We start from the raw sequence: 54,670 nt of genomic DNA, 5'->3' as shown, positions 1-54,670 counted from the left end.
AAACCCCGGCAGCGATGCCGGGGTTTTGTTTTTCTTCGGTGGTCCCATCCCGGAGCAGCGCGGAGCCCGGAATGACAGTGGGGCTTCACCACACCTTCCCCAGCCGCTCCATGTGCGGTTCGCCGTGCTGGTCGAGCGACCAGAATATCCGCGTCACCTTGCCGACCAGATTGTCCATCGGCACGAATCCGATCGACGACATCACGCGGCTGTCACTCGAGTTGTCGCGATTGTCGCCGAGCACGAAGAAATGGCCCGGCGGCACGGTGTAGACGTCGGTGTTGTCGTAGTAGCCGTTGTCGACACAGTCCTGCGTCACGTAGGACGCGCCGTTCGGCAGCGTCTCGCGCCAGCGCTTGGCCTTCGCACCGTCATCCACGCCGCAGGTGGAGCCGGCGAATGCCTGCTTCAGAGCGCCGCGCGTCACCGGGCGGTCATTGAGGATGAGTTGGCCCTGCCGCATCTGGATGCGATCACTGGGCAGCCCGACCACGCGCTTGACATAGTCGACCGCGGTGTCCTTTGGCGTCCGGAACACGACGACGTCACCATACTCGGGATCGGTGGCCCGGAAACGCCCGGAGATCCACGACGGCGCGAAGGGAAACGAATAACGGCCATAGCCATAGGCATATTTTGCAGCAAAGACGTAGTCGCCGACGACCAGCGTCGGCGTCATCGAGCCGGAAGGGATGTTGAACGGCTGAAACAGGAAGATGCGAAACAGGAACGGCGGCGACCACAGCACCGGAATCAGGAGGATCAGGATGACGATCGCCTTCCATTCCCGCACTTTGGCCTGCGGGTGGATGGTTTCCTGAAGAGTGGTCATGCGCCTGCCCTGATCAAGCCCGTAGTCGTCGCGAGATTACGCAACCCTCGCGCGTACGCAATCCCATAACTTGGTCGCGCCGCGCGCGGATCGCGTTCACGGGTCGCAATCAACCGCGCGCGAGATCGCTGAAGCAGCGGCGGATCCATTCGATGGTGAGCCGCGTCGCCGGATCGCGCTTGAGATGGTTCTGCACCAGCAGCCAGACGTCGCGGCGCCCAGGCAGCAGCGTGGCGCGCAGGCGGCGATCGCCGAGTAAGTCCGCGCAGACATGCTCCGGCAACACGCCGGCGGCCTGATGCGCGCGGATCAGGTTACGGATGACGCGAACGTTGTCGGTAACGCAGCGCGCGTGGGCTTGCTTCATACGCAGGAATTGCATCTCGGGAATGGCACCGAGTTCGTCCGGATAGGCGCACAGCACCGGCTCGCCTTCGGTCGTGACAGGCTCAAAATAATAGAGCTTGACGTCACCGAGCCTGGAGATCGCGAAGTCGCCCTTGTCGGGCTTGCGCAGCCGGATAGCGAGATCGGCTTCCCAGCGCGAGAACTTGACGTTCTCGCTCGAGGTGAGGAATTGCAGCGTCAGGCCGGAATTGGCGCGCAGGAAGTCGCTCGCGCGCGGCGACAGAACCTCCTCGGCAACCGTGTTGGTGGAGGCGATACGCAGGCGTCCCACCGGGCCTGCAAGACTCTCGCCGACGCGACCGATCTCGGCGGCATGTGCGGCCATCGCCTCGACATGCGCCAGCACCGCCTCGCAACTCCGCGTCGGCCGGCGCTGGCCGTCCACCGCATCGAACAGCGGCACGCCGAGATCGCGCTGGATGCGCGCGAGCCTGCGGCCGACGGTGGTCTCGTCGATGCGCAGCCGCGCGCTGGCGCCGGCATAGGTGCCCTCGTCCCTGACCGCGGCGATGATGCGCAGATCGTCCCAGTTCATGGCGATGAGCCTAGCAGGCACGACGGGCTCCTGCAAATTTGCAGCCATATGCTGCAATAGTCCTGCACATTGGCAGGCCGCCGCCGCGCTACTGTGGCGCCATCCGATATGCCTTAGGAAGGCCCGACCCGCATGACCGCCCCAAAAACCCTGCTTGAATTGTCCGGCGCCGATCTCACTCCGCCCAGGCTCGCCGATTCCTGCCTCGTGCTAATCGACATCCAGAACGAATATTGCGCCGGGCCGCTCGCCTTGCCGGACGCGGAGCCCGCAATCGCCGCCGCCGCGCGCCTGCTCGCCCGCGCGAGGGCGAGCGGCGCTGCGATCTTCCATATCGCGCACAAGGGACGTGCCGGCAGCCTGTTCGACCGCGAGGCCGCGCGCGGCGCGATCGTCAGCAACGTGGCGCCGCTCGCCAGCGAAGCCGTGATCGAAAAAGCGCTGCCGAACGCTTTTGCCGGCACCGACCTGCAAGTCCGGCTGGCCGCAACCGGACGCACGAACATCGTGCTGGCCGGTTTCATGACCCATATGTGCATCAGCTCGACCACCCGCGCCGCGCTCGACCTCGGCCTGCGCACGACGATCGCAGCCGATGCCTGCGCCACACGCGATCTTCCCGACGGCCGCGGCGGAGCGCTCTCCGCAAGGATCATCCACGAGGTCGCCCTGGCCGAATTGTCGGACCGGTTTGCGATCATCGCACAAACCGAGACGTTGACCTGAAGGAGCGTAGGCGATGCTGCAACTCTATTTCTCACCGATGGCCTGCTCGCTTGCGAGCCGCATCGCGCTGATGGAAGCGGGCATCGAGGCCCGCTATCATCCGGTCCATCTCCAGACCAAGCAGGTCGTGGACGACGGCAGCGATTTCCTCGGCGTTTCCCCAAAGGGCGCGGTGCCGGTCCTGGTGCTGGAAAATGGCGAACGGCTGACCGAAAGCGCCGCGGTGCTGCAATACATCGCCGACCTAAAGCCGCAGGCGGGCCTTGCACCCGCCTTCGGAAATCCCGACCGGTATCGGCTCCAGGAATGGCTCAGTTTCGTCGGGGCCGAGATCCACAAGGCGTTCCTGTTTCCAACCTTCTGGTACAAGGACGACGCCTCGCTCGCCAAGCCGCGTGCAAGAATAGCGCAGACATTATCGATGCCTGCCGCGCATCTGACGGACCGCGAATTCCTCGTCGGCGACAGCTTCACCGTCGCGGATGCCCATCTCACCTGGGCTTTGCTGTTGCTCCGTCCCGCGGGAATCGACGTCGCGCAATGGCCATCGTTGTCGGCCTATCTCGCGCGCATGCAGGCGCGACCGGCCGTGCGGGACGCGATTGCGACCGAAATGGCCGTCCGCAAGACGATGGCGGCGAGCCCGGCGTGACAGGATGTCACGGCCGGGAAATCTGAGCGGTGCTCCGGCAGGGCATTGATGTCGGCGCGGCATGCGCTAATCTGGAGGGATATTTTTCGACATTTCCTTGGAAGGCATTCATGCGTGCTCTTTCCAGATTTTGCCCGGCCGGACTTTGCCTTGCCCTCCTGGCCTGCTGGCTTTCCGTTGCGCCGGCATCGGCGGAAACCCGCGTCGCCCTGGTGATCGGCAATGGCGCCTACGCCAGTACGGCGCAGCTTCCCAACCCGTCGCACGATGCCGAAGACGTCGCCGCCTCGCTCAAGCGCAGCGGCTTCGAGGTGCTCCAGGGCATTGACCTGCGCCAAGCTGACATGCAGGACCTCACCATCCGCTTCGCGCGCGCCGCGAGCAAAGCCGACGTCGCCATGTTCTACTACAGCGGCCATGCGATGCAGTACAACGGCGTGAACTATCTGATGCCTGTCGATGCCGTGCTGAGCGACGAAGCCGATTTGAAGCGCTTCGTGCGGGTGGACGACATCGTGAACGACCTGCAGCAGGCCAAGAACCTGCGCATCCTCATCCTCGATTCCTGCCGCGACAATCCGCTGGCCGAAACCTTGAAACGCTCCGCCGGCATGACGCGCGGCGCCTCGATCGGGCGGGGCCTGTCGAAAGTCGAAGCACCGCGCGGCACGATCGTGTCGTTCTCAACCCAGTCCGGGCAGACGGCGGCCGATGGCAGCGGCCGCAACAGCCCCTATACGACGGCGTTCCTGAAGCACATCGAGGAGCCGCAGGAGATCGGCGAAGTCTTTCGCGACATCAGCAGCGACGTCTACGATTCCAGCGGCAAGACCCAACTCCCGGAGCTGTCGCTGTCGATCATCGGCAAGTTCTACCTGAACGGACCGGTGTCGGTCACGGTGGCGCCGGCGGCGCCACAAGCCGCGCCCCGGGCTGACCCTTGCGCAGCAGCAGAAGCACACTGGAAGGCTGCCGACGGCATCGGCACGCTGGGCGCTTTCGAGGATCACCTCGCGAGATTCCCGAATTGCATCTTCGCCACGCTCGCCAAAGCTCGGATCGAGGGGCTGAAGCAGAAGGTGGCGCTCGCGCCGTCAGGCAACGGCCGGAGCGGCGGAAGCAAGGATTTTGACGGCAGCTGGGACGTGACGTTGAACTGCTTGGCCACCGGCAAGGCGCAGGGCTTCACCAGACCTCTGGTCGCCACCGTCACGAACGGCGTGCTTCATGCCGAGGCGGAGGGTCCGGGCAACAACATCAACCGGCTCGAGATCGACGGCCAGATCCCGGCGGACGGCAAGACCACCTTGAGCGCGCGCGGCACGACGGGAGCGAGCGCGTACACGCTGAACAATCTCGCGCCCGGCTCGCCCTACGCCTTTACCGTCGATGCGCAGTTCGATCGCACCCGCGGCACCGGCAAGCGCAACGAGGCGCGGGCCTGCAATCTGGTTTTCGTCAAACGCTAGCTGCGCATCCCCGGCCGGTCACACGCCCGTCTGGCTGATGAACTTGGTGTTGAAATAACCCTCCATCGCCTCGGTGCCGCCCTCCGAGCCGTAGCCGGAATCCTTGATGCCGCCGAACGGCACTTCGGGCAGCGCCAGACCAAAACTGTTGATCGACATCATGCCGGCTTCGACGGCCGAACCGATCGCGGCCGCCGTCTTGGTCGAGCTTGTGAAGGCGTAGGACGCCAGCCCGAACGGCAAGCGGTTGGCCTCCTCGACAACTTCGTCGAAGGATGAGAAGCGCGAAATCAGCGCGAGCGGGCCGAACGGCTCCTCGTTCATGGCGCGCGCATCGTTCGGCACGTCGCTCACCACGGTCGGCTCGAAGAAATGGCCCTTGTTGCCAACGCGTTTTCCGCCGGTCTCGAGTTTTGCACCCTTGCCGACGGCATCCTGCACCATGCCTTCGATGGCGGTGACGCGGCGCGGATTGGCAAGCGAGCCCATTTTGGATTCGGGATCGAGGCCGTTGCCGACCTTGAACGACTTGGCGCTGTCGACAAAGGTGTCGACGAATTCACGGAACACGTCATCCTGCACCAGCATCCGCGTCGGCGAGATGCACACCTGCCCGGCATTGCGATATTTTGCCGCCGCCAGAATCTTGGCCGCCGATGCGACGTCGGCGTCCTTGAAAACGATCGCCGGCGCATGACCGCCGAGCTCCATGGTGGCACGCTTCATGTGCAGGCCCGCGAGCGCATTGAGCTGCTTGCCGACATGGGTCGAGCCTGTGAACGAGATCTTGCGGATCACCGGATGCGGAATGAGATATTCCGAGATCTCCGAGGGAATACCGTATACAAGGTTGATGACGCCATCGGGCACGCCAGCGTCCGCAAATGCGCGGATCAGCTGTGCGGGCGAGGCCGGCGTCTCCTCCGGGGCCTTGACGATGATCGAGCAGCCGGCGCCGAGTGCGGCGGAAAGCTTGCGCACGACCTGATTGATCGGAAAGTTCCAGGGCGTGAACGCCGCAACCGGGCCGACCGGCTCCTTGATCGCGAGCTGGTAGATGCCCGGCCCACGCGCAGGGATCAGGCGGCCATAGGCGCGTTTGGCTTCCTCCGCAAACCACTCGATCACGTCGGCGGCAGCCATCGCCTCCATCTTGGCCTCGCCAAGAGTCTTGCCCTGTTCCATCGTGAGCAGCGGCGCAATCTCGTCATTGCGCTCGCGCATGATCGCGGCCGCCTTGCGCATGATGCGGCAGCGCTCGAAGGGAGCAACGTTTCGCCAGATCTTGAAGCCGGCGCTGGCTGCGGCGAGTGCCTCGTCAAGGTCGGACCGTCCCGCATGGGCGACGGTGCCGATCACCTCTTCAGTCGCGGGATTGCGGACCTCGATCACCTTGCCCGAATGGGCCGGTCGCCATTTGCCGCCAATGAAAAGCTGGGTGTTCGAATAGGCCAACGGATTCTCCTGTGGTCGCTTTTTTCTGCGTTAGGTCGGGATGGGAATAGCTCGGTGACAAATCGCGTCCGCCGCCTTTGTCATCTCCGGCCCCAGATAGGAGCGGAAGCGTGGCTCGGCGACCAGAGCGCCGAAATCGGCCATGCGTGTCACCCCACCGCCGGCCACAAAGAGGAATCGCCCGGCGATCTCGGCAAGGATGTCGAGGTGCCAGGCCGCCGTCGGATGCATGCAGAGAACGACCAGCCGCCCCTCGTCACGCAGCTTGCGGAAGAAATCGAGCATGAAGCCGATATAGCCATCCTGCAGGTTGAACTGCGGTTCGTCGAACAGGTGAACCAGCGGCGTCCGGGTTGGCGACGGCGCCAGGAAGGCGGACGGAATTCGCTTCCGGAAGCGCCTAACCTGATAGGATTGGTGATAGTGGATCGCGAGCCGGTCGCGCTCGCGATATTTGACACCATGGATATCGGTGCCCGCGACCAGCACGCGCCCGGAGGTCGGGGCGTTCGAGCCCGTCATCATCTCGAACAAGGTCGTCTTGCCGGCGCCATTCGGGCCGACGACACCGACGATATCAGGTTCGTCCAGCGACAGGTTTGCCTGTAGCGTGAATGTCGGTCGGCGGATCACGCGGCCCCGTGTATAGACCTTTCGAACGTCGTCGAGAACGAGCAGCGGTGCGGCCACTTATTGTACTCCCAGCAAGCGCTGACGAAGCCCGCGGTCATCGCGCAAGGCCGCGGCCTCCCCGGTCCAGACGATCCGGCCGCGATCGATCACCGCGGCATGGTCTGCGACCGACAGCGCGATCTCGGCGTTCTGCTCCACGACCAGCGAGGCAATACCCTCATCCTTCATGCGCAGGATCGTCGCAAGCACGTCGCCGACGATTTTCGGCGCCAGTCCCTGGCTCGGCTCGTCGAACAGCACCAGTCCCGGCGAGCCGACCAGCGCGCGGGCGATCGCCACCATCTGCATTTCGCCGCCCGACAGGTTTTCGCAGTCGCGCTCCATGAGATATTCGAGCGGTGAGAAGATCGCAGCGGCCTCCTTGACGCTCCAGTGGCGAAAGCGCGTGCGCTTTTGCGCGATCGACAGGTTGCGCGCAACCGTCAATGTCGGACACAGCCGGCGGTCGTCGGGTACCCAGCCGATGCCGGCGCGCGCAATCTCGTGGGTCGGATCGCGCGTGACGTCGTGACCGTCGAAACAAACGGAGCCGCGGCGCGGACGCGTCAGCCCCAGAATCGAGCGGAGCATGGTCGTCTTGCCGGCGCCGTTAGGGCCGAGCAGCGCAAACACCTTGGCGTGCTCGATGGCAAGCGAGGCGCCGAACAGCGCCTGGGTCTCGCCGTAAAAGGTATCGACCGCATCCACTTCGAGGATCATGCGAACTTCCCGAGATTGGAGCGCCGCACCCATTCGTTCTGCTGCAGTTCGTGTGGCGTTCCGCGCGCCACCACCTGGCCCCAATGGATGACCGAGATCCGGTCAGCCAACGAGAACAGGAACTCCATATCGTGCTCGATCGCGACGATGGTCAGCCGCCCCTTCAGGCGAGCAATCAGGGCTGCGAGCCGGTGCACCCCGTCGGAGCCGAGGCCGGAGGTCGGCTCGTCCAGGCACACCACCCGGGGCGCCTGCGCCAGGGCGACCGCGATCTCCAGCGCGCGCCGGTCGCCATAGGACAGGTCCTTGGCGCGGATGTCGCCTTTGTCGGCAAGCCCGACTGCCGCCAGCGATTCAGAGGCCTTCGCGGCAAGCCGGCTGTCGCCCGCCGCTGCGCGCGCGACATCGTGGCCACGGGCGCGAAACTCGGGCAAGCCCATCATGACGTTGTCACGCGCGGAGAATTCGTCGAACAGTGTCATGATCTGAAACGAGCGGGCGATGCCCTTGGCGGCGATGCGGTGCGGGCTGAGGCCCGTGACATCCTCGCCGGCGAGCAGGACTCGACCACGATTCGGTTTCACCCGGCCGGTGAGGACATTGAAGAACGTGGTTTTGCCGGCACCGTTCGGGCCCATCACACCGTGAAACTCGCCCTCCGCGACCGCGAGATCGACGCTCTCCAGCACGACGCGGTCGCCGAAGCGGACATGAACGGCCGCGGCTTCGATCATGTTCATCGCCCGCTCCCGAACAGCAGCCGCATCGCCGAGGTACCGCGCTGCCGTAAGGCGCCGAGTGAGTGCTGCTGCACGGCAGCGGATATCGCGCCGGCAATGCCTTCGGGGCGAAACAGCACGATGGCGATGAAGAGCAGACCAAAATAGAGCATCCAGGCATTGGTCAGCGCACCGATCACGTCTCGGGCGGTGAGGAAGAGAAATACGCCAATCACCGGACCCCAGAAGCTGACGAGGCCACCGCCGACGAGCGTCATCATCACGACGTAGCCGGATTGATGCAGGCTCATGACGTCGGGGAATGCGGCGAGCTGCGCCATGACGAACAATCCGCCGGCAAACCCCGAGACGGCGGCCGACAGCGCAAAGATCGCGACTTTGTAGAGCCACACATTATAGCCGAGATGGCTCGCGCGAACTTCGCTCTGCCTGATCGCAGCGACCACGCGGCCATAGGGCGAGTGCACCAGCCTCCACAATGCGGCGGTGCCGACCGCAAAGACGGCGAGCACGAAATAGTAGAACGCGACATTGTCGTTGAGATCGAACGACACAAGCCCGAAATCGGCCGGCAACCGTTTGATCTTGAGAAGGCCGTCTTCGCCGCCGGTGATCCGGTGCGATTTTATCGCCAACGTCCAGAAGATCTGGCCGAAGGCAATCGTCATGAAGGCATAATAGATGCCGCGCCTGTGCGAGATGAACAGCGCCACCAGCACGCCGGCGAGACCTGCCGCCGCGGCCGCGGCAATCAGGCATATCCAGAGATTGGCGACGATGTCGAACTGACAGAGACCGAACGCGTAGGCGCCGATGCCGAAATAGGCACCATGACCGAACGACGGAAGTCCGGCGGTGCCCAGCACCAGGTTGAATGCGAGCGCATAGAGCGACCAGATCAGGATCTCGATCCCGAGATAGGGATAGAGCCCGATCCGCGTGATCCAGAGCGGCACCGTTGCAAGCACGAGCCAGAGCACCAGCATCGTCGGCGTCACGAGGCGCGCAGCGTCCGGTGAAGATTTTGGTCCCACAATCATTCCCTTTAGGCCTCGAGCACGCTTTTTTTGCCCCAGAGGCCGCGCGCGCGGAACGTCACGACGGCCACGAGCAAGATGTACATCGACAACAGCGACCATTCGGACGCGTAGGCGCCGGCAAGGCCGACACATAGTCCGACCAAAAGACCCGCCACGACCGCACCCCAAAAGCTGCCGACGCCCCCGAGCACGATCACCAGGAACGCAGGAATGACCGCATCGACGCCCATATGCGGGCGAATGCCCCAGATCGGCGCGACGATGATGCCCGCGATCGCGGCCAGCATCGTGCCGAACACGAAGACCAGCATCCGCAACCGCGACAGGTTGATGCCGAGCGCGCGAACGATCTCGCTGTCATGCGCGCCGGCCTTGACCGTCGCACCGAACGAGGTCTTTTCGATCAACAGCCAGACCAGGCCGATCACCCCGGCCGCGATGCCCGCTGCGTAGAAGCGATAGGTCGACCAGATCAGGTCGCCGAACAGGAAGCCGCCGTTGATGGCGGACGGCACCTGCAGCACGTAGTCGCGCGTGCCCCACACCAGGCGGATCATCTCTTCGATCACCATCGCGGCGCCGAAGGTCAGGAGCAGCCCGTAGAGCGGATCCTTGCCGTAAGTGCGCCGCATGCAGAGCTCGATCAGCATGCCGACCAGACTCACGATCACGGGAGCAATGATCAACGTCGCCGCATAGCGCCAGCCGAGCGGCAGCGCGAGCCACGCTTTCGCAAGTTCCATCGGCAATGGAGGGCGCGGCCCCGTGAGCTGCATGGCGACATAAGCCCCGAGCGCGAACAGGGAGCCGTGCGCGAGGTTGATCTGCTCCATCAGCCCGACGATGAGCATGAAGCCGAGTGCGATCAGCGCGAACAACAGGCCGAGCGTCAGGCCGTTGAGGAGATGCGGAAGAAGGTCGAACAAGGTTTTTGGCTCCCGCAACTGGCATGTGTCATCCGGGAGGCTGACGGTCCCGGAGGCGCGGCGCGCGAGATGCGCGCCGCTCGTTCTGCGATGTGACGCACCGTCTCTAGGAGTCGACGGTCGGCACCTGCTCGTAGGGGGTGAGCTTGCACTTGCCGGGTGCCGCATCGTCGGCGGCCGATTTCGGCTCCGTCCAGCTGATGATCTCGAACAGATCGGTATTGTCGACCGGCTTGGCGTTGCGCCGCGCCAGATAGATCGTCTGCTGCATCTGGTGCGTCATCGGATCCATGTAGGCGTCGAAATGCTGCATCCGATCGGTCGCCGAGACCTTCAGGTTCTCGAGCTCCTTGATGATCTTGACGTTGTTGGTCGACCCTGCCCGCTCGATTGCACGCAGCAGTTCGCGCGTGGACATGTAGCCGTTGTAGGAGACGTTGCCCGGCACCGGGATCGGGCCGTCCTTGTTGGCGGCCTGCCACTTTTTGACGAATTCGGCGACACCTGGCAGCGGCAGCTTGTGATACCAGGTGGTGCCGAACACGCCGAACAGGCTGTCGGGCGCGCCCCACACATCGGGCCAGTCCTGCTGGTTGTTGATCCAGGCCGGCTTGCCGTCGAGCTTGAGCTGCGCCACCTGCTCGCGCAATGCCTTGATATCGTCGCCGCCAACTGCGGTCGCCACAACATCGGGCTTGGCCTGCTGGATCTTCAGCAGATAGGCAGTAAAGTCGCGCGTGTTCTGCGGCACCAGCAGATTGTCGAGGATCTTTCCACCGGCGCTCTCGACCTGCGTCCTGGTCGCGGCAGACGTCGTGTGACCCCAGACATAGTCGTTGGTCAGCAGCATCCAGTTCTTGCCGATGGAGTCCACCGCGTTCTTGACCGACGCCTTGGAAAAATTGGTGCCGTTGCCGTCCCATACGAATTTCACGCGCGAGCAGTTCTCCCCGGCTTCGCTGGGCGCGGAGGAATTGGTGTTCATGTAGATCACACCATATTTGCTGGCGACCTGTGTGATGGCGTTGGCGACGCCCGAATGCAGCGCGCCGATCAGGATGGTGCAGTCCTCGCGAGTGATGAAACGTTCCGCGACGCGGCTGCCCGTAGCTGGCGTCGTCTCGGTGTCCGCCGTGATGAAAGTGACCTGGCGCCCAAGTACGCCACCTTTGGCGTTGATCTCGTCGATCGCCATCTTGATGCCGCGGAAATCATCCTGGCCGCTGTTGCCGTATTGACCGCTGGCATCGCACGTCAGGCCCAGCTTGATCGGTTTCGCGCCTTGCGCCCAGGCATGATTCTGCCTCCACGGCCCAAAGAAGCTGCCGGCGCCGCCGATGACGCTCGCCATCAAGCTGCCCTTCAGAACGCTTCGCCGTGAGATCTGACGCCCTCTCATCGTGTCCTCCCGTTTCCGAAGTCTTTTGCTTCTTGTGGGATTAGAATATTCATTCCATATATTATGTAAAGTAGAATATTTGATCCAAATCGTGAAATGCCGTTAAACAGGCGACCGATCCGGAGATCCGACTCGATGAACAAGGCGGCTGGCGCCATGACTTATGACGAACTGCGCGGCGCGATTGCGCAGCGGCACCGGGCACTGTCCGGCCGGCTGCAGCAGATCGCGGAGTTCGTGCTCGATCACCCGACCGATGTCGCACTCGGCACCGTGGCCGAGGTGGCGCAGCGCTCAGGGGTGCCGCCGTCGGCGATCGTTCGCTTCGCGCATGCGCTCGGGTTCGGCGGCTTCACCGAGATGCAGCAGGTGTTCCGCTCCCGTCTCGTCGCCGGCGTCGCGCCAAGCTACAAGGCGCGCCTCGCCCGCATGAAGAGCCAGGAGAAGTCAGTGCTCGGCCGCCAGCCGGCCGCGGTCTTGTCGCGTTTCGTGTCCGAAGCGCAATCATCGCTGGTCACGCTCAGCCAATCCGTCCATGCGCGCGAACTCGACGCCGCAACCGCGATCCTTGCCAAGGCACGTGACATCTATCTGCTCGGCCTGGGCGGCTCGTTCCCGGTTGCGATCCACCTCGCGTACGTGCTGCGCAAGCTCGGACGGCGCGTCGTCCTGCTCGACGGCCTTGGCGGCAGCATCCACGAGCAGTCGCACGCGGCGACATCAGACGACGCGCTGGTCGCGATCAGCTTCCGAAATTACTATCCGGATACGGCGCGCTTGTTTCCTGAACTCGTCGCGCGGGGCGTGCCCACGATTTCCATCACCGACAGCCTTTTGAGCCCGATCGTCGAGGGCGCGAGCGTCGTGTTCGAGATCCAGGACATGCCTGAGCCCGCGCTGCGTACGCTTGTCGCACCGATGTGCCTCGTGCAGGCGTTGGCGATCGGCCTCGACCTCGCGGCAGACTGACATTCACAACAGGAACAAGATCATGACATCGCATGACACCAACAAGCTTCTGGCAGGCAAAGTTGCACTGGTGACCGGCGCGGGACGCGGGCTCGGCCGCGCTTTTGCAGAGAAGCTTGCCGCGCTCGGCGCTGACGTCGCTATCCACGGCATGCGCGAGAACGGGCCGGCCGAGTATGGCGAGGGCACCACCCTCACCGCGGTCGCCGTCGAGATCGGCCGCGAATTCGGCGTTCGCAGCCAGCGCGTGCTCGGCGATCTCACCAAGGGCGAGGACATCGCACGCGTCATCGCGGAGACCGAAGCGGCACTCGGCCCGATCGACATTCTCGTGCACAATGCCGGGGGCGATATCGCGGCCGGCGGCGGCAAGCCCGATCCGAACGATGCGGTGAATATCAAGGAGGCCGACGTGCGCGCGGTGCTGGAGCGCAATCTGCTCTCCACCATCCTGACATGCCAGGCGGTCGCGCGCGGCATGATGGAGCGCCGACGCGGCCGCATCGTGACGCTTGGCTCCGTCGCCGCTTTCAAGGGACGTACCCAAGGCTCGATCTATGCGGTCTCGAAGGCCGGCGTGACCCATTACACGCGATGCCTGGCCGACCAGCTCCGCCCCTACGACGTCGCCGTCAACTGCATCGCGCCCGGAGATACCCGCACCGGCCGCTTCCTCGGAACGCGTGCAGTCGACCCCGACAGAATGGTCGAGACCGGCACGCTCGACCGGATCGCAACCGTCGACGAGGTCGCGCGCGTTGTCGAATTCTTCGCAGGGCCCATGGGCGCCTTCGTTTCCGGTCAGGTGCTGCGGATCGACGGCGGCGGGCAGTGCTGGCCGGGCTAAAACGCACGCGCGAAGCGAAACAGAAAAGGGCCGCTGCAAGCGGCCCTTTTGCGTGATCTCGAATTGACTGAGCCTAGTCCACGCGCGCCAGCACCGCGAGCTTGCGGATGCCCTTGTTGCGGTAGGCGTCGAGGAACGCGTAATAATCCTTGAACGACACGCAGCCGTTGGAATCGCCGTTGGGCCCGAGCATGAAGGTATGCGCGAGCAGGCCGTCGCGGCCGTAGATCGCGCTCTCACCGCCAATCGGGGTCAGGCGCAGCGCAGGCACGCCGTGAAACAGCGCCTCGCGCGGTTTCAGCGTGTAGATATGCGGCGGCGTCACACCGCGCATGCGGACGCGCGAGGAGCGCGGGTCGTCGAGGTTGGAACCGAGGCCGGAATGCGCCTCGAGCTTGGTGCCGTCGGGCAAGTAAACCGTTTTAGCGGAGATGTCGTAGACCGCGGTGTCACGCTCATAGGGCGCCGAACCGCCGAGCATGGGGTTCTGCTCCCTCGGCGCGATGGAGGCGGTCACGCTGGCGTCGGCCGAGGCATAGGCGAGCAGCCCACCGGACGGCTCGCGCTTGCCCCAGAGCTTTTCCACCATCGACTGGCGCGGTCCGGTAATCGACATCACCGCAGCCTTGGCGCGATCGGCAATCGATTTTGGCTTCGCCTCAGGCGCCGGCACGATCTCGGCCGGATCTGCCGAGGCAAGCTGCAGCGGCGCGTCAGCGCCGCGCTTGGACTTCGCAGCGTCAGCGATCTTGGCGGGACCTGGCTTCAGGACTTCCGCGACCCTCGCGATCACGCTCGGCTTCGGCGCGTCCTTGGCTTCGGCGACCTTGGTTGCGGGCGCGGCGCTGGCCGCATTCGATGTCACGCCTTGGGTCGCAGCCGCGGCAAAGCGATCGTTGAACATCTCGCGCGAGATCGGCGCTGCCACCTGCAAGCGGTCGGGCAAGAGCGCAAAGGCGTCCTTGACGGCCTCACCGGCCTCGCGCAGCGCGACCCTGGGCGCCCGCTTGATCACGGGCTCGTCGTAGCCGCTGCTGCCGACGGTCGGATAGACGCTGGCGGCAAAGATGTTGCTGTAGATGGTCCAGCCGGCGCCAAGCACGACGCAGCCGATCACGGCGGCGCCAAGCACGTTTTGGGTGGTCATTTTCCGGGAAGGCTTCCGATAGGAATTGCTCGAGAATCCTTTGGACTTTCGTGCCGCGATGCCTTGCGCAGCGATACTCGTACTCATTCGCCTTGCGTCCAGAACGGTGTCACTCGGTCCCCCTTCGAAGCGCCGCTGGTCACGATCCGGGAACAGCATCTCGCAGAGGGTCGGAGCGTCATTAAGGCCACTTTTAGTTAAATGCGGATTAAGTTCGGGCGGATGTGAGGCAACCCGTTCGGGTGTCCCATTTCGAGAAAAAAGCCCGCAGAACTACGGACTTAAGGGCGTCTGTTAACTATAATTCTCGGCGGGATTGGCGTTGCCGGCGACCGTCTCCGGCCGCATCTCTAAGGCCATCCAACCAAGTCGTTTTCGTGGTGTTCAATACCCGGAAGATAGCGGGGAAGCGTTGCGCGAGGCTGGTGCGCAAGCACCCTCTGCTCCGCAGCCGCAGCGCGGTTGTCAGCAGCTACACCGCGCACGCGAGCAGGTGCCCTGACCGAAAGTTGATCGCACCGCACTGGAAAAGGCCGCAGCGAGAAAATAGCTACGGCAACCGGCACTTTTCAGCAGCCTCTGCGTGTGATACGGTACCGTATCAAGATCGCCTTGAACTGTGCCGAGCACGCAAACGGAGGCTGGCATGAGAGAGTTCGTGCGCGCAGGGTTTTTCGCTCTGGCGGGGTCGTTTCTGTTGATCGGACACGCGATTGCCCAGCCTGCCGCCAATGTGGGCTGCACGGCGACGCCATCTGCTGCCGGTACGCAGACCTGGCGCTGCGACAACGGCATCACGATCGTTGCCGAAAGCGGTGCCAGATTTGAACTTAAGGACGCTAACCGCGACGGACATATAGACTCGGTGGAGTTGAGCAGCAAAGCGCTGCTGGTCGAGGTGCCCAAGAAGCCCGGCGGCAATCCCTTCAAGGTGCTGACGCCGCAGGCGATCGCCGCGGTGCGCGGCACGAAATGGGCGGTCGATGTCGCAGAGGCCAAGACCTCCGTCTTCGTGGCTGACGGCCGTGTCGGCGTGAGCCGAAGGAATGGTGGGCGCAGCGTGGTATTAGACCGTGGCCAAGGCGTCGACGTGGAAGCCACAGGCCCGTTGACGGTCAAGACATGGGGCCAGCCGCGCGTCGACGCGTTGATGGCAAGACTTGGTCAGTAAGACTTGGCCAATGGTTCGGGTCACCTGGGCGCGGCGAACAGCATTTGGACGATAGAGAAATTGCAACACGACCACATGAGTAGCCGACGCGTTCAGATCCTGGTGGCACTCGTCCTCACCGCACTGTGGGGCGCGGGCATCTATGCCGGTCACGCCAACGGTCATCTGCGGTTTCTCGATCGCCTCGAGGCGACGCTGACGGATTGGCGGACGCAGGTCCGCGGCGTGCGGGTTCCGCCCGATCTCGTCACCATCGTCGCGATCGACGACACCGTCGTGAAGCGCGGCGGCAGCTATCCGCTGCCGCGCGCCGATCTCGCCCGCGTCGTCGACACCATCGTGCAGTTCAAGCCGAAGGTCGTCGCGATCGACCTGCTGCTGGTCGATCGCAGCGCTGCGATCGGCGACGCTACGCTGGCAAATACGCTGGCTACGGGTCCCATCGTCCTTGCCGCCGCAGCGATCTTCCCGTCCGCCAGCGAGACCGTGGAGACCAGCGGCCAAGGCCCCCTCGCCGCGCTGCCGCAGGCCGAGCGCTTCCTGCTGCCCTTGCCGGCGTTCGCCGATCATGCCGAGGTCGGCGTCGTCAATGTTGCGACCGGACAATCGGGCTCGCCGCTCTCGGTGCCGATGCTGTTCCGGACGAGCGACAAGGTCGAGCTGTCCTTTCCGTTGCGGGTCGCGGCGCGCGCGCTCGACAAGTCGCTGACGATCGCGCCGGACCATCTGATGCTCGGCGACCGCGCGGTGCCCACCGATGCCGACTTCGCGCTACCGATCACCTATTACGGCCCGCGCCGGACCATCCGCACCGTCAGCGCACAGAGCATCTTCGACGGCACGTTAAGTCGCGCGGCGATCGAGAACCGGATCGTCGTGATCGGGGCCTCGGTCGCCGGCGGCGGTGATTTTTACCCAACACCGTTCGATTCTCTAATGCCCGGCGTCGAAGTGGTCTCCACCGCGATCACCCATCTCGTCGCCGGGGACAGCATCGTGCGCGACCGCAAGGTCCACATCGCCGACGCGCTCATCGCGATCCTGCTGCCGGTGCTGCTGGTGGGCCTGCTCGCCTGGCGGCGCAGCGCGCTCGGCATCGTCGCCGCGGCCGCGGTGATGATCGCCTGGGCCGGGTTCAATCTGTTTGCGTTCACGCATGGCGTCTGGTTGAACGCCGCGACCACGCTCGCCGCGGCAGTGCCGCCGGTTGCGGTCTTTGCCGGCGTGCAATTGTGGGCGGGAGGCCGCCGCACGCAATATTTTGCCGCCAAGAGCCGGTCGCTCGCGCAATTCCAGGCGCCGGCCGTGCAGGAGTGGCTGGCGCGGGATCCGAATTTCCTGTCAACACCCGTCCGGCAGGACGCAGCAATGGTCTTCATCGATCTCTCCGGCTTCACGGCGCTGAGCGAGCGGATCGATCCGGGTGAACTCCAGGACATTCTGAAGGCGTTTCACGCGCTGATCGAGAAGACCGCGGTCGATTGCGGCGGCATGATCAGCGGCTTTCTCGGTGACGGCGCCATGATCCTGTTCGGCCTGCCCGGCGCGATGCCCGACGACGCCGCACGCGCGCTGAAATGCGCGATCGACCTGCACCGCGGCGTCGAGCGCTGGATCGCGTGGTTGCCGCCAGCGATCAGGGATCAGCTCGGCTTCAAGATCGGCGCGCATTTCGGCCCGATCGTCGCCTCCCGCCTCGGCGAAAGCCATCAGCACATCACGGCGACGGGCGACACCGTCAACGTCGCGAGCCGGTTGATGGAGGTCGCTGCTAAAAACGGCGCGCGTCTCGCGCTCAGCGATACGCTGCTGGATGCGGCCGATTTCCAGGGCGCTCCCCACGGCGTTCTGTCGGGCCCCCTGCTCACGCAGGTCCGCGGCCGCTCCGGCGTCGTGAGCGTCTGGTTCTGGCGCGACCAGGACAGGCCGAACCAGGCCTCGACCAAGGCCGAGATGATCAACTGAACTTTCGTCGTCGTTCCGAGGAGAGCTACCGCGCTTCCGGCGGTGGCGAGCGGTCCAGCACGTCGCCCTTGGCGCCTTCGAGCAGATCGATGCTGTAAGTCTCGATCACGAGCGGGCCGCGCTTGCGCTGCAATTGCGCGACCTGCGTCACCTTCCCAAAGAGGTCGTGGACGGCGGGATGGCCGTCAGAGCGCAGCTCGTCGACATAGATCAGCTTGCCCGCAAGCAGCTTTGGATCCGGCTCGGGCATGTTGGCCCAGCGGATGCGCTGGTTTTGCTGCGCCACGCAGCTGCCGCGCGGCAGATAGAAGGCGAGCCAGCCCGTCGTGCCGTAGTCCGGCGCAAGCACGCAGGACGCGCCATTGCGGACGCGCACCGCTTCGATTTCGGCAGCGAGCTCGCGCCAGCCGACGCCGACGCTGCGCACGGTCGCATCGCGGCGATAGCCGGACAGCCAGCCGGTATTGGCCTGCACGATCAGCGCGGCAAACATCACGATGCCGGTGGGTGCGGCCCAGCGCAGGCAGAAATCCACCAGGCTGCGCTGCCGCGGCTTCCACTGTACGAGATTGGCGGCGGCGGCCGCCGCGATGACGAAGGGCGGATAGACCGGCGCAAACCAGTTGGCCTCGACGCGCGCATGCAGCGAATGCCAGACAAAATAGACGACGATGGTCCAGAACATCGTCTCGATCAGCACGCGCGAGGCCAGCGCGCCGGCCCGGCGCCAGGTCAGCGCGTGCAGCCCCATCGCGCCGAGGATGAACACCAGCGGGGTTGCGAACGCGATCTGGGTCGGGATCAGCTCGGCAATGAAGACCGGACGAAAATCCTCGATCCTGGCGCGCCCGAGCTGCTTTGCGAACGAGACCCATTGATGATCGGCATTCCAGAGAATCACCGGCGAGAACAGCGCCAAGGCAACGAAACCGCCGAGATACGGCCAAGGCGAGAGAAACCAATGCCGCAGTTTCGGCACGGCCGCGATCCAGATCAGGATCGCCAGCCCGAAGAACATCGCGGTGTATTTGGACAGTAGCGCCGCGCCGACGGCTGCGCCGACCGCGAGCCACCAGACGCCGCGGCCGCTCTCCAGCACCTTGGCGAGAAAGAACAGCACGAAGCTGGAGGCAACCAGAAGCGGCGCATCGGGCGTGACGATCAGCGTGCCGACCGAGGCCAGCAGCGTCACGTTGAGCAGGATGGCGCTGGTCGCAGCCACCCGCGCGCCGCCGATCAGGATCGCGGCGGAGCGATAGACCGCATAGCTCATCGGCAGCGCGAGCAGGATCGAGACCACGCGAACGCCGAGTTCGGTGTCGCCCGCGATCAGGGTACCGGCGCGGATGACGTAGGCAACCATCGGCGGGTGGTCGTAATATCCCCCAGCGAGGTTCTGCGACCACATCCAGTAATAGGCTTCGTCGAAGGTGATCGGCGTGACGGCGGCTGCGACGAGCCGCAAGCCGACCAGCGCAAGGATCACCAGCGCGGTATTGCGGACGATCCGCGCATCAGCCCCGCCCATCGTGAGCTATTTCTTGCGCCAGACGAACAGTCCGGACATCGCGTAGTTCCACACCACGCCCATCAGCGCCCCGGCCGCACCCGCAAGCCACCAGATCGGCTCCTGGTCGTAGACCGAGAAGGCGACGCCGACATTGGCGAGCAGGCCGACGCTGCACACGATGTAGAACGCGATCAGGCCGCGCAGCAGTGCAAAGCCCTTCAGCCGCTGGTCGCGGTAGGTGAGGAAGTTGTTGAGGACGAAATTGCTGGTCATTGCGACGATGGCGCCGGAGGCCTGCGCTTCCGCGAACGGCTCCTTGAACAGCTCGAGCGATATGAACAGGGTGGTGAGATGCACCACGAGGCCGATCCCGCCGACCATCGCGAACAGCAGGAAGCGTAACGAGACAGCATCGTTGGTGAACTTCGCCAGAACGAGGCCGAGAAAATCCAGCGCGACCATGGAATCGAGCTTGCTTTCGCCGTGCTGGCGCTCGCCGAACGTGTAGGGAATTTCGATGGCGCGCAAGGTGCCGTTAGCGCTTGCGACGAGGTCGAGCAGGATCTTGAAGCCGTGCACGGAAAGTTTCGGCGCGAGCTGCTCGAAGCGGTCGCGGCGAACCATGAAGAAGCCGCTCATGGGATCGGCGATCTCGACCCGCAGCGCTTTCCTGGCGAGTTCCGTTGCCAGCGCGCTGGCGCCGGCGCGCTGCTTGTTGAAGCCTTCGCTCTTGTAGCCCTCGATGTAGCGGCTGCCGACCACGAGTTCGGCCTGCCCGCTCGCGAGCAGCGACAGCATCTTCGGCAGTTGCGTCTCGTCGTGCTGGAGGTCGGCGTCGATCACGGCCGCATAGGGCGCGCTGGAGGCCAGGATGCCCTCGATGCAGGCCCCCGACAGGCCGCGGCGGCCGATACGGCGGACACAGCGCACGCGGCTATCGCGCTGGGCCAGCGCGCGCACGACGTCCCAGGTGCCATCAGGCGAATTATCGTCGACGAACACGACCTCCCAGGCGATGCCGGCCAGCACTGTCTCCAGCCGCCGGTACAGCACCGTGACATTGTCGCGTTCGTTGAAAGTCGGGACGACGACCGACAATTCGGGCGCCGGCGAAGCCGCCCGTGGGTTATCGGAGCCCGGTCTGATCGCTTGATTCATGACGGCAGCGTATATCCGCCGCGTCCTGTGCTGCCAAGAACTTGCGCCAGCAAGCCGGGGTTTCTCTGGGGAGCGGCCCAAAAAGGGGTCCCAAAATGCCAACGACCCCGGAACGGCGGGCGGCGCGTACATCCGGCGCAGCCTGGGCTATTCCAAGGTCGTTCCAGCGCCGGAGTTTTTCGCTCAACGTCGCCGTTAGAAGCTAAATGGGAACGGCAACGCCGCTTTACAAGGGGCGAAAGAGGCCTTTTTCACGCCCTTATTGGTTCGGGACTTCCTTGATCACCGGCCCTCGCGGCACGGGCGCGGCAGGAGCCGCCGGCGCCGCAGCCCCGGCCGGCTCGGCCTTCGCAGGCTTGGGCGGCTTGCCGTACTGGCCGATCGGCCCAAAGACGACGGCGACCGCAAGCACAATCGCCGCGACGATCGCGCCCAAAATGCCCCCCACCGACTCAGACGACATGGAAACCCATCCCTGTTCCAGATGCGCCCAGTGATACCATGGATGAGCGCGCTGCCGGAAGGGCTTGCCGGACGCACCGGTTCAATGGGCTATTTCTGCGGCGGCTTGTGCTTGACGAAGGCCGTCACGATGTCCTTCTGCGCCGCCTCCACCGCCCTGTTCGCGGTCGCGAGATGGGCGCCGGCATCAATATCCGGATATTGCGTGGTGAGATAATCGAGCAGTGCCACCCGGTAGTATTGTCGCTCCGACGGACAGGCTCCGGCGACGGAGCGGCCAAAATCCTGTTCCGACAGGCCCTGATTGCCGACGCGCGAATATTCCCGCGCCAGGCAATGCCAATAATCGTCGCGGCCCTGCGTGGCGAGCTTCTGCGCACCCTTGGCATCGTCATCGTCGGCCATAACTGAAGATATCATGGCAGCAGATGTCATCATGACGAGCGCCGCTCCCACCATCAGCATCCGCATCTTGTTCTCCTTTTTTCGCAGATCCTATCGCGAGCTTAGACGGGACGTCGCAACTGGCCAATCACAACTGGTTTGATTAGGATGGAGGCCCTCCTCCCCGCATCCGAGATCCTCCCGTGGCCAAAGCAAAAACCGCGTCCAAAAAATCCGGCAACATCTTCATCGGCATCGGCGGCTGGACCTTCGAGCCATGGCGCGGGGTGTTCTATCCGGAGAAGCTCACGCAAGCCAAGGAGCTGTCCTACGCCGCCTCGAAGCTGACCTCGATCGAGATCAACGGCACCTATTACGGCTCGCAGAAACCGGAGAGCTTTCGCAAATGGGCGAGCGAGGTGCCTGATGGTTTCGTGTTCTCGGTGAAGGGGCCGCGCTTCGCCACCAACCGGCGCGTGCTGGCCGAGGCCGGGGATTCCATCAAGCGTTTCTATGATTCCGGCGTGCTGGAACTCGGCGATCATCTTGGGCCAGTGCTGTGGCAGTTTGCGCCGACCAAAAAATTCGACGGCGCCGATTTCGGAAAATTCCTCGAGCTGTTGCCGCGCAAGCTCGAGGGACGCGCGCTGCGCCACGTCGTCGAGGTCCGTCACGACAGTTTCTGCACGTCGGATTTCGTCGCGCTGATCCGCGAATTCGAGACGCCCGTCGTGTTCGCCGAGCACGGCAAATATCCGGCCATCGCCGACGTCGCCGGCGATTTCGTCTATGCGCGACTGCAGAAGGGCAATGACGAGATCAAGACCTGCTATCCGCCGAAGCAGCTCGATGCCTGGGCCAAGCGCTTTCAGAACTGGGCCGAGGGAAGCGAACCCGACGACCTGCCGAAGGTCGACAAGGCCAAGCCGAAGAAGGAGCCGCGCGACGTGTTCGCCTATGTCATCCACGAGGGCAAGGTGCGCGCGCCAGCCGGCGCGATGGAACTGATCGCACGGGTGAGCTGAGGTATTTCGCTAAAGGTGTCTCATGGCAAAGGCAAAAAAGCTCTTCACCATCGGCTATGAGCAGACGCCGCCGAAGGCAGTGCTCGACGAGCTGGAGCAATCCGGCGTCAAGCTCGTCGTCGACGTGCGCGCGGTGACGTCATCGCGCCGGCCCGGCTTTTCCAAGAGGCAGCTCGCCGCAGACCTCGATGAACGCGGCATCGCCTATGTCCATCTGGCAGCGCTCGGCACGCCCAAGGAAGGCCGCCTCGCCGCCCGCAGCGGGCAATACGATGTACTGGAGAAGGTTTTCTCAAAGCACCTGAAGACGCCGGAGGCCCGGGAGCAGATGGACGAACTCTCGGCACTAGTAAAGAAAGCCGGTCCCGTCTGCCTGCTTTGCTACGAGCGCGACCACACCCATTGCCACCGCCAGATGATCGCGGAGATCATCGAGGAGCGCGATGGGGTGACGGTGAAGAATTTGGCGGGACGGCAGGCCTGAACGACTCTCTCCGTCATGGCCGGGCCTGTCCCGGCCATCCACGCCTTGCCACACAGCACGAAGAACGTGGATGCCCGAGCCTTCGCGTCGCCGAAGCGGCTTCGGCCGCGCAGGCGGGACAAGCCCGGGCATGACGATGGAATAGAGAGCTAACCCTCCCCATCAAGCCTCAACGTCCCTTCCATCATCTGCACGCAGCTGCCGCCGACATGGGCGGAGACGATCTTGCCGTCCTGCTTGCGCACGCGCGTCTGCAGGACGCTGGGCCGGCCCATGTCAAAGCCCTGGCCGACCGTGAGCCTCAACTCGCCGTCGCGCCTGGGATCGAGATCGGCGAACAGCGCGGCGGCTGCGACGGTTGCGCTGCCGGTCGCGGGATCCTCGGTGAGGCCGCTGGCGCCGCGCATGAACATGCGCGCCTGGCGCTCACATGGCGCCTCCGCTGCGGGCACGTCACGGGTATAAAACCACACCGAGCGGGCGCCATCGCGTGGCAATATCTTGCCATAGGCCGCGGCATCCGGCCGGGCCCGCTTCAGCGCCTCGCGCGAATGCAGCTCCAGCACGAGAAACGCGTTTCCGACGGTGACGACGTGCGCTGCGTGGTTGTCGGTCTTGATGTCATCCGCGCCGAGCGAGATGCAACTCGCGGCTTCAGCAGGTGACAGTGGCGCATACCGCGCCAGCGGCTGCGGCGCGGTCAGCTCCGTTCTGACCACCCGGCCCTGCTCCCGCACGATCTCGACCGGCACGAGCCCCGCCTTCTCCTCGAACAGCAGGCGAGGTTTCGGCTCCTTCGCCAGCGACGCCAGCACGAAGGCTGTGCCGACATTGGGATGACCGGCAAAGGCGATCTCCAACACCGGCGTGAAGATGCGCACTTCGGCGTCGTTGGCCTTATCGCGCGGCGGCAGTACGAAGGTCGTCTCCGAATAGTTGAACTCGGTCGCGATCGCCTGCATCTGCTGCGTGGAGAGCCCGCCGGCATCCAGCACCACGGCGAGCTGGTTGCCGCCGAAGGCGCGGTCGGTGAACACGTCGACGGTGATGTAGCGGCGCTGCATCTTCGCTTCCTCTTCACGCAAGCGCAGCCTCGGTCGGCTGCATCGCCGGCACTCTACAAGCCGGCGACATCGCCCGTCATGCCCCAAAATAGAGTGCAATCGGAGCAATCGCGGAAGACGGATCAAAAGCGGCAGAGCGAACGTGGCGATGCGAGCACTTGCGCGCGTTCACTCTGATCGACGATCAGCCCATCGATAAATCGCCGGTTCTTCGCGTAGCTTTGCGCCTTCTCGAACTGCGTGTGCGGCCAGTCGCTGCCCCAGAGCAGTCGATCGAGGCCGTACGCGTTGCGCAGCAGCGGGTAGGCCGTCTTCGCAAAATCTTCGCCGGCCGCGCCGTTGCGATACGGCGCCGAATCTACTCGGCCTCCAGCGCGAGATCCCGCGCAGTCCGCCATCAGCGTTCGCGACGCCGGGCTGGCGGACTTCACCGGCCCGGCTTCGTCTCTGCCGCGAGTTAGTACGCGGACGCCGTGTTGGGCAGGCAAGGCGGCTGTGCGTAAGGCGCAGAGGCATACGCGCCTGCTGCCGGAGCCCTGACGCAGTCGGCCGCCACGTGAGTTGCGGCGCGACGCGGCACGCTGTCCCGCGCCGATGCGGCCTGGCTTTGGGTGACAGCGGCGATCAGGGCGGCTGCAACAAGGATCGATCGAGTCATTGGCTTTCTCCGGGTAACAAAGGGAAGCTGAGATTTTCGGCTTCCACCGTGCAAGACCCAAAAGCTACCAAGGATATTTCATCACGCGCCTTCAACGAAACGCGAGCCGCTTCAACGAAACGCGACTCACAAGTGAAGGCGCAGGCGGCGGCCCTCACCCCAGTTGAAACACCGCCACCTTCTGCTCATAGCCGCGCACCTCGACCTCCCCAAGCGACACCGCATCGTCGCCGTCCTCGCCCAGCGCCTCGCGGACCGCCGCCGAGATCAAGAGCTGCGAGCCGAACTCCTTGTTCAGCGCCTCCAGCCGGGAGGCGAAGTTCACGGTGTCTCCGATCACCGTGTATTCCTTGCGCCGGGGCGAGCCGATATTGCCGGCGACGACCTCGCCGAAATGGATGCCGATTCCGATTCTGAGCGGCCAGCTCGTCTGCGCGTTGATGCGCGCCATCGCGGTCAGCATCTCGCGGCCCGCGGCGACCGCGCGGTGCGCGGCGTCGGAGGTCTCCAGCGGCGCGCCGAACAGGGCCAGAAAGCCGTCGCCCAAAAACTTGTTCACGATGCCCCCCTCGCGGTCGAGAATGTCGACCAGGACGGCGAAGGCGCCGTCGAGCCGGTCGACCACCTCCTGCGGCGTGCGCGACTGCGCGCCGGCGGTGAAGCCGCGGAAATCGACGAACATCACGGCGACGCGGCGGAGGTCGCCGGCGACGCTCGTCCCCGCCGCCATCAGCCGCTCCACCACCTGTGGCGACACGTGCTGACCGAACAGGTTGGTCACCCGGTCGCGCGCGGTCGCTGCGGCAATGCTTGCGGCGAACTGGCGGCGGAGCTGCGCACCGACCGCGCCTGCAAGCACGCCGCAGATCAGGATGATGGTGCTTCGCACCGCGTGGAAATAGATCTGCGGCTCGCCGCTCCCGCTGGCGGGATCGAAGATCAGCGCCACAGCGAGCAACTCACCCGCAGCGACGAAGCCGGTGAAGGTGGACAGCCAGAAGTCGAGCCGCAGGGTCGAGAGGATGACGAAAATGAAATAGATCAGCGGCACGACGAAGCCGAGCGCCTGGCTCGCGCCCATGCTGCGGATCTGCAGGATCAGGATGACGGTCGGCAGCGAGGTCTCGATCAGCGCGCCGATATAGCGCCGGATCACCGGCAGATCGCGGTCGAGCTTGAGGTTTCGCCTGATCTGGCTGTGGACCCAGACCTCGAACAGGATGAAGCCGGTCAGGAGACCATAGACCTCGGCAAGCCCCTCCGTGCCCCGCCAGACCCGCTGCACCACGGAGGAATTGACGAGGTAGATCGCGGTGAGGAACACGACGATGACGCAGCCCGTCGTGATCAGCGCCCTCACTCGCACGAGCTCGGTGCGCAGCACCTCGCGCGTCAGCTCGCGCTCGAAGTCTTCGGACATCACGGCATGCTGCCGGGCCTTCCTGCTCGCAAAACTGACCATTCCGCCCCCTTGATTCCAGGGGCATCTTGCCTCAATCCAGCGTGCGGCGGAAGCGCGTCACGGCGATGGTCATGGCGAGCAGCATCAGGACCGCCAGCGCCAACGCGTCGAAACGCAAATTTTGCATGCTCGCACCCTTCAGCATGATGGCGCGGACGATGCGCAAATAATGCGTCAGCGGCAGGCACTCACCGACATATTGCGCCCAGGCCGGCATCCCGGCGAACGGGAACATGAATCCGGACAGCAAGATGCTCGGCAGGAAGAACATCATCGACATCTGCATCGCCTGGAGCTGGTTTTGCACCAGCGTCGAGATCGTGTACCCGATCGCCAGATTGGTCGTGATGAAGAGCGTCGAGAGCAGCGCCAGCAGGAACAGATTTCCGAGCACCGGCACGCCAAACAGGCCGACCCCGATGCCAATGATGAGGAACGCCTGCACGAACCCGACCAGCACGTAGGGAATGATCTTGCCGAACATCACCTCGACCGGCTTGATCGGCATCGACAGCAGGCTCTCCATCGTGCCGCGCTCGACCTCGCGCGTGACCGAGAGCGCGGTGAAGATCAGCATGGTCATGGTCAGGATGGTGCCGACGAGGCCCGGCACGATGTTGAGGCTCGACGCGGCGGCGGGGTTGTAGCGGGCGTGCGCGCGGATCTCGAACGGCATCTCCGGGGGATCTCCGATGTAGAGATCGTGCTTGAGTGCGGTCTGCACGACCATGCCGAGCGAGCCGATCGCCGCGCTCGCCGCCACTGGATCGGTGGCGTCAGCCGCGACCAGCAGCGCCGGCTTATCGCCGCGCCGCACTGCCCGCTCGAAGCCGCGCGGGATCTCGACGCCGAACAGAACCTTGCCGGATTTCAGGAGATTGTCGAAATCTTCGACGTCGTGGACTTCGTAGAGAAAGCGGAAATAGGCGGTGTTCTCCAGCGCCTTCAGGATCGAGCGTGCGAGATCGGAATCCTCCTGAAGCAGCACCGCGCTCGGCAGATTGTGCGGCGTGGTATTGATGGCATAGCCGAACAAGAGCAGCTGCATCACAGGCAGCATCACGATCATCGCAAATGACACGCGGTCGCGCTTGAGCTGGATGAACTCCTTGATCAGCATCGCATAGGAGCGCCTCCAGAAGCCGAAGCGCTCCCGGATCGCGTGCTGGGGTTCAGGATGATCGACCGCGCTCATTGGAAATTGTCCTTGGAACGGCTCATCAATTCGATAAACACGTCTTCCAGTGACGGCGATGATTTGTGCCAATGCAGTCCGCTTTTTTCGCGCCACGGCGCGATGCGGGCCTCGAGCGCGGCGACGTCGCGGCCGGAGACGTGCAGCGACGTGCCGAACGGCGCCACCATGTCGATTCCCGGCTTGCCGGTGAGCGCAGCCGTGAGCTCGTTCAGGTCCTCGCCCGTCACGGTGTAGGTCGTCAACGCGGATTTCGCGATCACCTCGTCCACGGTGCCATGCACGAGCAGATGGCCATAGGCGATATAAGCAATCTCGTGACAGCGCTCGGCCTCGTCCATGTAGTGGGTCGAGACCAGCACGGTGAGACCGTCGGCCGCGAGTGCATGAATCTCGTTCCAGAAATCGCGCCGCGCTTTGGGATCGACGCCGGCGGTCGGCTCGTCGAGCAGCAGCAGTTTCGGACTGGGCAATGTGCAGGCACCTAGCGCCAACCGCTGCTTCCAGCCGCCGGAGAGTTCGCCCGCGAGCTGTTCCTCGCGCCCCGAGAGCCCGATCCGCTTGATCATGTCGCGCGCGGCGCCGCGGGCGTCGGCAAGGCCATAGAGCCGCGCGACGAATTCGAGATTCTCGCGCACCGACAGGTCCTGATACAGGCTGAACCGCTGGGTCATGTAGCCGACCTGGCGCTTGATCTTTTCGGCGTCCTTCAGGATGTCGTAGCCGAGGCAGGTGCCCTCGCCGCTGTCGGGTGTGAGCAGGCCGCAGAGGATGCGGATGGTCGTCGTCTTGCCGGAGCCGTTCGGCCCGAGGAAGCCGTAGATCGAGCCGCGTTTCACCTGCATCGACAGATCGTGCACGACCTCCCGGCCGCCGAACGACTTGGTCAGGCCCTTGACGTCGATCGCGATGCCATTGCCGCTCATCGTTTGTCCGCCACCGGAGTTTTTGGATTGAGATAGACGTCGATCGGCTGTCCGACGCGCAAGGCGTCGGGACGCGAAGGCCGCGCCTGGATCAGATAGACGAGCTTGTTGCGCTCCTCGAGGCTGTAAATGACAGGCGGCGTGTATTCGGCCGAGGTTGCGATGAAATAGATCTTTGCGGTGAGATCGGCGGCGCAATTGTCGCACGCGATCCGCACCGTATCGCCGATCGCAAGCTTCGGCAGCTCGGTCTCCGGCACGAAGAAGCGCAGCTTCATGTTGCCGGGGGGCATGATCGAGAGCACCGGCCGCTGCGCCGCCACCATCTCGCCCTCGCGAAAATAGATCTGCTGGATGGTACCGGCGACCGGCGCAAAGCCCTTGCGCCGCGCCATCCGCGTCTCCGAGGTCGCCACCCGTGCCTCGGCGACGCGCAAGGCGGAGACCGCCGAGTCGAGATTGGCCTGCGTGCCCGAGCCGGTCTTGCTCAGCGAAGCCGCGCGATCGTAGGTTTGCTGCGCATTCGCCAGCGTCGCCTTGTTCTGATTGAGATCGGCAAGCTGGAGATCGTCGTCGACGGAATAGAGGTGATCGCCGACCTTGACCTGATCGCCCTCGCGGACATTGAGCTTCGTCACGCGACCCGCCTCGTCTGGGCTAACGAAGATCATGTCAGCCTCGACCCAGCCCTGGAAGCCGGGATCACGCTTGTCCTTACAACCGGCAAGCCCGGTCGCGAGGACCGCGATCAATGCGAGTACAGAAATTGCTTGCGACGGCCTCATGTCGTGCTCCGTTCGCCAAAAATCAAATCGAGATGAACGCGCAGCATGTCCTGCGCGTCGAGCGGCGCGTGCCGCGCAAACAGGCTCTGCCAGATCACCGCGATCATCGCGGGTGCGACCAGGATCTGCGGATAGTGCGCCAGGTTCTTCTGGCGGATCTCGCCGCGGGCGATGCCGAGCTCGATCAGGGCGCGCATGGCGGAGATGCCGCGCGAGACGACCTCGCGGTAGTAGAAGTCGGCCACGGAGGGAAACCGCGGCCCCTCGGCCACGATCAGGCGCACGAGATCGCCGCGCCTGGTGCCGATGACCTCCTTCAGGAAGTTACTCGCAAACGCCTCGACCAGATCGCGCACCGAGCCCGCCGGTGGCGGCAATGCCGTCAACCGGGTCACGACAGGCACGATCACCGTCCGGACCAGCTCCTCGAACATCGATTCCTTGTCCTTGAAGTGCAGGTAGATGGTGCCCTTGGCGACACCCGCACGCTTCGCGATGTCGTCGAGCCGCGTCGCGGCAAAGCCCCGCGCGATGAATTCCTCCATCGCGGCATCCACGATCGCCGCGCGCCGCTCCGCCGCGCGCGTGGCACGGCTCGACGCGGGCACCGCGTCCTCGCCAGCGTGTGAATTGGCCTTCGCGTTCGCGCGAGCTGCGGGCGGCGTGGCGGCTTTGGCGGGTTTCCTGGTCATCTATCTGATATGACTGACCAGTCAGTCATAGTCAAGACAGCGCTGCGGACCCAATCTGGTCCACAAATTAGTATTGACTAATTCATTAGCGACGGCTAATCTAATTCTATGATCGAAGCCGCCCCAAATCCCGTTACCACCGTCATGCGCGCCCTCGCGGACCCGACGCGACGCGCCGTCTTCGAACGCGTGTTCGAGAGCACGGAGATCAGCGTCGCTGAACTCACGCGGGGAAGTGGCGTGACGCAAGGCGCGATCTCGCAACATTTGAAGTCCCTCAAGCAGGCCGGCCTCGTCGCCGAGCGTGCCGAGGGCCGCAACGTCTATTACCGTGCCGCGCCGCAAGGCCTGGAACCGCTGGTCTCCTGGATGGACCATTACGGCGTGTTCTGGCGCGAGCGCTTCCAGAACCTGCGTGACCTCTTGAAGGAGATCGAGCCGTGAGTGCTGTTGAATTGAAAGCCGAGACAAAAGACATCGTCATCGACGAGGTGCTCCCTCATGCGCCGGAGACGATCTGGAAGGCGCTGACCAGCGCCCAGCTGATCGCGCGCTGGCTGATGCCGCCGACCGGTTTCGAGGCCGTCGAAGGCAACACTTTCACCTACCAGACCACGCCGGGCGGCGCATGGGATGGTGTCATCCATTGCCGGGTCCTGGAAGTCATGCCGAACCGCCGCCTCGTCTACGCCTGGAAGGGCGGCGATGAGCGCAACATTGGCTACGGCGCGCCGCTCGACACCGTCGTGACGTGGTCCCTCACCCCGGTCGAGGACGGCACGCGGATCCGTCTGGTTCATGCGGGCTTCGTCTTGCCCAGGAACGAATCGGCCTACACGGGCATGAGCGGCGGCTGGAAGAAAGTCGTCCGCCAGCTCGACGAGATCAGCGGCGAAGACAAGTAAGGAGTAATCGCATGACCAAGCCCTATACCGGCGGCTGCGCCTGCGGCGCGATCCGCTATTCGATTGCCGGTGAGCCGCTGTTCAGCAATCACTGCCAGTGCCGGGACTGCCAGCGCGAAAGCGGCAGCGCCCACGGCTCGTACATGACATTCGCACGCGACGGCGTCACGGTGACGGGCGAGGCAAAGCATTGGGACATGGTCGCCAACAGCGGCAACGTGAAGACGCGCGGTTTCTGCACACAGTGCGGCGTGCCTGTGTACATGACCTTCGCGGCACAGCCCGACGTCTTCACGATCCGCGCCGCAAGCCTCGACGAGCCCGCCCGCTACAAGCCGCAGGCGGTCACTTTCGCCGCGCGCGGACATCACTGGGATCGTCTTGACCCTGACCTGCCCAAATTCGCGGGCATGCCGCCGGGGTGAGGCATCGCAGGTGGAAGCGCGCGCAAGACCGCGCGCGTTCACGTCAACTATGAAACTTCAACCCGTCGACGATCTTGTCGATCACCTTGCGCTCCGCGCGCATCGCGAGACCGACGAGATTGAGATCGGTGCGCGCCACTGCCCTCACCACCTCGCGGTTGGCGGCATCATGAGTGGTCTTGAACATGTCCTCGGTATAGACCGCCGGCTTGACGTTGCGCGTCAGGGCCCGATCGAGCGCGCGCGTCAATGCGGGACCGTCGGCGCCATAGATCAGGATCGGCTGACCGATCAGCGCGTGATATTTCGTGCCCGACGCGTCCTCATAGGGCTCGCCGATGCATTCCGGAAAGGCCGCGGCGATGCCGCTGGTGAGGAAGGCCGCGACGTTGAGCTTCTGCCAGGCTTGAAGATCGGTACGAATCACGATGGCGATCTTGGTATCGAACTGCATGCAACTCCCCGACTGTCATTCCGGATTCGATGCTACGCACGATCGGAATGACTGCAACAGGAATCAACCCTTGGCGTCGCAGGCCCAGGCGCGGATCACGCATTCCTTGCCGCCGTATTTGTAGCATTCGCGCGTGGCGGCATTGAGCGTGGTCGAGATCTTCGGCTTGACGGCATAGCCATAGGCGCCGCAGGGATTGGAAAGATCGACCGACATCGCGGCGCAGGCGCGCTTCATCGTCACGGTCGTGCAATCGCCCTTGCACTGCTTCTGCGCCGCCGCACGGGCTTCGTGCTCGGCGCCATAATCAAAGGCCTGGCCGTAAGCGCCGCACTTGCCGACCGCAAATGCACCGGCGGCATGCGCATCCGTGATATGGCGAGCGCCCGCGATGCAGACGGACAGCGCAAAGAAAAACATCGCGCAACGGCGCGCGACGACGTTCGAAGCCATGGAAAAACCCCTCCCCCCAAGGCAGGTGAAGGTGACTGTAAGCGGCGGTTGTTTCCAGATGGTGAACGGGGCGTTGAATTGAGGCCTGGGCGGCGCGGTAGGTGGGCAAAGCGAAGCGTGCCTACCAATTAAACACGACGGTGTCGAGGGATGGTGGGCACGGCGCTGCGCGCCTTTGCCTACCCTACGAACCGCTATCCCCGCCGTGCCGCTTCCAGCGCCTGCGGCGTATCGATGTCGAGGAAGGCGCTCTCGCCGTCGACCGGCACTTCGGCGACCGCCTCGGTGTGCTTCGCGATCAGATGGCGCGCGCCGACATCGCCGTCGAGCGTCATCAACTCCCCGAAGAATCGGCGCGACCACAGCACGGGGTTGCCGCGGCGGCCTTCGCTGACGGGCACGACGATGAGATTGCCGCGGTCCGGTGCGAACGCGTCGATGAGACAGTCGATCAGGCCGGCGTCGATCAGCGGCATGTCGCCGAGGCAGACCACGGCGCCGTCGGACGTCTCGGGAACGGCCGCGATGCCCGCCTTGACCGAGCTTGCGATGCCGCCGGCAAAATCCGGATTTTTGACGAAACGCACCTTCAGGCCCTGCAAGGCTTGTTCGATCAGCTCGGTCTGATGGCCGGTGACGACGATCACCTCGGACGCCTTGGAGGCCAGCGCCTGCTCGGTCGCTATTCGCACCAGCTTCTTGCCATCGAGCTCGGCCAGTAGCTTGTTCGGCCCACCCATCCGGGTCGAGCGGCCTGCTGCGAGCACGATGACCGCGACCTGGTTGTTGCCCTCGATCTCCGGTTTTGCGCGCGGCTGCGGGCGCGTGACGATCTCCATCAGGAGGCCGCCAACACCCATGCCCATCAGCTCGGACCGCGTCACCTTGATGCCCGCGAGCAGCCGCATCAGCACCCAGTCAAAGCCGTTCTCGACCGGCGAGCGCGCGCAGCCGGGCGCGCCCAGCACCGGCACGGCGCCGGCCCGGGCGATCAGCAGCAGGTTGCCGGGGTCGACCGGCATGCCGAAATGCTCGATCTCGCCGCCGATGCTGGTGACGGCCGCAGGGATCACGTCGCGGCGGTCCGCGATCGCGGAGGCACCGAACACGATCACGAGCTCGGCGCCGAGCCCGAGCAATTCCTTGATCGCAGCCGAAAGCGCCTGCTCTTCATGCGGGACCCGCCGCTCGGCGATGATGCCGGCGCCGGCCGGCGCCAGCCGCTCGGCGGTGACGCGCAACGTCTTGTCGATCACCTTGGAGGACAGGCCGGGCAGCAGCGTCGAGACCACGCCGACGCGCTTGATGACGTAAGGCGCGATCTTCAGCACGTCGCGACCCGCGGCCTTCACCGCGGCATCACGCAACTTTCCTTTGACACCGAACGGGATGATCTTGACGGTGCCGACCATCTCGCCCTCGACCACCGGCTTGAAGGCGGAGAGCGTCGCAAATGTGATGGCCTCGTCGACATTGTTGATGCGGTCGACCGCGGCGCGATCGATCACCAGCACGCCTGGCTGCGCGGCGAACAGATTGGCCCGGCCGGTGAAGGCGCGCTCGACATGGATGCCCTCGCCGCCGACGGCGAGCGCGATGCTGGCGGCAGCGATGTCCTCGGAGACATCGTCCTCCTCCATCCGCACCACCACGACGTCCTTGATGCCAGCGCGCTCCAGCGCCTCGACCTCGGCCGGGCCGATCGTCGTGCCCTTTTTCAGCACCAGCGGTCCCTGGCGCAGGGTGTGGACGGTCACCCCGCCGATCGCATCCCTGGGACTCGCCGGGCCGAACTTCATGCGGCTTCTTCTTTTTCTTTGGGCGGCAGGCGAAGCACCGCCGTGATCTCGGCCATGATCGAGACCGCGATCTCGGACGGCGAGACCGCGCCGATCGCAAGCCCGATCGGCGCGTGGATGCGCGCGATGTCAGCCTCCTTGGCGCCTTGCGCCCGCAGCCGGTCGCCGCGCTTGGCGTGCGTCTTCCGCGATCCGAGCGCGCCGATATAGAAGCAGTTGCGCTCGAAGGCGTGCAGCAGCGCGGGATCGTCGATCTTGGGATCGTGCGTTACCGCGACGAAGGCCGTGTAGGCGTCGACGTTGAGCAGCGGCAGCGCCGTGTCGGGCCATTCCGCGACCAGTGGAACGTCGGGGAAGCGCTCGGGGCTCGCAAAGGCCGTGCGCGGATCGACCACGGTGACGTCGTAGCCGAGCGAGCGCGCCAGCGGTGCCAGGGCCTGGCTGATATGGACGGCGCCGACGATGACGAGCTTTGCGGTCGGCGCATAGACGTTGAGGAAAAGCTTCTTGCCGCCGGCTTCGACGCTGGCGCTTTTGCCCATGCGAAGCTGCTTGTCGAGCTCGGCGCCTAATGGATCCTTGGCAAAATCCTTGGCCTTCACCAGGCGCTGCTCACCACTCTCGGTGTCGGTGACCAAAATCACCGCGCGGCGCGCGGCGCGCTCGGTATTGAGTTCGTGCAGGATCTCGAGCTTCACGGCTAGCCGACTTTCTCGACGAAGACGCGAATGGTGCCGCCGCAGGACAGCCCGACATTCCAGGCAGTCTCGTCGGCAACCCCAAACTCCAGCATCCTGGGCTTGCCGCTCTGGATCACATCCATGGCCTCCGTGACCACGGCGCCCTCGACGCAGCCGCCGGAGACGGACCCCAGGAACGTGCCCTCGTCGTTGATGACTAGGCTCGAGCCCGCCGGACGCGGTGCCGAGCCCCAGGTCTCGACCACGGTGGCGAGCGCGACGCCACGGCCGGCCTTCTGCCAGTCCTCCGCCGCCTTCAGAATATCCTCGTCGCGATCGAGCATGGCTACCTCTCAGGCTGCGGAGCGGATCAAGCTGCGGTGATGCGGCGGCAGCGGCCGGGAGAGCGTGGTGATCAGCTCCTGGATCGAGCTCAAATTATGTACCGGACGGAATTCGTCAACGTGCGGCAGCATCATTTTGATGCCCTGGGCCTTGGCCTCGAAGCCGCCAAACCGCAGCAGCGGGTTGAGCCAGATCAGCCGCCGGCAGGAACGGTGCAGCCGGTCCATCTCGAAGGCGAGCTTGGAATCGGCTTCCCGCTCCAGCCCGTCGGAGATCAGCAGCACGATGGCGCCCTGGCTCAGCACGCGCCGCGCCCACAATTTGTTGAAATTGTGCAGGGAGGCCGATATCCGCGTGCCGCCGGCCCAGTCCTCGACCGAGGCCGAGCAGCTCGCCAGCGCCTCGTCGGGGTCCCGCTGCCGCAGCGCCCGGGTCACGTTGGTGAGGCGAGTGCCGAACAGGAACACCGAGACACGTTTTCGCGCGTCCCCTATGGCATGCAGGAAATGCAGGAACAGGCGGGTGTACTCGCTCATCGAACCCGAGATGTCGAGCAGCGCGACGATCGGCGCCGGTTTCTCGATCCGCCCGAGGCGATGGATGTCGATGATGTCGCCACCGGTGCGCAAGGACGCGCGTAAGGTGCGGCGCAAATCGAGACGAAGCCCGCGCGCATCAGGCCGGTGCCGGCGCGTCAATAGCTCGGCCTGCGGCAGCCGCATCCGCTCGACAGCGCGGAGCGCTTCGGTGATCTCAGCCGCGCTCATCTGAGCGAAATCCTTCTTCTGAAGGATTTCCTTGTCGGAGACCGACAGGCGCAAATCCTGCTCCTGGTGCTGCGGCGTCTCCGTCATGCGAGGCTGCGACATCGCCTCCTGGACGCGGCGGGAGCCTGCCTGCGGCTTCTTCTTGGCCTGCTCCGGCAACGGCACCGAATCCAGCATGTGCTTCCACTCTTCCGACGCCCGGAAGAACAGGTTGAAGGCCTGTTTGAAGATCAGCGCATGTTCATGGCGCTTGACGAAGATCGCCTCCAGCGTGGTGAAGACGTCGGCGCGGTTGCCGATGTCGATCACCTCAAGCGCGCTCATGGCATCGATGACCGCACCCGGCCCGACCGGCATGCCGGCCGAACGCAGCGCGCGGGCGAAGCCCACGATGTTGTCGGCGAACTGCTCGGTCTGCTCAGGCGCAAGGTGGTTGATGGCCATGGTCTTTCCTCGCTCCGTCATTCCGGGGCGTCGCGAAGCGACGAACCCGGAATCCAGAGATTGTGGCGCGAGATTCTCAGGTGCGCAATTGCGCACCAGAGTTCACGCTCCCGCGCGCCCCGGAATGACAAGTTACTCGCTCGTCGCGTCCTTCAGCACCTTCTGCAAGGTGTCGCCCTGCATCCGCGTGATGTCGTCCTGGTATTTGAGCAGCGCGCCCAGCGTGTCGCCGACCACTTGCGGGGTCAGCGAGCGGGCGTCGAGCTCCGACAGCGCAGTGGCCCAGTCGATGGTCTCGGCAACGCCCGGCGATTTGTAGAAATCCTGATTGCGCAGCGCCTGGACGAAGCGCACGACCTGCTGCGACAGTTTCGCGGAGATGCCCGGCACGCGCGACTTGACGATCGCGAGCTCACGATCGGCATCGGGATAATCGACCCAGTGATAGAGACAGCGCCGCTTCAGCGCGTCGTGGATTTCGCGGGTGCGGTTGGAGGTGATGATCACGATCGGCGGATGCGGCGCCTTCACGGTGCCGAATTCGGGAATCGTCACCTGGAAGTCGCTGAGGATTTCGAGCAGATACGCCTCGAACGCCTCGTCGGCGCGGTCGAGCTCGTCGATCAAGAGCACCGGCGGTCCCGCAACGTCGGGCTCCAGCGCCTGCAGCAGCGGCCGCTTGATCATGTAGCGGTCGGCGAAGATATCGGAGGAGAGCTGATCGCGATCGGTGTCGCCGGCGGCTTCCGCCATCCGGATCGCGATCATCTGCGCGGCGCTATTCCATTCGTAGACCGCCGAGGAAACGTCGAGGCCTTCGTAACACTGCAGGCGGATCAGCTTCCGCCCCAAGGCCGCCGACAGCACTTTTGCGATCTCGGTCTTGCCGACGCCGGCTTCGCCTTCCAGAAACAGCGGCCGGCCCATGCGCAGCGACAGATAGGTCACCGTGGCCAGCGATCGCTCGGCGAGATAGCCGCGCGACGTCAGGAGTTCGAGCATCGAATCGACCGATGCCGGCAATACAACTGAAGTATTGGCACCGGACGTATTGGCCGCTGAGGTCATGAAAAAGCCAGTCTCGCTACGCCCTCACCGGGGACAAGTTTGGGCCGAGGCGTGAGGATCACTCACTCCTTGGCGTTGGCGGCGTCGAGGGCGCGCCGCGTCAGCACGCCGATAAGATGCGCGCGGTATTCGGCGCTGCCATGGATGTCGCTGTTGAGGCCGTCCCCGGGCACCTCGATGCCGTCAAGCGCCTTCGCGGCGAAGCGCTTCTTCAAAGCTTCCTCGAATGCGGTGACACGGAACACGCCTTCGGAGCCGGCGCCGGTGACCGCGACCCGCACGTCGGAGGGACGCCGCGCCACGAACACGCCGACCAGCGCGTAACGCGAGGCCTGGTTGCGGAACTTGATATAGGCCGCCTTCTTCGGCAGCGGGAACATCACCTTGGTGATGATCTCGTCGGCTTCGAGCGCCGTCGTGAACAGGCCCTGGAAAAACTCCTCCGCCTTGAGGCGGCGCTTGTTGGTGACGATGGTGGCGCCGAGCGCAAGCACGGCAGCCGGATAGTCCGCTGTCGGGTCGTTGTTGGCGAGCGAGCCGCCGATCGTGCCCTTGTGGCGCACGGCGGGATCGCCGATCTGGCCGGCCAGGTTCGCGAGCGCCGGGATCGCCTCGCCGACGATGGCGGAGCTTGCGACTTCGGCATGCCTGGCGGTGGCACCGATCACGAGCGCGCGGCCCTTCATCTCGATCGTGTTGAGCCCATCGATATGGGAGAGGTCGACCAGATGCGGCGGACTGGCGAGGCGCTGCTTCATGACGGGAATCAGCGTGTGGCCGCCGGCGATCACCTTGGCATCTTCGTTCTTCACCAGGAGGTTGGCGGCCTGCCGAACGGTCCCGGGGCGATGGTATTTGAAATCGTACATCTGAATGTCCTGATCGCAGAGTGCGCGCGAGGTTTACGCGAGATCGGATTTCGCCATCGCCTTGGCGCCGGCGGAGATCGAGGTGACGATGTTCTGGTAGCCGGTGCAGCGGCAGAGATTGCCTTCCAGCTCCTCGCGGATGGTGTGGTCGTCGAGCTCGTTGCCCTTGCGATGGACGATGTCGATCGCGGTCATGATCATGCCGGGCGTGCAGAAGCCGCACTGCAGGCCATGGTGTTCGCGGAAGGCCTCCTGCATCGGATGCAGCGGCGCGCCGTCGGCGGCCAGGCCCTCGATCGTCTTGACCTCGTGGCCATCGGCCATCACGGCGAGCGTGGTGCAGGACTTCACGGCCTTGCCGTCCAGATGCACGACGCAAGCGCCGCACTGCGAGGTGTCGCAGCCGACATGGGTGCCGGTGAGCCGCAGATTCTCGCGCAGGAACTGCACCAGCAGGGTGCGGGGATCGACATTGGCCGTGACAGGATTGCCGTTCACGATGAGGGAGATTTTTGCCATAAACACTCTCTATCAGCGCCCCGACGGGTCCCGTCGAAGCGGTTCTTATAATTATTCCAACCCATCATATGGGCCATTATGCCCCGGGGCAACATCACCGGGAATGCAAGGCGCCATGACAAAACGCGATATGCCGAAAGGCGCAATGCTCGAGGTATTGGCCTTCAGCCCTGTACCGCCTTGGCGAAGTTCGCGAAAAATTCGTCTGCCAGTTTCTTGGCGGCGCCGTTGATCAGACGCTGGCCGAGCTGCGCCAACTTGCCGCCGATCTGCGCCTCGACCTCGTAAGACAAAAGCGTGCCGCCGTCCTTCTCCGCAAGCTTGACCACGGCGCCACCCTTGGCAAAGCCGGCCACCCCGCCCTCGCCTTCGCCGGAGATCTTGTAGCCGTTCGGCGGGTCGAGATCGGACAGCGTGACCTTGCCCTTGAAGCGCGCCGACACCGGACCGACCTTCATTTTCGCCGTCGCGCGAAAGCCGCCATCGTCGGTCTTCTCCAGCTCCTCGCAGCCGGGGATGCAGGCCTTCAGCACCTCGGCATCGTTGAGCTTGGCCCACACGGCCTCGCGCGGCGCCGCAAGCTGGACTTCGCCGTTCATCGTCATGGCCATTGGGTGCCTCCCGGGATACCGAACTTGGATCGCGCAACTATAATGCAGCTCAAGTACCGCACGGAGGCGGCAAAAGAAAGGGTGGCCCTCGGTCACGTGCAATGCATATTCGCAACTGCAAAAAGCTTGCGCCGCCGGTTTGGGATTGGCACAGGCGGGTCATGGTGGTTAGGTCCCGCACAATATGAGCACATCCCTCTCCCCCCTGCTCGCGCCGATGCTGTCGAGCGTGGCCATGCGCGCGGTCTGCGACGACCGGTCGACCCTTCAGAATATGCTCGATTTCGAGGCAGCCCTCGCCCGAGCCGAGGCGGCCACGGGTGTGATTCCCGCGTCCGCGGTGGGCCCGATCGAAGCCGCGTGCAAGGCCGATACCTTTGACATGGCTGCGCTGGCCGAGGCCGCGACTCGATCCGGCAATCTCGCGATCCCCCTGGTCAAGACTCTGACCGCCAATGTCGGCAAGGGCGACGCCGAGGCCGCACGCTACGTGCATTGGGGCGCGACCAGCCAGGACGTCATCGACAGCGCGACCATGCTCACGCTTCGCGCCGGCATCGATGCATTGGACGCCGATCTCAGCCGCGCCATCAAGGGCTTTGCCGCACTTGCGCGCAGTCATCGCAACACGGCAATGGTGGCGCGAACCTGGCTCCAGCACGCCCTGCCGATGCCGTTCGGACTGAAGGCCGCCGAATATGCCGCAAGCCTTGCCCGCGCCCGCTGCCGCCTCAGGCGGCTGCGCCGCGAGGGCCTCGCACTGCAATTCGGCGGCGCGGCCGGCACGCTTGCGGCACTTGGCGACAAGGGGCTCGTCGTTTCAGAACGGCTGGCGCAGGAGCTGAACCTGCCATTGCCAGAAGCCCCCTGGCACACCCACCGTGACCGCATCGCGGAAGCCGCATCAGCCTTCGCGATTCTCGCCGGAAGCTGCGGCAAGATCGCGCGCGACGTCTCGCTGCTGATGCAGACCGACGTCGCAGAGGCGTTCGAGCCCGCCGGGGAAGGCCGCGGCGGCTCCTCGACCATGCCGCACAAGCGCAACCCGGTCGCAGCCGCAAGCGCGCTCGGCTGCGCGACCATGGCGCCTCAGCTCGCAGCGACGATTTTTGCCGCACAGGTGCAGGACCACGAACGCAGCGCCGGTCCCTGGCACGCGGAATGGCCGACGCTGCCGCAATTGATGCTGGTCACCTCCGGCGCGCTTGCCGCCATCGTCGACATCGCCGAGGGTCTCGATGTCGATGCCGCGCGCATGCGCAGCAATCTCGATGCGACGCACGGGCTGATCATGGCGGAAGCGGTTACCTTTGCGCTGGCCGAGACGATGGGCAAGAGCGATGCGCATCATCTGATCGAGGCCGCGAGCAAGCGCGCGGTCGCCGAGAAGAAGCATCTGCGCGAGGTGCTCGCAGCCGATTCGCATGTCACTGCGCATCTTTCGCCGGAAAAAATTGCGGCGTTGCTCGAGCCGATGGCCTATCAAGGCGCTTCCCAAGCCCTGATCGATCGCCTGCTCGACAGCCTCGAACGCGAATAAAGCAGTCCTGCGCGCAAATAAAACGGAGACGCCCGCATGCCCATGATTGATGCCGACGGTTGCCTGATCAACGTCTCCGTCGAGGGCCGCGACGGCGGGCCGACGCTGATGCTCTCGAACTCGCTCGGCTGCACGCTGCAGATGTGGGAGCCGCAGATGAAGGCACTGACGCAGATATTCCGCGTCATCCGCTACGACCGCCGCGGCCACGGCAAGTCCAACGTTCCGCCCGGCCCCTACACCATGGAGCGCTTCGGCCGCGACGTGCTCGCCATCCTGGACGACCTCAATATCGAAAAAGTGCACTGGTGCGGCCTGTCGATGGGCGGCATGGTTGGGCAATGGCTCGGCGCGAACGCGCCGGAGCGCTTCGGTAAGCTCATCCTCGCCAACACCTCCTGCTACTACGCCGAGCCGACCAAATGGCTCGAGCGCATTGACGCGGTGAAGAAGGGCGGCATCGCCGCCGTCGCCGACGCCGTTATCGCCGGCTGGCTCACCCAGGATTTCCGCGAGCGCGCGCCCGACATCACCGCCAGGATGAAGGAGATGCTGCTGGCCTCGCCGCTCGAAGGCTATCTCGCCTGCTGCGAAGCGCTGTCGACGCTCGACCAGCGCGCGTTGCTGCCGAACATCAAGAACCCGACACTGGTGATCGCCGGCCGCCACGACATGGCGACGCCTATTTCGGCGGGTGAATTGATCCGCTCAAGCATTCCCGGCGCGAGCATGACCATCATTGACGCCGCCCACATTTCCAATGTCGAGCAGCCGCACGCATTCACGGACGCGGTCGTGGGCTTTTTGACGCAACGCTAGCCACGACCGTCGTTGGGAGCACAGCGATGCAACCAGAAATCCGTCTGCCGTGAGAGACTGGATTGCTTCGTCGCTTCGCTCCTCGCAATGACGAAGGAGGAAACAGCATGGACGACCAGAAACGCCGCGATGCCGGTATGAACGTGCGCCGAAAAATGCTGGGCAATGCCTGGGTCGACAAGTCGATCGCGGGTCGCAATGCATTCAACACCGATTTCCAGGACATGATCACGCGCTACGCCTGGGGCGAGATCTGGACGCGGCCGCATTTCGACGAGCGCACGCGGCGGGTGCTGGTGATCGGCACCATGGTTGCGCTTGGGCAATGGGATGAATTCCGCCTGCATGTGCGCGCGGCCCTCGCTGAGGGTGGCTTCACGCCCAACGACATCAAGGAAATCCTGCTGCAGCAGGCGATCTATTGCGGCGTGCCGGCGGCGAACCACGCCGTCAAGGAAGCCTCAGCGATTGTGCAGGAGCTCGGCCTGCTCAAGACCTAGCGGCGGGGTGGCCTCGACGGGCTTCTGAACGATCTTGGGCGCCGCCGCGGGCCGCTCGATCACCACCACGATGGCGGCACCGAGCAAGAGCAGAAGTTCGGTGGCGTGCAGCCGCAGCGCGGCCATCTCGCCGACCTTCGAGGCCATGATCATGCTCGCAAACGAGATCAGGCTGCCGATCGCAAGCGCAATGCCGAGCGCTTCGTCGCTGCCGCCGTTCTTGCGGATACGGGGGATGCAGAGCAGCGCAAGGTAGATCGCAAAGAACGCCACCACCGTTAAGCGCCCCAGCGCCAGCAGCCAGGCGGCGCGCACCGTGTCCATCCCAGCCATCTGGAGATGGTCGCTGAGGAAAAGAGCGACTGCGACGCTCGGCCGCTCATAGAGGCCGTGCACCGGCGCCACCATGATGTTGAAGGCAACGAGGGTCCAGGTCGGGATGAAATAGGCCGCCAGAAGTGCGCCGTTGACCGAACCGATCCGCCAGTTTCCGAACATGCCGCTTCCCGCTTCGTTTGGCCCGCGCCTTCGATGAAAGGCTCTGCCGGGAGCTAACTCGCATCAGACTGTGGCGGCAATTTAAACCCTTTGTTTACCTTAACTGCCTCCCGACAGGCATCCGATGGCGCTGGCGGAGCCGGTTCCGCCCATTGCGGGGGAACCGGAGCGCCAAATGATCTCTGTAAAAGCCTTGATGCGGAGGCGAGGCCGGTTGCAGCCGCCAGTTCCCTCCTGTTACAAAACGAGAATGCTTAAGGGCTGCCGGGGCCCGAGAAGAAACCAGCACTCTCTCTCGAAGAGCTCCCTTTGAGCCGCGTCAGATTTGGGTACGGCAGCCTATGGATTATTTCGCCCAGCAGCTCATCAACGGCCTCGTGCTCGGCTCGATCTACGGGCTGATCGCGATCGGCTACACGATGGTCTACGGCATCGTCGGGATGATCAACTTCGCCCATGGCGATGTCTTCATGATCGGCGGCTTCATCGCCCTGATCACCTTCCTTCTCCTGGTCTCGACGGGCCTGACTGCGGTCCCGGTGATCCTTTTGATCGTGATCCTGGTCTCGATGGCGATCACCGCCCTGTATGGCTGGACCATCGAGCGCATCGCCTACCGTCCGCTGCGCCACTCCTTCCGCCTCGCGCCGATGCTGTCGGCGATCGGCATGTCGTTCGTGCTGACCAACTATTCGCAGGTGGCGCAAGGCGCGCGGGTGAAGCCAGTCCCGCCAGTGATCACCGGCGGCTATACGCTGCACGAGAGCGCCGATGGCTTCGTCATCCAGCTCTCCAATATCCAGATCGTGGTGGTCATCACCACCATCGTGCTGCTGGCGATCTTCACCTGGCTGGTGTCGCGCACACGGCTCGGGCGCGACATGCGCGCCTGCGAGCAGGACCAGACCATGGCGGCGCTGCTCGGCGTCAACGTCGACCGCACTATCTCCATGACCTTCGTGATCGGCGCTGCGCTCGCCGCAGTGGCCGGCCTGATGTACCTGCTCTATTACGGCCTGGTCGATTTCTTCATGGGCTTCGTCGCCGGCATCAAGGCGTTCACCGCGGCCGTACTCGGCGGCATCGGCTCGCTGCCCGGCGCCATGCTCGGGGGGCTCGCGATCGGGCTGATCGAGACGTTCTGGTCGGCCTATTTCTCGGTCGAATACAAGGATGTCGCCGCGTTCTCGATCCTGATCGTCGTGCTGATCTTCATGCCGACCGGCCTGCTCGGCCGCCCCGAAGTCGAAAAAGTCTGACGGTCGCGCGCGTGAAAGCTCCCTCGATCAATACGGCCAAAACCGCATCGGGCATCCCCGCTCTCCTGAAGACCGCCTGCGTCAACGCACTGATCGCGCTGGTGCTGTTCTCGCTGATGGTCGGCGTCCGCACCGAAGCCGGTTCCGACGGCCAGCTCACCTATTGGACGCGCTTCGGCGAGGTCGCCTCCCTCGTCGCCGCGGTATTCGGCGGCTCGATCGTGCTCGAGCTGCTCAAGCAATGGATCGGTCCGACCGGCGCCGAGAAGCTGGTGCCGCCGGCGGTGCAGAGCGGAATGTCGTTCCTCGGCCGCTATCTCGCACCGGCGCTTCTGATCTTCACCCTGCTGGTGCCTGTGATCTTCTATGACCAGCGCTACATCCTAGATCTCGCCATCCTCGTGCTCACCTATGTGATGCTGGGCTGGGGGTTGAATGTCGTGGTCGGGCTGGCTGGCCTGCTCGATCTCGGCTATGTCGCCTTCTATGCGGTCGGCGCCTATTCCTACGCGCTGCTTGCGACCAATTTCGGCTGGTCATTCTGGATCTGCCTGCCGCTAGCGGGCGTCCTCGCCGCATTCTGGGGCGTGCTGCTCGGCTTCCCCGTGCTGCGCCTGCGCGGCGACTACCTCGCGATCGTGACGCTCGCCTTCGGCGAGATCATTCGCCTCGTCATCATTAATTGGCAGGATCTGACCGGCGGCCCCAACGGCGTCTCCAGCATTCCCCGCCCCTCTTTCTTCGGCATCCCGCTCGACAACAGCGACAACGGGCTCGCCGCCAGACTCGGCATCGAATATTCTCCGACCCATCGCATCGTCTTCCTGTTCTACCTGATCCTGGCGCTCGCGCTGCTCACCAACTGGGTGACGATCCGGCTGCGCCGCCTGCCGATCGGCCGCGCCTGGGAAGCCCTGCGCGAGGACGAGGTCGCCTGCCGCGCGCTCGGCATCAACACCACGACCACCAAGCTCACGGCATTCGCGACCGGTGCGATGTTCGGCGGCTTTGCCGGCGCGTTCTTTGCGACCCGCCAGGGCTTCATCAGCCCGGAATCCTTCACCTTCCAGGAATCGGCGCTGGTGCTCGCCATCGTCGTGCTTGGCGGCATGGGCTCGCAGCTTGGCGTCGCGCTCGCAGCGCTCGCCATGATCGGCGGTTTCGAACTGTTCCGGAGCCTCGAGAGCTATCGCATGCTGGTGTTCGGCATGGCCATGGTGCTGATCATGATCTGGCGGCCGCGCGGCCTGATCGGCCATCGCGCGCCGACCGTGTACCTGACCAAGGCCCACGCGATCTCATCGGACCTCGTCAAGGAGGGGCACGGATGAGCCGCGACCAGATTCTCGAGGTCGACCGGCTCACCATGCGCTTCGGCGGCATCGTCGCGGTGCAGGACCTGTCGTTTGCTGCCGAGCGGAAGAAGATCACCGCGCTGATCGGACCCAACGGTGCCGGTAAGACGACGGTCTTCAACTGCATCACCGGCTTCTACAAGCCGAGCGGCGGCGCCATCCGCCTCGGCCATGACGACGGCAAGGTGATCGCGCTGGAACGGCTGAACGATTTCCGCATCGCCAAGCAGGCCAAGGTCGCCCGCACCTTCCAGAACATCCGCCTGTTTCCCGGCATGACCGCGCTGGAAAACCTGATGGTGGCGCAGCACAACGCGCTGATGCGCGCCTCCGGCTTCACCTTGCTCGGGCTCATTGGCGCGCCCGTCTACCGCGACGCCGAGAAGCGCGCGATCGATCTCGCCACCGACTGGCTCAAGCGCGTCAATTTGCTCGATCGCGCCGACGATGCTGCCGGTAATTTTGCCTATGGCGACCAGCGACGACTCGAGATCGCACGCGCGATGTGCACCGAGCCCGCGCTCTTGTGCCTGGACGAACCCGCCGCCGGCCTCAATGCGCGCGAGAGCGCCGCCCTGAGCGAGCTGCTGCTGTCGATCCGCAACGAGCTCGGCACCTCGATCCTGCTGATCGAGCACGACATGTCCGTGGTGATGGAGATCTCCGACCATATCGTGGTGATGGACCACGGTGTGAAGATTTCTGAAGGCTCCCCGCGCGAGGTTCGCGACGATCCGAAGGTGATCGCCGCCTATCTCGGCACCGATGAGGAAGAGGCGGCGGCCGTGATGGAGAGCGGGTCGTGACGTCGCCCACTGCCCTGCTCGCGATCCACGGCCTTCGCGCTGCCTACGGCAAGATCGAGGCGCTGAAGGGCGTTGACCTCGAGATCAATGCCGGCGAGATCGTGGCGCTGATCGGCGCCAACGGCGCCGGCAAATCGACGCTGATGATGACGATCTTCGGCAAGCCCCGCGCCCGCGCCGGCCAGATCCTGTACGAAGGCCGCGACATCACCGAAGTGCCCACCCACGAGATCGCGCATTTGCGCATCGCGCAATCGCCGGAAGGCCGCCGCATCTTCCCGCGCATGAGCGTGGCGGAAAATCTCCAGATGGGGGCGGACGCCACCGAATGCACCGACGCCGAACGCGAGGTGACGCTACAACGCGTGTTCACGCTGTTTCCGCGGCTGAAGGAACGCTACGGCCAGCGCGGGGGAACCCTGTCTGGCGGCGAGCAGCAGATGCTGGCCATCGGCCGCGCTTTGATGAGCCGCCCTCGCCTGCTCCTGCTTGATGAGCCCTCGCTCGGTCTGGCGCCGCTGATCGCGCGCCAGATTTTCGATGCGATCCGCACTCTGAACCGGCAGGACGGCCTGACCGTGCTGATCGTCGAGCAGAACGCCAACCACGCGCTCAAGCTCGCCCATCGCGGCTATGTCATGGTCAATGGCCTGATCACCCTGGCCGGGACCGGTGCCGAGTTGTTGCAGCGCCCCGAGATTCGCGCCGCCTACCTGGAAGGCGGCCGGCACGGCTGAGGCCGCCCAAGGCGAACCCGTGCGGCCGAATTTGGCGATATCTCTGCCAATGCCCGTATTTTGCCGGTGACTTCTCCTCGAATTCATTCAAGAATGGCGCCGGTTTGAACCGGGCATGCCCGGTAACTTCCACAGGCGACCACCCTCGAGGTATCTCATGAAATCACTGAAGCTCATCGGTCTGGCATTCGGCGCATCGATCGCGCTGTCGAGCGCGGCATTCGCGCAGGATGTCACCGTCGCAGTCGCAGGTCCGATGACCGGCGGCGAGTCCGCCTTCGGCCGCCAGATGAAGAACGGCGCCGAGATGGCCGTAGCCGATATCAACGCCGCCGGCGGCGTCAACGGCAAGAAGCTCGCGTTGTCCGTCGAGGACGACGCCTGCGATCCGAAACAGGCGCGCTCGATCGCCGAGAAGATCGCCGGCGCGAAAATTCCGTTCGTGGCCGGGCATTATTGCTCGTCCTCGTCGATCCCCGCGTCGGAAGCCTATGCCGACGGCAACGTGCTCCAGATTACTCCCGCCTCCACCAATCCGAAGTTCACCGATAGCGGACTGTGGAACGTGGCGCGCGTCTGCGGCCGCGACGACCAGCAGGGCCTGGTCGCCGCCCAGTTCATCGCCAAGAACTACAAGGGCAAGAACATCGCCATCCTCAACGACAAGACCACCTACGGCAAGGGTCTTGCGGACGAGACCAAGAAGGCGCTCAACAAGGCCGGCGTCACCGAGAAGATGTACGAGTCCTACAACAAGGGCGACAAGGACTTCAACGCGATCGTCTCGCGGCTGAAGCGCGACAACATCGATCTCGTCTATGTCGGGGGCTACCATCAAGAGAGCGGCCTTCTCCTGCGCCAGATGCGCGACCAGGGCCTGAAGACCGTGCTGATGGCCGGCGACGCACTCGCCGACAAGGAATACGCCTCCATCACCGGCCCGGCCGGCGAAGGCACGCTGTTCACCTTCGGCCCCGATCCGCGCAACAAGCCGACCGCGAAGAAGATCGTCGAAGCCTTCAAGGCCAAGAACATCGACCCCGAGGGCTACACGCTCTACACCTACGCAGCGATGCAGGTCTGGTCGGAGGCGGCCAAGAAGGCCGGCACCACCGACGCCAAGAAGGTCATGGCAGCCATCAAGGCCGGCAAGTGGGATACCGTGATCGGGCCGATCGAGTATGACTCCAAGGGCGATATCAAGCAGCTCGACTACGTCGTCTACAAATGGGACGCCAAGGGCGGCTACGCCGCGATCAGCGGCAACGGCACCTAAGCACGCTTGCCGGGGCCTGAAGGCCTCCTCCAATCACCATCGCGCCCCGGCTCGCCCGGGGCGTTTCTTCCTGCGTTAGGATCAGACTGCTGCTTGTATCGCGCCGTCCACCGCGGCTTGGGCCTTCCTCAGCGCTTGAAGAAGATCGTTCGGCCGAAACGGCTTTTGCAGGCAGACCACGCTGGCGAGGTGGGGCGATTGTTCCATGAAGTCCAGCGCCGTCATCCCCGACACGGCAACGACCGGGAGGCTCGGTGCAAGCTCGCGCAGGGTCGTGATGACCTCGACGCCACTGGTATCGCCGAGGAAAATGTCCACGATTGCCGCGTCGAAGCCGACCTCGGTGAAGGCTTTCACCCCGGCTGCGCCGCTGTCGGCCTCAACGACCTCATAACGGTTGACGCGCAGCACGATCGCGACCATCGCACGGACGTCCTTCTGGTCGTCGATGATGAGAACGCGGGGCATAGGGAACAACTCCCGGATCCTGAAATCAAAATGCCTGGTTCAAACCTGGAACCCGCAGCTGCGGGAGAGCATTATTGCACCATCCAGTAAAGCGCATCTTACCCGATCCCCGGTGCGCGTTCCCCCCAAAATTAAGTAAACTGTAACCTTCGGTTGAGTCGCAGTGGGTTTTGTCATGATGCGTGCCCAGAACCCGCTACCATGGGCAGAAATTGATTGGGCCAAATGAGATTGGCGAAGATGCTCAAAACCGATCTGCGCGAGCTGCACGTGTCTGCGACGACCGATCGAAGCACATTCCTTTCGACGTTGCCGGCTACCCCGAAGGACCGCACCGCAGCATTGGCGATCGTGGGCGTCTCGTCGATCCTGTTCGCAGTGGCCGTGCCCTTCGCGGGTATCTCGCTACTGCCCGTGCCAGCCTTCGTCGCCAGCTATCAATCCGCCCTTGTGGTCGCGGACATTGTCACCGCCGTCCTGCTGTTGTCGCAGTTTGCGGTGCTCAGGACCAGCGCGCTGCTCGTGCTCGCGACGGGCTATCTGTTCACAGCCGCCGCGGCCGTGGTCCATGCCCTCACCTTCCCCGGACTTTTTTCGCCGACCGGGCTGCTGGGGGCCAACCAGCAGACCACGGTCTGGCTCTACATGATCTGGCACGGCGGCTTTCCGCTCTGCGTGCTGGCGTACGCCTGGCTGAAGGAGGCCGACGGCGGCGCCCGGATCACGGGCTCGGCAAGCAAGCCGATCTACGCCAGCGTGGTCGGCGTCGTCACGATCATGATCGTCTTGACCTGGATCGTCACTGCGCAGCACGACCTGCTTCCGGTCCTGCTGCGCGATGGCGGCTACACGCAGATCATGATCGGCGTGGTGTCCTTTGTCTGGTCCTTGAGCTTCGCCGCGCTGGTCTCGCTGTGGTTCCGCCGTCCGCATTCGGTCATCGATGTCTGGCTCATGGTGGTGATGTGCGCATGGCTGTTCGACATCGCGCTGTCGGCGATCGTCAACGTGGCGCGCTTCGATCTCGGCTTCTACGCCGGCCGTGTCTACGGCCTCTGCGCGGCGACCTTCGTGCTCGCGGTGCTCCTGATCGAAAATGTCCGCCTCCAGGCGCATACGCTGGGTCTCGTCGGCAGGCTGCGCCAGCAGTCGGCATTGGATCGCGACTATTATGGCAAGCGCCTTGCCCTGTACGGCGCCGTCGTCGAATCCGCCAATGATGCCATCATCACGAAGACGCTCGACGGTGTCATCACGGGCTGGAACAAGGCCGCCGAACATCTGTTCGGCTATGCCGCCGCGGAGGCCATCGGGCAGCCGATCGACATCATCGTCCCGGAGGACCGCAAGGCCGAGGTCAGGGGTATCCTGAACCGGGTCGGCGGCAACGAAACGATCGCACAGCACGAGACGGTCCGGATCCGAAAGGACGGCCGGCGGGTCGACGTCGTCCTCAATGTTTCTCCGCTGAAATCAGCCAACGGACAGATCATCGGCGCTTCCAAGATCGCCCACGACATCACGGAAGAGAAGCAGGCACGAGAAAAACTGCGCCGCGAGGTCGAGGAGCGGCAGCGGATCTTCGAGACCTCACAGGATCTGATCCTGGTCACCGACGGTTTTGGCAATTTCATCCAGGTCAGCCCGAGCGTGAAGACCATTCTCGGCTTGAATCCGGAAGACATGATCGGGCACAGCGCCACCGAGTTCATTCATCCCGATGACCTCCAGAAGACGCGCGACGAGATGCGCGCGGCGCGGCGTGGCGCGGTCAAGCGCAGCTTCGAGGCGCGCTACTACCACTACGACGGTCACGAGGTCACGCTGAACTGGATGGGCACCTGGTCCGAGCCGATCAAGCGCCATTTCTTCATCGGCCGCGACCTCACCGAGAAGCAGGCGGCCGAGGCGCAGTTCAGGCACGTCCAGAAGATGGATTCGATTGGTCAATTGACCGGCGGTGTCGCGCACGACTTCAACAATGTGCTGACCGTCATCACCGGCACGATCGGAATTTTGGCGGACGCGGTCGCTGACCGTCCCGAGCTCGCCGCCATCACCAAGCTGATCGACGACGCCGCCGAGCGCGGCGCGCAACTGACCAAGCATCTGCTCGCGTTCGCCCGCAAGCAGCCGCTCCAACCACGCGAAATCGACGTCAACGCATTGACGCTCGAGGCCGCAAAGCTCCTGCATCCCACGCTCGGCGAGCAGATCACCATCATGCCGCAACTCACCGAGGATGCGTGGCCGGCACTGATCGACCCGGGCCAGCTTTCCACCGCGATCCTCAACCTCGCGCTGAACGCGCGCGATGCGATGCCCGACGGCGGCACGCTGGTGCTGGAGACGCGCAACATCTTCCTCGACGACGGCTATGCCAGCATGAATCCCGACGTGGTGGCCGGCAATTACGTCATGATCGCCGTCAGCGACACCGGCTCCGGAATCCCGCCGGAGTTGATGGACCGGGTGTTCGATCCCTTCTTCACCACGAAGGAGGTCGGCAAGGGCACCGGCCTCGGGCTCAGCATGGTGTTCGGCTTCGTCAAGCAGTCCGGCGGACACATCAAGATCTACAGCGAGGAAGGCCACGGCACGAGCGTGAAGATTTACCTGCCGCGCTCGAGCGGCGTGCAGGAGACCGAATTCGAGGCGCTGCAGAACGCGCCGGTCACCGGCGGCCACGAAAAGATCCTGATCGTCGAGGACGACGCGCTGGTGCGCCAATATGTCGTGACCCAGATCAAGAGCCTCGGCTATACCGCCCTCGAAGCCGCCAACGCGGCCGAGGCCCTCGTCATCATCGACGCCGACAAGGACATCGACCTGCTATTCACGGACGTCATCATGCCCGGCAACATGAACGGCCGCCAGCTCGCCGACGAGGCGGCTCGCCGCCGCCCCGACCTGAAGACGCTGTTCACCTCGGGCTACACCGAGAACGCCATCGTCCATCACGGGCGGCTCGATTCCGGCGTGCTGCTGCTGGCAAAGCCCTACCGTAAGTCCGAGCTCGCCAAGATGCTGAGGACCGCGCTCGCCGGTTGAGCCTGCGGCATCCCTGCGATATCGCTGAAGCGAGCGCCTTTCAGCCTGCGGAGCCGCCTTGAAAAACCTTCTCACCGATATCGCCGGCGTCCGCGTCGGCCATGCCGAGGATGCGACAATCGCCACTGGCACGACTGCGATCATCTTCGACGCCCCCGCGGTTGCGGCCATCGATGTTCGCGGCGGCGGACCCGGCACGCGCGAAGACGCGTTGCTCGACCTCGCCAGCACCGTCGATCGCGTTGACGCCGTCGCGCTGTCCGGCGGCTCCGCCTTTGGAATCGACGCCGGCGGCGGCATCCAGGCCTGGCTCGCCGAACAAGGCCGCGGCTTGCGGATTCGCGAGGCGGTGATTCCGATCGTGCCTGGCGCAATCGTTTTCGACTTGCTCAACGGCGGCGACAAGGCCTGGGGACGCTTCGCGCCCTATCGCGATCTCGGCTACGCCGCCGCGTTGGCCGCCAGCGACGATTTCGCACTGGGCAGCGTCGGCGCCGGCCTCGGTGCCACCACCGCGACCTTCAAGGGTGGACTGGGGTCGGCCTCCGCGGTCCTGGCCAATGGTATCAAGGTCGCCGCGATCATGGTCGTCAACGCGGTCGGCAGCACAACCGTTGGCGAAGGGCCTTGGTTCTGGGCTGCGCCCTTCGAGGAGAACGGCGAGTTCGGCGGGCGCGGCCTGCCGTCCACGTTCACACCGGACATGCTGGCGATGCGCATCAAGGGCGGACCCGCCGCGAACGCGCGCGAGAACACCACGATCGGTCTCGTCGTCACCGATGCCACGCTGACCAAACCCCAGGCCAAGCGGCTTGCGATGATCGCGCATACCGGGTTCGCCCGTGCGATCTATCCAGTGCATGCCCCGACCGACGGCGACGTGCTGTTCGCCGCCGCAACGGGCGAGAAGCCGATCGAGCCGCTGGTCGGCCTTACCGAGCTCGGAACGATCGCCGCCAACGTGGTCGCACGCGCCATCGCTCGCGGCGTCTACAATGCGACGGCCCTGTCCTTTGCCGGCGCAATGCCGGCGTGGAAGGACCGGTTCGGATAGAAACGAAACGGCTGACACGGCGTTACCCTGGCCGACAAGGTGCACAACCATGCCGTCTTCCGTGATCCGCTTTTTCCGCTACGCCCCCGATAGGCGCGAGCTGACGGTGACTTTCGTCAGCGGACGCGTCTATGTCTACGCGGACGTTCCGCCCGAGGTCGCCGCCGCGCTCAAGAATGTGCGCTCAAAGGGTACGTTCTTCAACCGCGAAATCCGTGATCGGTATGTCTATCGTGACATCACGCACGAATATGCAGGCTAGCCGTGAGCAAGGTTACACGCTCATCGACATCGATGAACCGACAGCCGCTGAGGCGCCTTGTCCCTGCCCGCCCTGCCGCTGCATCAACTGCGCGAACAGATCGTACGCCGAATTACGGGAGCTGGAGGCGCCCGGGACCGTCGTCGACATCTTGAAGCCGTCGGCATAGGTGACAGTGGTGGTGGTCGAACCGTCGGCGCCGGTCGTCGAGGTCGAGGTCGAGCCGCCGCTGGACCGCGAGGAGGAACCCGAACCGCTGCCGGAGGCATCGCCCGCGCCTTGCGCGTGATGGTGACCGTGATGGCCGCCCTTCAGCGCCTTCGACATCTCGTCGAGGCTGACGCTGCCGTCGGTATTCGAATCCAGCTTCGAGAAAACGTCGTCGGCCTGCGCGAGATTGGTGCCGCCGGCGCCGAGCGCATTCTCGAATTCCGACTTGGTGATCTTGCCGTCGCCGTCCCCATCGATCTGCGAGAACAGATCCTTCAAGGCGGCGTCGCGGCGCGTCGAGGAGGAGGACGTCGAACTCGACGAGGTCGAGCTGGCGGCGCTGCCGGTGCTGTCCGAGGATTGGCTCTGCGCAGCGAACAGCGCGTTCATCGTCTCCGGCGAGATCTGCGGGGTCTTGCCCGCATTGACCGACGAGGCCGCGCCGGTCGTGCTGTTGCTGCCGCTCTCGATCGCGAACGGATTGGTCGCAGGCTTTTGCGAGGACCCCGTCTTCTGCGTCGACGAGGACGATTTCGAATTCGTCAGCGATTGGATCGCGTCGAGTGCGCTCGATACGGCCCCAAGAGCAAACAACATTGCACAACTCCAACCGATGCGGCATGCCGCGGCCAATGTTCTGTTCAGGTGAAGTCAGCAAGCGCCGTGCCAGCGCAAAAAGCTCAATGAAATCCGCTTTCACCGCACTTTGCACGGCCCGGAACACCGGCAATTCATGCCGGTCGCGGCAGAAATTTCCGCCCACAGGAAGCACGCCGCCCCTGCATTGCCCGGCTGAGAGGCCCATGTTAGGCGAGTCCATCTTCCACGGCCGCCACGGGAAACCGCCATGACCCAAGCCTTCGCTCCCCGCCCCCTGGCAATCGCGCCCTCGATCCTGGCCTCGGATTTCTCCAGGCTCGGCGAGGAGGTGCGCGCCGTGGACGCCGCTGGAGCCGACTGGATCCATCTCGACGTCATGGACGGGCACTTCGTTCCCAACATCTCGTATGGCCCCGACGTCATTAAGGCGATGCGCCCGCACACCAAGAAGATCTTCGACGCGCATCTGATGATCTCGCCCTGTGACCCCTATCTCGAGGCCTTCGCGAAAGCCGGCTGCGACCACATCACCGTGCATGCCGAGGCCGGTCCCCATCTGCACCGCTCGCTTCAGGCGATCCGCGCACTCGGCAAGAAGGCCGGCGTTTCGCTCAATCCGGGCACGCCGATCAGTGCGCTCGAATACGTCCTGGACCTGGTCGACCTCGTGCTGGTGATGTCGGTCAATCCCGGCTTCGGCGGCCAGGCCTTCATCCCCTCCGCGATCGGCAAGATCCGCGACATCCGCGCCATGACAGCGGGCCGGCCGATCGATATCGAGGTCGATGGCGGCGTCGGGCCCGACGTCGCAGGTCCCCTGGCTGCGGCCGGGGCCAACGCCTTCGTCGCCGGCACGTCCGTGTTCAGGGGCGGCACGCAGGACGCCTATAAGACCAACATCGCCGCAATCCGCAACGCCGCCGCGGGTGCACGCGGCGAGGCGATCTGAGGGCCCGCTCGACTCCGCAGACGTGCGGCCTCTACGGGTGTTGCGGCGCGTAATGCCTAAATTTGCAACTTGATCCGTACTCCTCCGGGCTTCCCTGATTGGCGCAAATCACCGCAAGTGATTCTTGCCTGTTTTCGCGGGAGCACATCATGACGACGACCCTGGTCTGGACTGGCGTGGCGTTGTGGCTTGGTTTTTGTGCGTTTGTTGTGTTTGGTCCATCGGCCGGACCGGTGAAGGTCTCGGTACGCTCGGCCCGCATCGCTCGTCGCGACTGGTATCGGGCCTGACCCCATGCAGATCGCGCTCGTGAAACGTCAGCCGAAGCGCCGGTGCCGCATCCCGCGGCGCCCACATCCTGACCTCGATTTTTTCTTCGGTCGGCTCGAGCGCACCGAAGGCGAGATGCGCGACGACACCGGGCCCGAGATGGACCTGGATCACCCGCTCCGGTCACCGCGCCGGCATT

General features: G+C 64.4%; 60 protein-coding genes (1 of these 60 only partly in view). 26 read left to right on the top strand and 34 right to left on the bottom strand.

From position 1 onward, the window contains the following. Positions 1-85: 85 nt before the first annotated feature. Both lepB and AC0L23_RS15025 read right to left on the bottom strand, forming a co-directional pair. A complete protein-coding gene (lepB, locus tag AC0L23_RS15030; protein ID WP_473357079.1) occupies positions 86-832 on the bottom strand; it encodes a signal peptidase I in 747 nt (248 codons plus the stop codon). A 109-nt stretch (positions 833-941) separates the two neighbouring features. Further along, positions 942-1,775, bottom strand: coding sequence for a LysR family transcriptional regulator (locus AC0L23_RS15025; RefSeq protein WP_018455621.1), 834 nt, complete (start codon positions 1,773-1,775; stop codon positions 942-944). A gap of 132 nt (positions 1,776-1,907) precedes the next feature. On the opposite strand from AC0L23_RS15025, the gene AC0L23_RS15020 reads away from it, so the two are divergent. From AC0L23_RS15020 to AC0L23_RS15010, 3 genes are all read left to right on the top strand, one after another. Next, positions 1,908-2,501, top strand: a complete 594-nt coding sequence (locus tag AC0L23_RS15020; protein ID WP_473332493.1) for a cysteine hydrolase family protein — start codon at positions 1,908-1,910, stop codon at positions 2,499-2,501. Between the two features lie 13 nt (positions 2,502-2,514). Then, the gene (locus AC0L23_RS15015; RefSeq protein ID WP_085361708.1) at positions 2,515-3,153 is read left to right on the top strand and encodes a glutathione binding-like protein; all 639 of its coding nucleotides are present in this window, start codon (positions 2,515-2,517) and stop codon (positions 3,151-3,153) included. A gap of 110 nt (positions 3,154-3,263) precedes the next feature. After that, positions 3,264-4,622: a caspase family protein gene (locus AC0L23_RS15010; protein WP_473332491.1), complete on the top strand. Its 1,359-nt coding sequence runs from the start codon at positions 3,264-3,266 to the stop codon at positions 4,620-4,622. Positions 4,623-4,640: 18 nt separating this feature from the next. Here AC0L23_RS15010 and AC0L23_RS15005 read toward each other — a convergent pair whose 3' ends face one another. The 7 genes from AC0L23_RS15005 to AC0L23_RS14975 form a co-directional block, all read right to left on the bottom strand. Continuing rightward, the gene (locus AC0L23_RS15005; RefSeq protein ID WP_473332489.1) at positions 4,641-6,077 is read right to left on the bottom strand and encodes an NAD-dependent succinate-semialdehyde dehydrogenase; all 1,437 of its coding nucleotides are present in this window, start codon (positions 6,075-6,077) and stop codon (positions 4,641-4,643) included. Positions 6,078-6,107: 30 nt separating this feature from the next. Continuing rightward, positions 6,108-6,767 (bottom strand): ATP-binding cassette domain-containing protein, encoded by a 660-nt coding sequence (locus tag AC0L23_RS15000; protein ID WP_204511621.1) that lies wholly within the window; start codon positions 6,765-6,767, stop codon positions 6,108-6,110. Beyond that, complete coding sequence (locus AC0L23_RS14995) at positions 6,768-7,469, bottom strand: ABC transporter ATP-binding protein (protein ID WP_247297324.1); 702 nt, start codon at positions 7,467-7,469, stop codon at positions 6,768-6,770. After that, positions 7,466-8,209, bottom strand: a complete 744-nt coding sequence (locus tag AC0L23_RS14990) for an ABC transporter ATP-binding protein (protein ID WP_247297322.1) — start codon at positions 8,207-8,209, stop codon at positions 7,466-7,468. Before AC0L23_RS14990 ends, AC0L23_RS14995 begins: the two co-directional genes overlap by 4 nt. After that, positions 8,206-9,249, bottom strand: coding sequence for a branched-chain amino acid ABC transporter permease (locus AC0L23_RS14985; protein ID WP_473332484.1), 1,044 nt, complete (start codon positions 9,247-9,249; stop codon positions 8,206-8,208). Before AC0L23_RS14985 ends, AC0L23_RS14990 begins: the two co-directional genes overlap by 4 nt. A gap of 5 nt (positions 9,250-9,254) precedes the next feature. Beyond that, on the bottom strand, positions 9,255-10,175 hold the full coding sequence (locus AC0L23_RS14980) for a branched-chain amino acid ABC transporter permease (protein ID WP_085351081.1): 921 nt from the start codon (positions 10,173-10,175) through the stop codon (positions 9,255-9,257). Positions 10,176-10,281: 106 nt separating this feature from the next. Next, positions 10,282-11,574 (bottom strand): ABC transporter substrate-binding protein, encoded by a 1,293-nt coding sequence (locus tag AC0L23_RS14975; RefSeq protein WP_231190578.1) that lies wholly within the window; start codon positions 11,572-11,574, stop codon positions 10,282-10,284. Positions 11,575-11,709: 135 nt separating this feature from the next. On the opposite strand from AC0L23_RS14975, the gene AC0L23_RS14970 reads away from it, so the two are divergent. Both AC0L23_RS14970 and AC0L23_RS14965 read left to right on the top strand, forming a co-directional pair. Further along, positions 11,710-12,543 (top strand): MurR/RpiR family transcriptional regulator, encoded by an 834-nt coding sequence (locus tag AC0L23_RS14970; RefSeq protein WP_018455610.1) that lies wholly within the window; start codon positions 11,710-11,712, stop codon positions 12,541-12,543. 22 nt (positions 12,544-12,565) lie between these two features. Beyond that, on the top strand, positions 12,566-13,390 hold the full coding sequence (locus AC0L23_RS14965) for an SDR family NAD(P)-dependent oxidoreductase (protein WP_018455609.1): 825 nt from the start codon (positions 12,566-12,568) through the stop codon (positions 13,388-13,390). Positions 13,391-13,463: 73 nt separating this feature from the next. Here AC0L23_RS14965 and AC0L23_RS14960 read toward each other — a convergent pair whose 3' ends face one another. After that, positions 13,464-14,537 (bottom strand): DUF2778 domain-containing protein, encoded by a 1,074-nt coding sequence (locus AC0L23_RS14960; RefSeq protein WP_018455608.1) that lies wholly within the window; start codon positions 14,535-14,537, stop codon positions 13,464-13,466. 646 nt (positions 14,538-15,183) lie between these two features. Here AC0L23_RS14960 and AC0L23_RS14955 point away from each other — a divergent pair. Further along, positions 15,184-15,708, top strand: a complete 525-nt coding sequence (locus AC0L23_RS14955; RefSeq protein WP_026232987.1) for a FecR domain-containing protein — start codon at positions 15,184-15,186, stop codon at positions 15,706-15,708. 75 nt (positions 15,709-15,783) lie between these two features. Continuing rightward, complete coding sequence (locus tag AC0L23_RS14950; protein ID WP_018455606.1) at positions 15,784-17,673, top strand: CHASE2 domain-containing protein; 1,890 nt, start codon at positions 15,784-15,786, stop codon at positions 17,671-17,673. A 25-nt stretch (positions 17,674-17,698) separates the two neighbouring features. Here AC0L23_RS14950 and AC0L23_RS14945 read toward each other — a convergent pair whose 3' ends face one another. The 4 genes from AC0L23_RS14945 to AC0L23_RS14930 all read right to left on the bottom strand — a co-directional run bounded on the left by AC0L23_RS14945 (position 17,699) and on the right by AC0L23_RS14930 (position 21,274). Beyond that, positions 17,699-19,201 carry a glycosyltransferase family 39 protein gene (locus AC0L23_RS14945; protein ID WP_247409365.1) on the bottom strand — a complete coding sequence of 501 codons (1,503 nt, stop codon included), beginning with the start codon at positions 19,199-19,201 and terminating at the stop codon, positions 17,699-17,701. Positions 19,202-19,207: 6 nt separating this feature from the next. Then, positions 19,208-20,341: a glycosyltransferase family 2 protein gene (locus tag AC0L23_RS14940; RefSeq protein WP_026232986.1), complete on the bottom strand. Its 1,134-nt coding sequence runs from the start codon at positions 20,339-20,341 to the stop codon at positions 19,208-19,210. A 259-nt stretch (positions 20,342-20,600) separates the two neighbouring features. Then, on the bottom strand, positions 20,601-20,804 hold the full coding sequence (locus tag AC0L23_RS14935) for a hypothetical protein (RefSeq protein ID WP_026232985.1): 204 nt from the start codon (positions 20,802-20,804) through the stop codon (positions 20,601-20,603). Positions 20,805-20,893: 89 nt separating this feature from the next. After that, a complete protein-coding gene (locus AC0L23_RS14930; protein WP_085351074.1) occupies positions 20,894-21,274 on the bottom strand; it encodes a hypothetical protein in 381 nt (126 codons plus the stop codon). Between the two features lie 116 nt (positions 21,275-21,390). Here AC0L23_RS14930 and AC0L23_RS14925 point away from each other — a divergent pair, with 116 nt between their 5' ends. Both AC0L23_RS14925 and AC0L23_RS14920 read left to right on the top strand, forming a co-directional pair. After that, complete coding sequence (locus AC0L23_RS14925) at positions 21,391-22,212, top strand: DUF72 domain-containing protein (protein ID WP_247409366.1); 822 nt, start codon at positions 21,391-21,393, stop codon at positions 22,210-22,212. Positions 22,213-22,234: 22 nt separating this feature from the next. After that, positions 22,235-22,696 carry a DUF488 domain-containing protein gene (locus tag AC0L23_RS14920; protein WP_247409367.1) on the top strand — a complete coding sequence of 154 codons (462 nt, stop codon included), beginning with the start codon at positions 22,235-22,237 and terminating at the stop codon, positions 22,694-22,696. A 149-nt stretch (positions 22,697-22,845) separates the two neighbouring features. Here AC0L23_RS14920 and AC0L23_RS14915 read toward each other — a convergent pair whose 3' ends face one another. The 7 genes from AC0L23_RS14915 to AC0L23_RS14885 form a co-directional block, all read right to left on the bottom strand. Beyond that, positions 22,846-23,760, bottom strand: a complete 915-nt coding sequence (locus tag AC0L23_RS14915; RefSeq protein ID WP_247409368.1) for a PhzF family phenazine biosynthesis protein — start codon at positions 23,758-23,760, stop codon at positions 22,846-22,848. 122 nt (positions 23,761-23,882) lie between these two features. After that, positions 23,883-24,191 (bottom strand): amidohydrolase family protein, encoded by a 309-nt coding sequence (locus AC0L23_RS14910; protein ID WP_240550529.1) that lies wholly within the window; start codon positions 24,189-24,191, stop codon positions 23,883-23,885. Positions 24,192-24,572: 381 nt separating this feature from the next. Continuing rightward, complete coding sequence (locus tag AC0L23_RS14905; RefSeq protein ID WP_085351070.1) at positions 24,573-25,880, bottom strand: adenylate/guanylate cyclase domain-containing protein; 1,308 nt, start codon at positions 25,878-25,880, stop codon at positions 24,573-24,575. A gap of 31 nt (positions 25,881-25,911) precedes the next feature. Next, positions 25,912-27,075 carry an ABC transporter permease gene (locus AC0L23_RS14900; protein WP_018455596.1) on the bottom strand — a complete coding sequence of 388 codons (1,164 nt, stop codon included), beginning with the start codon at positions 27,073-27,075 and terminating at the stop codon, positions 25,912-25,914. Continuing rightward, entirely contained in the window at positions 27,072-28,001 is a 930-nt protein-coding gene (locus tag AC0L23_RS14895) for an ABC transporter ATP-binding protein (RefSeq protein WP_247337367.1), read from the bottom strand. The genes AC0L23_RS14900 and AC0L23_RS14895 overlap by 4 nt, the downstream gene beginning before the upstream one ends. Next, positions 27,998-28,786 (bottom strand): HlyD family secretion protein, encoded by a 789-nt coding sequence (locus AC0L23_RS14890; protein ID WP_085351069.1) that lies wholly within the window; start codon positions 28,784-28,786, stop codon positions 27,998-28,000. The genes AC0L23_RS14895 and AC0L23_RS14890 overlap by 4 nt, the downstream gene beginning before the upstream one ends. Further along, positions 28,783-29,478: a TetR/AcrR family transcriptional regulator gene (locus tag AC0L23_RS14885; RefSeq protein ID WP_085351068.1), complete on the bottom strand. Its 696-nt coding sequence runs from the start codon at positions 29,476-29,478 to the stop codon at positions 28,783-28,785. Before AC0L23_RS14885 ends, AC0L23_RS14890 begins: the two co-directional genes overlap by 4 nt. A 108-nt stretch (positions 29,479-29,586) precedes the next feature. On the opposite strand from AC0L23_RS14885, the gene AC0L23_RS14880 reads away from it, so the two are divergent. Genes AC0L23_RS14880 through AC0L23_RS14870 form a run of 3 tightly spaced genes read left to right on the top strand, consistent with a single transcriptional unit; the run spans position 29,587 to position 30,808 of the window. Further along, complete coding sequence (locus AC0L23_RS14880) at positions 29,587-29,922, top strand: ArsR/SmtB family transcription factor (protein WP_085361698.1); 336 nt, start codon at positions 29,587-29,589, stop codon at positions 29,920-29,922. Beyond that, the gene (locus AC0L23_RS14875) at positions 29,919-30,383 is read left to right on the top strand and encodes an SRPBCC family protein (protein WP_085351066.1); all 465 of its coding nucleotides are present in this window, start codon (positions 29,919-29,921) and stop codon (positions 30,381-30,383) included. The genes AC0L23_RS14880 and AC0L23_RS14875 overlap by 4 nt, the downstream gene beginning before the upstream one ends. A gap of 11 nt (positions 30,384-30,394) precedes the next feature. Further along, positions 30,395-30,808 (top strand): GFA family protein, encoded by a 414-nt coding sequence (locus AC0L23_RS14870; RefSeq protein WP_018455590.1) that lies wholly within the window; start codon positions 30,395-30,397, stop codon positions 30,806-30,808. A 43-nt stretch (positions 30,809-30,851) separates the two neighbouring features. On the opposite strand, the gene AC0L23_RS14865 is transcribed toward AC0L23_RS14870, so the two are convergent. The 10 genes from AC0L23_RS14865 to AC0L23_RS14820 form a co-directional block, all read right to left on the bottom strand. Further along, entirely contained in the window at positions 30,852-31,262 is a 411-nt protein-coding gene (locus tag AC0L23_RS14865; protein ID WP_018455589.1) for a DUF2000 family protein, read from the bottom strand. A 63-nt stretch (positions 31,263-31,325) separates the two neighbouring features. Further along, the gene (locus AC0L23_RS14860) at positions 31,326-31,715 is read right to left on the bottom strand and encodes a DUF4189 domain-containing protein (RefSeq protein ID WP_018455588.1); all 390 of its coding nucleotides are present in this window, start codon (positions 31,713-31,715) and stop codon (positions 31,326-31,328) included. Between the two features lie 194 nt (positions 31,716-31,909). Further along, positions 31,910-33,514 carry an NTP transferase domain-containing protein gene (locus tag AC0L23_RS14855; protein ID WP_473357078.1) on the bottom strand — a complete coding sequence of 535 codons (1,605 nt, stop codon included), beginning with the start codon at positions 33,512-33,514 and terminating at the stop codon, positions 31,910-31,912. Then, on the bottom strand, positions 33,511-34,212 hold the full coding sequence (locus AC0L23_RS14850; RefSeq protein WP_018455586.1) for an XdhC family protein: 702 nt from the start codon (positions 34,210-34,212) through the stop codon (positions 33,511-33,513). The genes AC0L23_RS14855 and AC0L23_RS14850 overlap by 4 nt, the downstream gene beginning before the upstream one ends. A gap of 2 nt (positions 34,213-34,214) precedes the next feature. Then, complete coding sequence (locus AC0L23_RS14845) at positions 34,215-34,538, bottom strand: XdhC family protein (RefSeq protein WP_007602422.1); 324 nt, start codon at positions 34,536-34,538, stop codon at positions 34,215-34,217. Between the two features lie 9 nt (positions 34,539-34,547). Next, a complete protein-coding gene (locus AC0L23_RS14840; protein WP_026232980.1) occupies positions 34,548-35,750 on the bottom strand; it encodes a vWA domain-containing protein in 1,203 nt (400 codons plus the stop codon). A gap of 132 nt (positions 35,751-35,882) precedes the next feature. Continuing rightward, positions 35,883-36,818, bottom strand: a complete 936-nt coding sequence (locus AC0L23_RS14835; RefSeq protein WP_026232979.1) for an AAA family ATPase — start codon at positions 36,816-36,818, stop codon at positions 35,883-35,885. A gap of 62 nt (positions 36,819-36,880) precedes the next feature. Continuing rightward, positions 36,881-37,687, bottom strand: coding sequence for an FAD binding domain-containing protein (locus tag AC0L23_RS14830; RefSeq protein WP_473357077.1), 807 nt, complete (start codon positions 37,685-37,687; stop codon positions 36,881-36,883). Positions 37,688-37,720: 33 nt separating this feature from the next. Further along, entirely contained in the window at positions 37,721-38,206 is a 486-nt protein-coding gene (locus tag AC0L23_RS14825) for a (2Fe-2S)-binding protein (RefSeq protein WP_007602418.1), read from the bottom strand. A 164-nt stretch (positions 38,207-38,370) separates the two neighbouring features. Next, the gene (locus tag AC0L23_RS14820) at positions 38,371-38,817 is read right to left on the bottom strand and encodes an SRPBCC family protein (RefSeq protein ID WP_018455582.1); all 447 of its coding nucleotides are present in this window, start codon (positions 38,815-38,817) and stop codon (positions 38,371-38,373) included. A 184-nt stretch (positions 38,818-39,001) separates the two neighbouring features. Here AC0L23_RS14820 and AC0L23_RS14815 point away from each other — a divergent pair, with 184 nt between their 5' ends. The 3 genes from AC0L23_RS14815 (at position 39,002) to AC0L23_RS14805 (ending at position 41,676) form a co-directional block, all read left to right on the top strand. After that, positions 39,002-40,357, top strand: coding sequence for a 3-carboxy-cis,cis-muconate cycloisomerase (locus AC0L23_RS14815; RefSeq protein ID WP_368507659.1), 1,356 nt, complete (start codon positions 39,002-39,004; stop codon positions 40,355-40,357). Between the two features lie 36 nt (positions 40,358-40,393). After that, on the top strand, positions 40,394-41,176 hold the full coding sequence (gene pcaD / locus AC0L23_RS14810; protein ID WP_018455580.1) for a 3-oxoadipate enol-lactonase: 783 nt from the start codon (positions 40,394-40,396) through the stop codon (positions 41,174-41,176). 107 nt (positions 41,177-41,283) lie between these two features. After that, a complete protein-coding gene (locus tag AC0L23_RS14805; protein WP_473357076.1) occupies positions 41,284-41,676 on the top strand; it encodes a carboxymuconolactone decarboxylase family protein in 393 nt (130 codons plus the stop codon). Here the strand turns inward: AC0L23_RS14805 and AC0L23_RS14800 are convergent. Next, on the bottom strand, positions 41,638-42,174 hold the full coding sequence (locus AC0L23_RS14800; RefSeq protein WP_018455578.1) for a hypothetical protein: 537 nt from the start codon (positions 42,172-42,174) through the stop codon (positions 41,638-41,640). The genes AC0L23_RS14805 and AC0L23_RS14800 overlap by 39 nt on opposite strands. A gap of 341 nt (positions 42,175-42,515) precedes the next feature. Between AC0L23_RS14800 and AC0L23_RS14795 the strand changes: the two genes are divergently transcribed. The 5 genes from AC0L23_RS14795 (at position 42,516) to AC0L23_RS14775 (ending at position 47,607) form a co-directional block, all read left to right on the top strand. Further along, complete coding sequence (locus AC0L23_RS14795; RefSeq protein ID WP_018455577.1) at positions 42,516-43,433, top strand: ABC transporter permease subunit; 918 nt, start codon at positions 42,516-42,518, stop codon at positions 43,431-43,433. An 11-nt stretch (positions 43,434-43,444) separates the two neighbouring features. Next, on the top strand, positions 43,445-44,764 hold the full coding sequence (livM, locus tag AC0L23_RS14790) for a high-affinity branched-chain amino acid ABC transporter permease LivM (protein ID WP_018455576.1): 1,320 nt from the start codon (positions 43,445-43,447) through the stop codon (positions 44,762-44,764). Further along, positions 44,761-45,594, top strand: coding sequence for an ABC transporter ATP-binding protein (locus AC0L23_RS14785; RefSeq protein ID WP_018455575.1), 834 nt, complete (start codon positions 44,761-44,763; stop codon positions 45,592-45,594). Before livM ends, AC0L23_RS14785 begins: the two co-directional genes overlap by 4 nt. Further along, positions 45,591-46,331 carry an ABC transporter ATP-binding protein gene (locus AC0L23_RS14780; protein ID WP_018455574.1) on the top strand — a complete coding sequence of 247 codons (741 nt, stop codon included), beginning with the start codon at positions 45,591-45,593 and terminating at the stop codon, positions 46,329-46,331. Before AC0L23_RS14785 ends, AC0L23_RS14780 begins: the two co-directional genes overlap by 4 nt. Before the next feature lie 157 nt (positions 46,332-46,488). Next, positions 46,489-47,607, top strand: a complete 1,119-nt coding sequence (locus AC0L23_RS14775; protein ID WP_018455573.1) for a branched-chain amino acid ABC transporter substrate-binding protein — start codon at positions 46,489-46,491, stop codon at positions 47,605-47,607. 81 nt (positions 47,608-47,688) lie between these two features. Here the strand turns inward: AC0L23_RS14775 and AC0L23_RS14770 are convergent, their stop codons facing one another. Continuing rightward, positions 47,689-48,075, bottom strand: coding sequence for a response regulator (locus AC0L23_RS14770; protein ID WP_018455572.1), 387 nt, complete (start codon positions 48,073-48,075; stop codon positions 47,689-47,691). Between the two features lie 240 nt (positions 48,076-48,315). Between AC0L23_RS14770 and AC0L23_RS14765 the strand changes: the two genes are divergently transcribed. The 3 genes from AC0L23_RS14765 to AC0L23_RS14755 are packed head-to-tail and all read left to right on the top strand — an operon-like array spanning position 48,316 to position 52,442. Next, entirely contained in the window at positions 48,316-51,126 is a 2,811-nt protein-coding gene (locus tag AC0L23_RS14765; protein ID WP_473357075.1) for a PAS domain S-box protein, read from the top strand. A gap of 58 nt (positions 51,127-51,184) precedes the next feature. Continuing rightward, on the top strand, positions 51,185-52,180 hold the full coding sequence (locus AC0L23_RS14760; RefSeq protein WP_473357074.1) for a P1 family peptidase: 996 nt from the start codon (positions 51,185-51,187) through the stop codon (positions 52,178-52,180). Between the two features lie 49 nt (positions 52,181-52,229). Next, on the top strand, positions 52,230-52,442 hold the full coding sequence (locus tag AC0L23_RS14755; protein WP_085351054.1) for a KTSC domain-containing protein: 213 nt from the start codon (positions 52,230-52,232) through the stop codon (positions 52,440-52,442). Positions 52,443-52,454: 12 nt separating this feature from the next. Here the strand turns inward: AC0L23_RS14755 and AC0L23_RS14750 are convergent, their stop codons facing one another. Next, the gene (locus tag AC0L23_RS14750) at positions 52,455-53,249 is read right to left on the bottom strand and encodes an EF-hand domain-containing protein (RefSeq protein ID WP_085385053.1); all 795 of its coding nucleotides are present in this window, start codon (positions 53,247-53,249) and stop codon (positions 52,455-52,457) included. Between the two features lie 250 nt (positions 53,250-53,499). Here AC0L23_RS14750 and rpe point away from each other — a divergent pair, with 250 nt between their 5' ends. From rpe to AC0L23_RS14735, 3 genes are all read left to right on the top strand, one after another. Continuing rightward, the gene (rpe, locus tag AC0L23_RS14745; protein ID WP_018455567.1) at positions 53,500-54,201 is read left to right on the top strand and encodes a ribulose-phosphate 3-epimerase; all 702 of its coding nucleotides are present in this window, start codon (positions 53,500-53,502) and stop codon (positions 54,199-54,201) included. Between the two features lie 149 nt (positions 54,202-54,350). Further along, positions 54,351-54,491 carry a hypothetical protein gene (locus AC0L23_RS14740; RefSeq protein WP_162847284.1) on the top strand — a complete coding sequence of 47 codons (141 nt, stop codon included), beginning with the start codon at positions 54,351-54,353 and terminating at the stop codon, positions 54,489-54,491. A 4-nt stretch (positions 54,492-54,495) separates the two neighbouring features. Continuing rightward, on the top strand, positions 54,496-54,670 hold the 5' portion of the coding sequence (locus tag AC0L23_RS14735; RefSeq protein ID WP_162847283.1) for a hypothetical protein. 2 nt of this gene lie beyond the right edge of the window; only the first 175 of its 177 coding nucleotides appear in the window; it begins with the start codon at positions 54,496-54,498; the stop codon is cut by the window's right edge — 1 of its three bases falls inside, at position 54,670.

This window comes from Bradyrhizobium sp. MI1.4, from assembly GCF_055811315.1.
Note: the sequence above shows the minus strand (reverse complement) of the source record. Positions and strands in the feature narration are given on the sequence as shown.

Bases quoted from the DNA above. Each gene is read 5' to 3' on its own strand.
- rpe (WP_018455567.1), top strand. From the start codon at position 53,500: ATGACCCAAGCCTTCGCTCCCCGCCCCCTGGCAATCGCGCCCTCGATC.
- AC0L23_RS14890 (WP_085351069.1), bottom strand. From the start codon at position 28,786: ATGAGGCCGTCGCAAGCAATTTCTGTACTCGCATTGATCGCGGTCCTC.
- AC0L23_RS14800 (WP_018455578.1), bottom strand. From the start codon at position 42,174: ATGTTCGGAAACTGGCGGATCGGTTCGGTCAACGGCGCACTTCTGGCG.
- AC0L23_RS14885 (WP_085351068.1), bottom strand. From the start codon at position 29,478: ATGACCAGGAAACCCGCCAAAGCCGCCACGCCGCCCGCAGCTCGCGCG.
- AC0L23_RS14740 (WP_162847284.1), top strand. From the start codon at position 54,351: ATGACGACGACCCTGGTCTGGACTGGCGTGGCGTTGTGGCTTGGTTTT.
- AC0L23_RS15025 (WP_018455621.1), bottom strand. From the start codon at position 1,775: ATGAACTGGGACGATCTGCGCATCATCGCCGCGGTCAGGGACGAGGGC.
- AC0L23_RS14845 (WP_007602422.1), bottom strand. From the start codon at position 34,538: ATGCTCGATCGCGACGAGGATATTCTGAAGGCGGCGGAGGACTGGCAG.
- AC0L23_RS14995 (WP_247297324.1), bottom strand. From the start codon at position 7,469: ATGATCCTCGAAGTGGATGCGGTCGATACCTTTTACGGCGAGACCCAG.
- AC0L23_RS14785 (WP_018455575.1), top strand. From the start codon at position 44,761: ATGAGCCGCGACCAGATTCTCGAGGTCGACCGGCTCACCATGCGCTTC.
- AC0L23_RS14835 (WP_026232979.1), bottom strand. From the start codon at position 36,818: ATGACCTCAGCGGCCAATACGTCCGGTGCCAATACTTCAGTTGTATTG.
- AC0L23_RS14830 (WP_473357077.1), bottom strand. From the start codon at position 37,687: ATGTACGATTTCAAATACCATCGCCCCGGGACCGTTCGGCAGGCCGCC.
- AC0L23_RS14880 (WP_085361698.1), top strand. From the start codon at position 29,587: ATGATCGAAGCCGCCCCAAATCCCGTTACCACCGTCATGCGCGCCCTC.
- AC0L23_RS14770 (WP_018455572.1), bottom strand. From the start codon at position 48,075: ATGCCCCGCGTTCTCATCATCGACGACCAGAAGGACGTCCGTGCGATG.
- AC0L23_RS14750 (WP_085385053.1), bottom strand. From the start codon at position 53,249: ATGTTGTTTGCTCTTGGGGCCGTATCGAGCGCACTCGACGCGATCCAA.
- AC0L23_RS14860 (WP_018455588.1), bottom strand. From the start codon at position 31,715: ATGGCTTCGAACGTCGTCGCGCGCCGTTGCGCGATGTTTTTCTTTGCG.
- AC0L23_RS15015 (WP_085361708.1), top strand. From the start codon at position 2,515: ATGCTGCAACTCTATTTCTCACCGATGGCCTGCTCGCTTGCGAGCCGC.
- AC0L23_RS15020 (WP_473332493.1), top strand. From the start codon at position 1,908: ATGACCGCCCCAAAAACCCTGCTTGAATTGTCCGGCGCCGATCTCACT.
- AC0L23_RS14805 (WP_473357076.1), top strand. From the start codon at position 41,284: ATGGACGACCAGAAACGCCGCGATGCCGGTATGAACGTGCGCCGAAAA.
- AC0L23_RS14945 (WP_247409365.1), bottom strand. From the start codon at position 19,201: ATGGGCGGGGCTGATGCGCGGATCGTCCGCAATACCGCGCTGGTGATC.
- AC0L23_RS14895 (WP_247337367.1), bottom strand. From the start codon at position 28,001: ATGAGCGGCAATGGCATCGCGATCGACGTCAAGGGCCTGACCAAGTCG.
- AC0L23_RS15010 (WP_473332491.1), top strand. From the start codon at position 3,264: ATGCGTGCTCTTTCCAGATTTTGCCCGGCCGGACTTTGCCTTGCCCTC.
- AC0L23_RS14940 (WP_026232986.1), bottom strand. From the start codon at position 20,341: ATGAATCAAGCGATCAGACCGGGCTCCGATAACCCACGGGCGGCTTCG.
- AC0L23_RS14815 (WP_368507659.1), top strand. From the start codon at position 39,002: ATGAGCACATCCCTCTCCCCCCTGCTCGCGCCGATGCTGTCGAGCGTG.
- AC0L23_RS14975 (WP_231190578.1), bottom strand. From the start codon at position 11,574: ATGAGAGGGCGTCAGATCTCACGGCGAAGCGTTCTGAAGGGCAGCTTG.
- AC0L23_RS14865 (WP_018455589.1), bottom strand. From the start codon at position 31,262: ATGCAGTTCGATACCAAGATCGCCATCGTGATTCGTACCGATCTTCAA.
- AC0L23_RS14935 (WP_026232985.1), bottom strand. From the start codon at position 20,804: ATGTCGTCTGAGTCGGTGGGGGGCATTTTGGGCGCGATCGTCGCGGCG.
- AC0L23_RS14820 (WP_018455582.1), bottom strand. From the start codon at position 38,817: ATGGCCATGACGATGAACGGCGAAGTCCAGCTTGCGGCGCCGCGCGAG.
- AC0L23_RS14795 (WP_018455577.1), top strand. From the start codon at position 42,516: ATGGATTATTTCGCCCAGCAGCTCATCAACGGCCTCGTGCTCGGCTCG.
- AC0L23_RS14755 (WP_085351054.1), top strand. From the start codon at position 52,230: ATGCCGTCTTCCGTGATCCGCTTTTTCCGCTACGCCCCCGATAGGCGC.
- AC0L23_RS14915 (WP_247409368.1), bottom strand. From the start codon at position 23,760: ATGCAGCGCCGCTACATCACCGTCGACGTGTTCACCGACCGCGCCTTC.
- AC0L23_RS14965 (WP_018455609.1), top strand. From the start codon at position 12,566: ATGACATCGCATGACACCAACAAGCTTCTGGCAGGCAAAGTTGCACTG.
- AC0L23_RS14840 (WP_026232980.1), bottom strand. From the start codon at position 35,750: ATGGCCATCAACCACCTTGCGCCTGAGCAGACCGAGCAGTTCGCCGAC.
- AC0L23_RS14930 (WP_085351074.1), bottom strand. From the start codon at position 21,274: ATGCGGATGCTGATGGTGGGAGCGGCGCTCGTCATGATGACATCTGCT.
- AC0L23_RS14955 (WP_026232987.1), top strand. From the start codon at position 15,184: ATGAGAGAGTTCGTGCGCGCAGGGTTTTTCGCTCTGGCGGGGTCGTTT.
- AC0L23_RS14900 (WP_018455596.1), bottom strand. From the start codon at position 27,075: ATGAGCGCGGTCGATCATCCTGAACCCCAGCACGCGATCCGGGAGCGC.
- AC0L23_RS14870 (WP_018455590.1), top strand. From the start codon at position 30,395: ATGACCAAGCCCTATACCGGCGGCTGCGCCTGCGGCGCGATCCGCTAT.
- AC0L23_RS14905 (WP_085351070.1), bottom strand. From the start codon at position 25,880: ATGGTCAGTTTTGCGAGCAGGAAGGCCCGGCAGCATGCCGTGATGTCC.
- AC0L23_RS14775 (WP_018455573.1), top strand. From the start codon at position 46,489: ATGAAATCACTGAAGCTCATCGGTCTGGCATTCGGCGCATCGATCGCG.
- AC0L23_RS14970 (WP_018455610.1), top strand. From the start codon at position 11,710: ATGAACAAGGCGGCTGGCGCCATGACTTATGACGAACTGCGCGGCGCG.
- AC0L23_RS14825 (WP_007602418.1), bottom strand. From the start codon at position 38,206: ATGGCAAAAATCTCCCTCATCGTGAACGGCAATCCTGTCACGGCCAAT.
- AC0L23_RS14950 (WP_018455606.1), top strand. From the start codon at position 15,784: ATGAGTAGCCGACGCGTTCAGATCCTGGTGGCACTCGTCCTCACCGCA.
- AC0L23_RS14985 (WP_473332484.1), bottom strand. From the start codon at position 9,249: ATGATTGTGGGACCAAAATCTTCACCGGACGCTGCGCGCCTCGTGACG.
- AC0L23_RS14960 (WP_018455608.1), bottom strand. From the start codon at position 14,537: ATGACCACCCAAAACGTGCTTGGCGCCGCCGTGATCGGCTGCGTCGTG.
- lepB (WP_473357079.1), bottom strand. From the start codon at position 832: ATGACCACTCTTCAGGAAACCATCCACCCGCAGGCCAAAGTGCGGGAA.
- AC0L23_RS14920 (WP_247409367.1), top strand. From the start codon at position 22,235: ATGGCAAAGGCAAAAAAGCTCTTCACCATCGGCTATGAGCAGACGCCG.
- pcaD (WP_018455580.1), top strand. From the start codon at position 40,394: ATGCCCATGATTGATGCCGACGGTTGCCTGATCAACGTCTCCGTCGAG.
- AC0L23_RS14855 (WP_473357078.1), bottom strand. From the start codon at position 33,514: ATGAAGTTCGGCCCGGCGAGTCCCAGGGATGCGATCGGCGGGGTGACC.
- AC0L23_RS14765 (WP_473357075.1), top strand. From the start codon at position 48,316: ATGCTCAAAACCGATCTGCGCGAGCTGCACGTGTCTGCGACGACCGAT.
- AC0L23_RS14990 (WP_247297322.1), bottom strand. From the start codon at position 8,209: ATGAACATGATCGAAGCCGCGGCCGTTCATGTCCGCTTCGGCGACCGC.